Below are 55,030 nucleotides of genomic sequence, written 5' to 3'. Positions count from 1 at the left end.
TGTGGCGCGGATGAAATTTCCTGCCGTTGCCGACGCCGCATCCTTGGCGCCGCGGCCCAGCAATGAATAGGCGCCCCAGGCAATGCCTGCCACGATCATCAGCAAGGCATGCAACAACGGCGGCGCGCTGACGCCGGGCAGCATCAGGATGACCAAGCCGGCCGCCGCCAGGCCTATGCCCAGGCTCTGCGTGATGCTCAGTCTTTCGCCGATGAAGAGCCCGTACAGAATCATGCTGATTTGGATCGACGCGAACAGCAGCAAGGCGCCCGTGCCGGCGGGGATTTGCGTGTAGGCATAGGAGAATGCCAGGGCATAGGCCAGCAACGCAAACGCCCCATGCCAATTGCCTTCCACACGCCCGGCGGGCTTGCGCAGCCGCAACACCAGCCACAGCACCAGCGCGCCGGACCCGATGCGGATGGCGACGAAGGTGGCGGGATCGATCGCGGTCTGCTTGAGCGCGAGGCGGCACAGCAGCGAGTTGCCGGCGAAGGCCAGCATCGAGAGCACGGTCAGCGCGAGGAGGCGGGGCGTCATGGCGTGGGAGCCGGGTGGCGGTGCGATGTCATTGCAGGCCTGTGGTTCAGCGTTCGTCCGGCAGCGCTACCCTGCCGGTCGCGACGGCCAGCACGGTCGCGGCCGAGCGGGCATTGCTCAGGCTGTCGGCATAGGCGTTCTGCGCCGCCAGCATTTGGCTCTGCGCCAGGGTGACGTCGATCAGGGAGCCTATGCCGTGGCGGTAGGAGGCCAGTGCGGCGTCGTAGGTGGTGCGGCCGGCCTTGAGCAATGAGGCGGCAGCCTCGTTCGCGGCGATACCGGAGCGCAGGGCGTTCTGGGCCGCGACGATCTGGCGCGTCGCCTCCTGCTTGGCGCGGCTGAGACGTTCGCCGGCGCTGGCGGCGTCGTTTTGTGCCTGCATCCGGATCGCGGACCGCATGCCGCCGTCATACAAGGGCAGCGTGACGCCCAGGAAGACGTTGGAGCCGGAGCGGTTGCCGTCCAGATTGACGGTCGCGGCCTGTTGGCCCAGGGCGGGCACGGCAGTGATGGAGGAACGGCCGGAGGCGTAGGACGTGGACGCCGACACGAAGACCTTGGGCAGGAAATCCGAGTCGGCGGCGCGGGCCTTGGCCTGTTCGGCCCGCTCCGCCGCGTAGGCGGCGAGCACGTCGGGGCGGCGCACCAGGGCGTCGGCGATGATCTGTTCCACGGGCTGGCTCAGCCCGGGGTTCAGGGGGCGGTCGGCTTGCGCGGCGATGCGGGGCTTGGACAGGGGCGAGATGCCCATGGCGGTGATCAGCCCCAGATACGAGTCCTGTTCGACGCCTTCCGCGACCACGAGCCCAAGCCGGGCCTGTTCGCGGTTCTGCGTGGCCTGGGCCACTTCGACCACGGTGCCTTGTCCTTGCCGGTAGCGCGCGTTCGCGGCATCCAGCAGGGTGTTGGCGTTGATCTGGCCCTGGTGCGCATTCACCGTGCGCGAGCGCGACGCAATGTAGCCGTGGTACGCGACGCTGACTTCCTGGATGACCTGCTGGTGTATGGCGGTGAGCGCGATGTTGCTGGCGATGGAGGCCTGTTCGGCCGCCTGCACGCGGGCCTGCTTGCCGCCGAAATCGAACAGCAGCCATTGCAGCGACAGCACGGAGAGGGTGCCGTGGTTGTTGTTGTCGGCGCTCGATTCACCCAATGGGGTGTCGTTGGCCCAGCGGCCATGATTCCAGCCGGTGATCGCGCTGGCCGCCAACTGCGGCAGGTAGATGCTCTTGGCGATGCCCGCGGCCAGCGCCGTGTTGCGGGCGGTGTTCCAAGCAATGCGAGTGCGCGGGTTGGCGGATTGGGCCAGGTCGATGAGCTCGGGCAGCGAGTACTCGTGGCTGGCGTCGATCTCGGGGCTGGCGGGCAACGCGGCGACGCCGGCGTTGGGCGGCAGCGTATAAGAGGCATCCGGGCGGTCGGCCTGGCCGGGGCCTGGGACGATGGCGCCATCGGCGTTGGTGGACGGATTCCAGGGACGGTCCGGGCGCGGCGGGGCCAAGTCCAGAGACGAGGTGGCACAGCCCGCCAGGTTCAGCAGCAGGGCCAGCCCGAGCAGGCGGGCGGACAGGCGCGGCGTCTCAGGCTGGGGCATGGGCCGTGGATTCCTTGGCAGGGCGGGCAGGTGGGACGGGGGCGGCGCGCGCGGCTCTTGCGTCGATCAACAGCAGTAGCGCCGAAAGCGTCGTGTCGGTCCGCCGGGCGGGGCTGGGTGCCGGCGCGTATACGCCGGGGGAGCCCGCGCGGTTCAGGCGCGCCATCAGCGCGGGGTCGCCCGGGGCGCGACCGGCTGCCAGCGTCAGGGGCGCAGCGATGGCCGACAGTCTGGCCAGGGCATCGCGGCGGGAGTCCCGCCACTGATCGTCTGGTCGCACCCAGGACGGTTCGTGGACGGCCAGGGCGAGGTTCTGTGCGGCTTCGCGCCCAGCAGCCAGGGCCTCGGCTGCCAGGGCGTGGCGCTGATCGCCCGACGTTGCCACCGCATGCCATTGTTCGCGCAGTGCAGCCAGGGCCTGGTCCACGCGGGTGCCGATACTGACCGGCCAGATACGCGTGAAAACCAGGTAGACGACGATATTGCCCAGCAGAATGCCGATAGTGCGGTCGCGTGCGATGGTCAGGTCGAAACCCGGGCCGGGGCCTTGTATGACGCACAGGAAGAACGCGAAGGCGATCTGGAAGCCCGCGTAGGCGATCCGGGGCGGGCCGACCGCGATCCAGGCCGAGACGGCGGAGGCGGCGCCGACCAGCGCCAGCAGCGAGCCGACCGAGTCCATGTGCGGTACGAGGAACACCAGGGCGGCCGTGCCGGTTGCGGCGCCGATGAGGCAACCGACCAGGCGCAGGCGCAGCTTCTGCACGGTTTCTCCGGAGGTACCCAGCGACACGATGTAGCAGGTGATGAAGCAGGTGTGGATGCCGGGCCAGTCCAACAGGGTGTAAAGCAGGTAGCAGAACATGGCGGCGCCGGTGGTCTTCAGGGCATAGGCGATGTGTTCGGGATTGCTGCCGGCGTCGGGCAGGAAGAAACCGCCGCGCTGGGTCGGAGCGGTGGGGATGGCGTCGGGAACGGGTACGGCGTAGCCGGCGATAGCCTGGCACAGTTCGTCGTAGGCGGCCCGGGCGGCGAGAGACAGCGCGGTGGCGGAAGGCAGGTCCAGCTCTACGTCCACGGGATAGCCGCCTTGCTCCAGCATGTCCGCCATCTCGTCCAATGTGCGCGCAAGCGGGTGGGCCAGGGCGGGGGGCAGGCCTGGCCCGGTCTCGTCGCACAGCACGTCGATGGCGCCAAGGATGGCGATGCTGGAGACGGCGGCTTGGCGCAGCGCGGCCGCGTCGGCGCGGCTGGAACTGCCTTCCACGACCGACAGCTTCAGCCAGGTCAGGATCTGCTTGTTGCCTTCGTGCAGGACCCCGTCGAATTCGGAGTCTCCGGGCCCGGATTCGGTCAGGCGTTGAGCGCCTTGCCGCAGCCGGCGCGCCAGGCGGCCGCAGGCGAGGCGGCGCGGAGAAGGGGCGAGCACCACGCTGACGACGATGGCGAGGCTCACGGGAATCGCGACCATGAGCCAGGCATACAGGAGGATGCGCGTGCTGACCTCGCCTATCGGGACGCTGCCCATCATGTCTAGCCCAAAACCCACGATCATTGCCAGGATGGCGCCCACCGGCCGCAGCTTGCTGGCGGACGTCAGGTAGAGCAGGCCGATGGACAGCAGCGTCATGGCCGAGACGCGCAAGACCGGATAGTCGATGCTGGCTTGCGTCACCAGCAGGATCAGGCCTATCACCAGCGTGACCAGCACCAGCAGCGCCGTGGACAGCACGGCGCTGGTCACACGGTCGGGACGCAACAGGAAGAAGACCACGTAAACGGACAGCGCCGCCTCGGGCGTGCCGTAGGCGCTGGCGACCAGCGCGGTCAGCACGCAGATCACCGTCATGCGCAGCGTCATCTCGCCACGTCCGGGAAAAGGCGTCAGCAGCCGGCGTAGCGCGGCGAGACTCAGGGCGTTGGAATCAGCGGCAGGCCGGGCCATGGCGGACCTCGACCACGGCGCTGGCGCCCATGCGCACCAGCGTGGCTGGCGGCTCCTCCAATTGAACCCGGACCGGGAACCGCTGCGCAACGCGGACCCAGTTGACCGAGCGCTGCACCAGCGGCAACGCGTGCGGAATATTGATGCGCTCGCCGTCGAGCACGCCCGCGCCTATGCCCACCACCTTGCCTTGCATCGCCTGCGTGCGGTCGATCATGGAGTACACGGTGGCGCAGTCGCCTTCCGCGATCCGGGCCAGGTCGGTCTCGCGGAAGTTGGCGACCGCGAACCATTCGTCCGCCGCGACCAGCGTGAATAGGGACTGGCTGGGCGCGACCGTCTCGCCGGTCAGCACCGACAGACCCGTCACGTAGCCTTCGTGGGGCGCGCGCACCACCGTATCGTTGAGCGCATGGCGGGCGCGGGCGAGCGCAGCTTCGCGGGCTTGCACCGCGGCCTGGGCCTCGGCTCCGTCGCCGATCGCTTCGGCCGCGGCGGCTTGTTGCTGCCGGGCCTGCTTCAGGGACACTTCGGCGTCGCGCAGCGCGACCTGGGCCTGGTCGTATTGCTGCGTCGGCACGTAGCCCTGCGCCGCCAGCGGCGCCAGCCGTTTCTCCGTGCGTGCGGCCAGGCCATGATTGGCTTGAGCGCGGCGCAGCTGTTCGTCGGCCACGCTGGAATTCGCGCGTTCGACGATCAGCGTCCGGCGCCGGGTCTCCAGCGCCGCGCGGGCCATCGCCAGGTCCGCCTCGGCCTGGTTCACGGTCAGGCGGTAGGGCTCGGGGTCGATCTCGAAGAGCAGCTCGCCCTTGGCGACGCGCTGGTTCTCGCGCACGGGCAGTTTGACGAGGCGTCCGCCGACCGGCGTCGCCACATGGACCACGTCGGCGTCTATCGTGGCATCGTCGGTCGAGGGATAGTTGGAACTGCGATGGTAGGCAAAGGCCAGGGCGAAGATACCCAGCGCGATGATGACCAGGGCAATCAGGCGGCCGATGGCGGGTTGCTTGCGCTTGCCGGCAAGTTTCATCGCGCTTACCTCGTTCCCAGGGCCCAGAACAGCACTGCGACGATCAGGCCGATGGCGCTACAGACGGACAGCTGCAGGGGGATCCGGGCGTTCCACCCGGTGGCGACGAAAATACGATGGGCCGCCAACGCCGCCGCCACGCCGATCAGCGAGGCCAGCAGCCATTTGGGAAAGTACGCCCCGAAGATCACGTAGGGCGCGCCGCTGAGGCTGCATCCCTGCAGGGCCAGCAAGGCCGCCGCAGCGCCCGTGGCTCGAAGTAACGGCGGCTGATTCGGCATGGTGTCTTGGCACGTCGCCTGTGTCGGGGTACTGACGGCGAGAATAGCACCGTCTTGCTGTGCCGTTTAGGGGGTTGTTCCGGCTTGCGGTTGGGCGCGGCGGGTGCCGGCGCATGCTGTGGCTGGTATGACACATTGCCGGACCTCTCGGAGAAAGTGCTCAGGACGGTTCGCCTGGTTTGCGCGGGGTTCTGGCAAACGGCTTCGAAATCGGAGAGTGACGCATTTGTCACTGCGTCAGGATGCGTCCCGCACTGCTTGCGATGGAGAATGGCTTCTCCTCTGCTGCAATGTAAAACCTATGTCCGTGAGTTGGTTCTCTACTGCGACGAGTCCGATATCTCGGGCAAGCACTTTTCGAACTTCTACGGCGGTGCGCTCGTCGAATCGCACCATCTGGACGAGGTCGTTGCGACCTTGGAGGCCAGGAAGGTTGAGCTCAACCTTGGGGCTGAGGTGAAGTGGCAGAAAATCAGCGAAGCTTACGCAGACAAATACATGGCGTTGTTGGATACGGTATTTCTACTGGTCCGCGAGGCAAAGCTGAAGCTGCGCGTCATGTTCACGCAAAATTACTTCGCGGCCAAAAACCTGACCCGCGAACAGCGTGAGAGGGCATTCTTCGTCTTGTATTACCAGTTTGTAAAGCACGCGTTCGGATTGCAGCACTCCGCCAATGGCCCTGGGATAACCCATTTGCGCATTTATTTCGACAAGCTGCCAGATAAGGCGGAAAAGTGTGCGGAGTTCAAGGACTATGTTGCGCGGCTCAACAAAAGCGCCGCTTTCAGAGAGGCAGGGATTCGTATCAGGCGTGACCAGCTTGCCGAAATCGACTCAAAGGAGCATGTGATTCTGCAAGCGCTGGATGTAGTGATGGGCGCTATGCAGTTCCGCCTCAACGACAAGCACTTGGAGAAGCCCGCGGGAGAGCGAGTGCGCGGCAAGAGAACCAGGGCGAAAGAGGCGGTATACAAGTTCGCCAACGCCCAAATACGGGGCATTTATCCGGGATTCAATATTGGGGTTAGCACAGGAGTGCAAGGGAACGCGGTAAACCGTTGGCGCCATGGCTATCGCCATTGGCTATTCATGCCTGCCGAAGTCGAAATCCGGCCGGAATATGCGAAAGGGAAATAGAAAAGCCCCGCGCCAGCTACATAAGTGTCCCAAGTGGAACTTGGGCGTTCGCTGAACGAAGGGCTGAGTGAAATTTACTTCAGCCGCCCGGAATCCGCAATGTGAGGCGTGGGAGGCCGCACCCTGCCTTCCGGGGCGGCGAATCGTACCAGGGCTTGATTTTGTTTGTGCTGCGACCTGCATCGGAACAAAGGCCTCAGCCGGCACGTGCTTTGGCGGCAGCTTTCGCGTTCACACCCAGGGCCGCATGCTGCCACAGCGCCCCGACTGCTGCGGATTGCCGCCCGGCGGTGGAGCGCACCAGTCCGAACTCCCGGCGCGCCGCCGGCGCTAGCGGCAAGGCCCGCAATTGGCGCATGTCCGAGGGCAGGGTGGACTCGGGAACCACCGCAACCCCCATGCCCTCTCGCACCAATGCGCAGGCGCTGGCCCAATCGCGGACCGTGACGCGGATGTCGTTGAGCTCCAGCTCGGCCTTGCGGGCCAGGCTCAGACCATTCACGGCGCAGCCGCCGGTCGCCAGAATGAACGGTTCATCGGCCAGCTCGGCCAGTGTGACACCCCGCGACGATGCGCGGCGGCTGAGCGCATGCGTGCCGGGCAGCAGCGCCATCCAGCGGTCGCGGCCCAGGATCAGGACTTGCCTGTTCGTTGCGGGATTCATCACCACGCCCAGATCGATGGCGCCGCGCGACAGCCATTCCTCGACTTCTTCATCCGTGCCCTCCAAGGCCACCACTTCGATGCCGGGGTGACGCTGCCGGAAGCCGTGCAGGAGGGGCGGCAGCAGCGTCGAGATGACCGAGGGAAAGCTGCCCAGCCGGATGCGGCCCTGGCTCAGTCCCTGGCTGTCGTCGGCCAGTGCGCGGATGGACTCCAGGTGAGACAGCATCGCGCGGGCGTGATCGATGACCTGTTCGCCCAGCGCCGTTACCGCCACTTCCTTGCGGGAACGGGTGAAAACCTGGAGCCCCAGCGACGCTTCCAGCTGCGCAATGGCCTGGCTGGCGCCGGACTGGGTAATGCCCACGCGCTCGGCGGCGCGAGAGATGTTGCCTGTGTCGGCCGTCGCGACCAGCAGGCGCCAATGTCCCAGATTCAACATATTAAGTAGCTGAGCTAATGATGAGGAATTTGAGCATTAATTTTACCTGTGAACCGTGGCGCGAGAGACTGCCCTCTGTTGTTTCCCGGAGATGTCATGAAGCTCTACTACGCCCCGCATACCTGCTCGCTGTCGCCGCACATCGTCTTGCGCGAACTGGAATTGCCCTTCGAACTGGTCAAGGTGAACAACCAGACCAAGCAGACCGCGGACGGCCGCGATTTCCGCACGATCAACCCCAAGGGCTATGTCGCCGCGCTGGAGCTGGACGATGGCGATGTGCTCACTGAAGGACCGGCCATCGTTCAGTACCTGGCCGACCTGCGTCCTGGCATGCAGCTGGCGCCACCCAATGGCACGCGTGAACGCACGCGGCTGCAGGAGTGGCTGAACTTCCTAACCAGCGAGATCCACGCAGGATCGGCGCCCTTGTTTCAATCGGTCTTGCCCGAAGCCGCCAAGGCGCACTTCCGCGAACGGCTCTTCAAGCGCTTCGATTACCTGGACGGCATTCTGGCCGAGAGCGGCTATTTGCTGGGCCAGCAGTTCAGCGTGGCGGATGCCTATCTGTTTACGGTGATGGGGTGGTGCCGGTTCTTCGCGATTGAGTTGGACCGTTGGCCGTTCCTGGCGGCGTATGTCGCGCGTATTGGGGAACGTCCGGCTGTGCTGACAGCGTTGCGGGCAGAAGCGCAGGCCGCCGCGTTTTGAATGAAGCGGCATGAAAGAAAGGCGCAAGACTGCAACTTCACTCGTTAAGTTGTAGTCTTGCGCCTTTCATCACATAACGTGGCCGCGCAGCGGCCGATCAAGGAGGAGAGAAATATGACGATGCTATCCGGCGCCAAACTGGGCAGGGCGGTATTGGGGATGACGCTGGCTGCCGTGGCGTTTGCCGCATCGGTTTCCAATGCGCACGCGGATGACTATCCTACGCAGCCGATCAAGCTGATCGTGCCCTTTGCCGCCGGAGGCGGCAATGACGGGATCGCGCGCCTGCTGGGTCAGTTGCTGTCCGATGGCCTGAAGCAGCCGGTGGTGGTGGAGAACCGCCCCGGCGCGGGCGGCAAGCTGGGCGTGGAGCAGGGCCTGAGGGCTGCGCCCGATGGCTATACCCTGACCTTGATTTCCAATAGCTATTCCGTCAATCCCAGCCTGTACAAGCTGCCGTTCGATCCGGTGGAGGACATGACGCCGATCGGCATGATCGCGCGCGCGCCTTTCTTCGTGTCGGTCAATCCTGGCGTGCCGGCGGACAACCTGGGCGATCTGGTGGCCCTGGCCAAGAAGAAACCGGGCGGGTTGACCTATGCCTCGTCCGGCACCGGCGGGATATCGCATCTGGCGATGGAGGCCTTCCTGAAGACGGCCGGTATCACCATGGTCCACATTCCCTACAAGGGGTCGGCGCCGGCGTTGACTGACACCGTCTCGGGCCAGGTCAACGTGATGCTGACCACGGCGGGCTCGACGCTGCCTTACCGCGAGGACAAGCGCCTGAAGGTGCTGGCAGTGACCTTGCCGCAGCGCGTGTCCTCGGCGCCGGATATCCCCACCGTGCGCGAGGCCGGTGTGCCGTACGACGTGACGGTGTGGTACGGCATCATCGCACCCAAGGGCGTGCCGGCACAAGTGCAGGCCAAGCTCAACGCGGCGATCAATGCGGCGGTTGTCATGCCCGAGATGGCTGATCGCCTCAAGGCCACCGGGGAAGCAGCAGCGCCGGGTAGCCCGCAGGATTTTCGCGATCAGATCGTGAAGGAGATTGCTTTGTGGGGTGAGGTGGTGCGCGAGGCGGGCGTGACTGTTAATTGATTGCCTCTGCCGCTTGGGCCCCGGCCCAGGCGGCAGGGGGGGGCCACACGACAATTTCACCCCGTTGACTCATAGGCTATTCATCAATAGCGAGCAGCCAGGATAGTCAGCACGTCATTCAGCGAATCCACCGATTCACTTGAACGCGTCGCCGTCGCGTGCCTGTCCAAGTGGTACCCATGCATGCCAAATTTCCGAGGCCCGACCATATCGGCTTCAATGGTGTCGCCGATCATAAGTATCTCTTCGGGCTGGCACGCAATACCATCGCAGAGGTATCGGTAGATTTCGGGCTGTGGCTTCACGGCGCCGGCTTCGTATGACCAGGCGCAAAAATCCGGTTGGACGGGCAGCAAATCCAGTACCGGAGGCCCATATGGCGCTGCGAGGTTGGAGCAAAGCGCTATTTTGATTCCTCGATCTTTCAAAGCGGAAAGAGTCGGGGCAGCATCAGCGAATAGCGTGATTGATTGGATTTCTTCAAGCAATTCGGCTTCCAGGGCGCGCATGTTCTCTTCGCTGACCATGCCGCCGAACAAGCTGGCTGTCTGTCTCAGGTCTATCGCATTGCTCATCGCCCGGACGCCGTCGTCGCTCTGGCGCCGGCGGCCCGCCTCATGCAGCAGGCGGACCAGCTTCCGGAACGGGCGGGTGGGCCGTTCTATGCGGACCAATGTTCCAAATACGTCGAATGCTACGGCCTTGATTGCCATCGAACCTCCAGCTTGTCAGAGTAGGCTTGCACTGCGCGGTCGGTGGTCGGAACCAACCGTGTTGCGGGGAAATTCTAGCGGCTGAATTTGGTCCAAGTCCCGCTATCGTCCGCCAGTGTGGGGCGTATACGTTGCACGTATTGGAGAGCGTCCGTTGCGCGTGGAGCGTTGAAATGAACACGTGCGTAGGCCGAGTGCGGCATTTCGCCATGAAAAAAGCCGTTGACGGCGAACGTCAACGGCTTTTTGAATTCTGGTGCCCGGGGCCGGAATCGAACCGGCACGCCTTGCGGCGGGGGATTTTGAGTCCCCTGCGTCTACCAATTTCACCACCCGGGCTAGGAGGTCGCGGACACGTCCAGATGACGGTCGCGGGAGAAGCGAAGACGGCGATTATATGCGGTCTTTCATAAATTGTCAGGCGGCCTTGGGACCGGACCTCTGTCAGGGAGCCGGTCCCACCCGCAGGCGGGGGCCAGAACCAGTTCCCTGAGGAGCCCGGCAGCCTTACCTTTTCTCAGGCAGGAACCAGTTCATCACCAGCGCGCAGATACCGCCGGTGGCCACGCCCGACTCCAGCACGCTCTTCACGGCATGGGGCAGGTGCGACAGGATTTCCGGCACTTGCGACACGCCCAGGCCCAGGGCCAGAGACACGGCGATGATGAGCAGCGCGCGGCGGTCCAGGTGGATGCCGGCCAGGATGTTGATGCCGGACGCGGCGACCGCGCCGAACATGACCATGGCGGCGCCGCCCAGCACGGGTTCGGGCACGGCCTGCAGGATGCCGGCCACGGCCGGGAACAGGCCCAGCAGGATCAGCATGCCGGCGATCCACACGCCGACGTGGCGGCTGGCGATGCCGGTCAGCTGGATCACGCCATTATTCTGCGCGAAGACCGAGCTGGGGAAGGTGTTGAACACGCCGGCCAAGAGCGAGTTCGCGCCGTTGACCAGGACGCCGCCCTTGATGCGCTGCATCCACAGCGGGCCTTCGACGGGCTGCTTGGAGACCTTGCTGGTGGCGGTGACGTCGCCGATGGCTTCCAGCGACGTGACCAGGTAGATGATCAGCATGGGCACGAACAGCGCCCAGGAGAAGCCCAGGCCGAAGTGCAGCGGCGTGGGGATCTGGAACAGGGCGGCTTCGCGGGCGCCGGTGAAGTCCAGGCGGCCCATGTAGGCGGCGGCGATGTAGCCGACGGCCAAGGCCAGCACCAGGGCAGTGCTGCGCACCCACACGACCGGTACGCGGTTCAGCAGGATGATGGTGCCCAGGACCAGGCCGGACAGGGTCAGGTTCTCGGCGCTGGCGAAGGTGCCGTTGCCCATGGCGCTGTAGCCGCCACCCATGCTGATGAGGCCGACCTTGATCAGCGTCAGGCCGATGAGCAGCACCACGATGCCGGTGACCAGCGGGGTGATCAGGCGTTTGACGAAGGGCAGGATGCGGCTGATGCCCATTTCGACGAAGGAGCCGGCGATGACCACGCCGAAGATCGCGGCCATGACGGCTTCGACCGGGGTGCCTTGCTTGACCATGACCGAGCCGCCGGCGATCAGCGGGCCGACGAAGTTGAAGCTGGTGCCCTGCACGATGAGCAGGCCGGCGCCCAGGGGGCCGAAGCGCTTGCACTGGACGTAGGTGGCGATGCCGGAAATGACCAGCGACATGGACACGATCAGGGTGGTGTCGCGGCTGCTGACGCCCAGGGCCTGGCAGATCAGCAGGCCGGGGGTGACGATGGGAACCAGGATGGCCAGCAAGTGCTGCAGGGCGGCGACGAAGGCCACGGGAGGCGCGGGGCGATCGTCGGGACCGTAGACCAGGTCAGGGCTGGGGTCGGCGTCGGATGAGCCGTGGGGGGCGGGTTGGGTCAGGGAGGCGGGTTGCATGGCGGATGGGCCGGCCAGGGTCGGGGTAGGGGAGGAAAGTGCGGGATTTTAGCGGGGAAGGCTCCACGGCGTCCGGGGACGGACCGGGAGTGGGCCGGAGACGGGACCGGGCTCGCTGCCGCTGGTTAGAATCCCTGGTCGCCAATCAAAGGCAGGTCAGCCCCGCCATTCCATGCAAAAACGCGCCAAATGGGCCGTGATCACGCTGGTCCTGATCATCGCCGCGCTGCCGATGTTCCTGCTGTTCTGGCTGATGGACGGCGACGATTTCGCGTCGGTGGACCGCGGGCAGTCCTACGGCAGCAGCATCTATAAGAATTATCAGGGCGGCGTCTACGCCGCCGTTCCCAGCAACGGCTATTACCGCATGGACGAGGCCGATCCGGCCAGTTTCGCGGCCTTCGATACCGGGGCTTTCGATGGCAGGCAGGCGGCCAGGGACCAGCGCCACGTGTATTGCGGCAACCAGGTCCTGCCGGGCATGAAGCCGGCGCCGGCGCGTTACCTGGGCAACAGTTATTTCAGCGATGGCGCGGTCACGTATTTCTGTTCGATGCACAGTGTGCGCAACGAGGAACTGGGCATGCTGGACGAGTTCTGGCAGAAGGTCCTGTACCAGGCGGATGCCGGCCCCAAGCCACAGACCTATCTGTATCCGTTCGTCGCCCTGCCGGCCAGCGCCCGGTCCTACCGGCCGCTGCTGGACCGCGAGCTGGCCACCGACGACGAACGTGTGTACTACCGCGGCCGCGAAATGCCGCAGGCAGGGCCGGCCTCGCTGCGCCGCCTGCCAGCGGGCAGGGATGGCGACGTGCGGCCCAGCGACGATTTCTTCGCCGATGGCCGCCGCGTCTATTTCCACGAGCAGTTGCTGCCGCTGTCGGACGATCCCGCGCTGTACACCTTCATGGTGGGCGACCTGTACCGCCAGCCCTATCTCCGCGATCCGCGCGACGGCATGGTGTACGTGGGCGCGCAGCCCTTCGACGCGGCGCATGCGCCGTACCGGCTGCTGAGCGAGCACGGCCGGCATGTGTACCAGGCGCTGTTCCGCAGCAAGGACGGCATCTATTTCTACAACGCGCAGACGCGGCAGGTGGAGCGGGCCGGCGACGATCCGTTGGCTTCGGACACATACACCGCCCTGTCGCCCTACGTGTACACGGACGGCAGGCAGACGTTGTTCCTGCAGGCGCAGGAAGCCTGGGCCCGCAACTCGCGGGGCAGCGGCGGAGGGCTGGTGTCCCGTTCCACGCTGATCAACCAGCTGACGGATGCGCCGGCTGGGGAATGGAACAAGCGCGGCGTGGTTTATCACAACTTCGGCACGGTCTGGCAGAAGGGAGAGAAACTCTATTACCTCGACGAGTTGGGCCCTTCGCAGCTGATTTTCCATTCGATCTATCAGATCCTGGACCGCGGTACGGCGGATTTCCTGCTGCGCTCGCAAGAGACGCGGCAGATCACGGCCGCCGACATCCGCAAGCTGATCCGGGCCGGCAAGCTGGCGGTGCCGCAGCATGAAACCGTGCTGGAGGCGAAAACACGCTACCGCAAGGTGTTCTCGATTTTCTGAGGCGCCGCCCCTGCCCGAAATGGGGGGCTGCGATCGGCAGGGGGAATTCCCGCCCGCCCTTGAAAGCGCGCCATTGGCCCCCACATCAATAGGGTTTCCCGGCGGCCGCGCGGGCCAGATGTCCCGGCAGCCAATCACCGTCCCCAATTTACTTACCTAGCCACGTAGAACTATGAGCCAAACCGCCACGCCTTCCACGTCCGAAACCCTGGGGTTCCAGGCAGAGGTGAAGCAGCTGCTGCACCTGATGATCCATTCGCTGTACAGCAACAAGGAAATCTTCCTGCGCGAGCTGGTATCGAACGCATCGGACGCCTGCGACAAGCTGCGCTTCGAGGCCATCGATCAGCCCGAGCTGCTGGAAGGCAATGGCGAGCTGGCCATCACGGTCAGCTACGACAAGGCCGCGCGCACCATCACCATCTCCGACAACGGCATCGGCCTGTCGCGCGATGAGGCCGTGGCCAACCTGGGCACGATTGCGCGTTCCGGCACGCGGGAATTCTTCTCGCAGCTGACGGGCGACAAGCAGAAGGACGCGCAGCTGATCGGCCAGTTCGGCGTGGGCTTCTATTCCTCCTTCATCGTGGCCGACAAGGTCACGGTGGTCAGCCGCCGCGCCGGCGCCACGGATGCGATCCAGTGGGAATCGGACGGCCAGGGCGAATTCACCATCGCCGCCGCTGAAAAAGCCTCGCGCGGCACGGACGTCACGCTGCATCTGCGCGCCGACGAAGACGAATTGCTCAACGGCTGGAAGCTGCGCGAGATCCTGCGCCGCTATTCGGACCACATCTCCCTGCCCATCCGCATGGCCAAGGAAGAGTGGGACCAGGAAAAGGGCGAACAGGTCAAGACCGAAGAACTGGAAACGGTGAACCAGGCCAACGCGCTGTGGGCCCGCAGCAAGTCCGACGTCACGGAAGAGCAGTACCGCGAGTTCTACAAGACGGTGTCGCACGACTACGACGACCCGCTGGCCTGGACCCACAACCGCGTGGAAGGCCGCAGCGAATACACGCAGCTGCTGTATGTGCCCAAGCATGCGCCCATGGACATGTGGGACCGCGACGGCCGCCACGGCGTGAAGCTGTACGTCAAGCGCGTCTTCATCATGGACGACGCCGACCAGCTGTTGCCCTCGTACCTGCGCTTCGTGCGCGGCGTGATCGACTCGGCCGACCTGCCGCTGAACGTGTCGCGTGAAATCCTGCAGGAAAGCCGCGACGTGCGCGCCATCCGCGAGGGTTCGGCCAAGCGCATCCTGTCGCTGCTGGAAGACATGGCGGAGAACAAGCCGGAAGACTACGCCACGTTCTGGTCGGAGTTCGGCCAGGTGCTGAAGGAAGGCGCGGGCGAGGACTCGGCCAACCTGGAACGCATCGCCAAGCTCATGCGCTTCGCGTCGACGCAGACGGGCGACCAGGCCCAGACCGTGTCCTTTGCCGACTACGTGTCGCGCATGAAGGAAGGCCAGGACAAGATCTACTACGTCACGGCTGATACCTTCGCCGCCGCCAGCAACAGTCCGCATCTGGAAATCTTCCGCAAGAAGGGCATCGAAGTCCTGCTGCTGTCGGACCGCGTGGACGAATGGATGCTGTCCTACCTGCGCGAATTCGACGGCAAGTCGCTGGTCTCGGTGGCCAAGGGCGGCCTGGACCTGGCCGAGCTGGCCGACGAGGAAGAAAAGAAGCACCAGGCCGAAGTGGCCGAGGACTTCAAACCGCTGGTCGAGCGTCTGCAGAAGACGCTGGAAGATCAGGTCAAGGAAGTGCGCGTGACCCTGCGCCTGGTGGATTCGCCGGCTTGCGTGGTGGTGGGCCAGAACGAACTCAGCCCGCACCTGCTGCGCATGCTGAAGGCCGCCGGCCAGGAAGCCCCCAACGTCAAGCCGGTGCTGGAAATCAATCCCGAGCACCCGTTGCTGGCCCGCATCCGCGCCGCCGAAGACGGCGAGTTCGACCAGTGGGCGCGTCTGCTGCTGGATCAGGCTCTGCTGGCCGAAGGCGCGCAGATTGCCGACCCGGCAGCGTTTGTGAAGCGGCTGAATGCGTTGCTGCTGAAGTAAGCGGGACGCGTGCTTGAAGACGAAAAGGCGCCTTGGGCGCCTTTTTTCGCTTGAGGCACCGCTCCATGGACGACGGCCACAAAATTACCGATCGGTAATTTTGTGTGAAAATCAGGCCTGGATCGGAAAAATTATTCCCGTTCGGTAATTTTTCGGGCTAAGAAAACCGTGCTGCGGTAAATTTTTCCCGCTCGGTAATTTTTTTGCGACGCCGATCATATTATTGCCCTAAAATTACCGAACGGTAATTTTGGAGGCGATCATGCCCGCGAACGATATTCCGGCCGCGCTTGCAGGCGGGGCCGGCGTAACGATCCGCACCTCGACCGAACTGGGCGAGCTGGTGAAGGCCGTCCGGCGCTCGCAGGGTTTGCTGCAAACTGACCTGGCCGGCCTGTCCGGCACCGGCAACCGCTATGTGGTGGATCTGGAGCGCGGCAAGCCCACGCTGCAATTGCAGAAGGTGCTGGACATGCTGGATCTGCTGGGCCTGGAAGTGCAGGTGGGGCCCAAGCGCCCGAGGCTGCCATGAGCGCCGCCGATGCGCTGGACATCTATCACGCGGACCGCAAGGTCGGCCGCTTGTTCGACGAGCGGCCGTTGCGCTTCGTGTATGACGACGCCTGGCTGAATTGGGCTGGCGCGCACGCCATTTCGCCATCGGTGCCTTTGCGCAGCGGCGATCATGCGGACGATGCGGTGCATGCATTCTTTGAAAACCTGTTGCCCGAAGGGCATGTGCGCAAGTTCCTGCAGGTCAGCCGCCATGCCACCACGGTCTTCGGCCTGTTGCGCAGCGTGGGCGGGGACACCGCCAGTGGGTTGACCATATTGCCGCAAGGCGAACGCCCCGCGCCGGCGCGCCACCGGCCTGCGACGTGGCAGGACGTGGCAGTGCGCTTGCAGGACGTGGTTGTACCCGCGTTGGCGGCAGAGAACGCCGAGGGCGCCCGCATTTCTCTGGCCGGGGCGCAAGACAAGCTCCTATTGACGGTCATGCCCGATGGTTCGCCGACGATTCCCGAGGGTGCGGCGCCGTCCACGCATATTCTGAAGCCGGATATTCGCGGCCTGGACGGCGTGTGGTCGTCGGCCTTGAACGAGACGCTGGTCATGCAGCTGGCCGCCAGAATGGGCCTGGGCGTGGCGGAAGTCCGCTATCAGCCCGATACGCACGCATGCCTGATTACCCGGTATGACCGCAAGCCTGACGACAAGGGCGGCTTGCTGCGGCTTCATCAGTTGGATCTCTGCCAGCTGGCCGGTAAGCCGTCCGACGTGAAGTATGAGTCCGACGGCGGTCCTTCGCTGCAGCAATGTCGGGAGTTGTTGGGAGGCATGGGCATCGGCGCCGCGGATTTGAAGCGTTTCCTGCAATGGATATTCTTCAACTTATGCGTCGGCAACAACGATAGCCATGCCAAGAACCTGTCCGTGCTGCAGACGCCGGACGGCCTGTACCGGCTGGCTCCCTTTTATGACCTGATGTGCACGGGCATGTACTCCGGGCTGGCTCGCAATTTCGCGTTTGCGATTGGCGGCGAAATGAAGCCGGGCAGCATCGGCGCGGAACATATCGCGGCCATGGCCAAGGAGTTGGGCTTTGCCCTGCGCTACGTCAGGGCGGTAGGGGAGTCCTTGGTGGTTGCGCTTCCCGCGGCATTGGACGAGGTGCAGGCAGGGCTGATGACGCAGGTGTCGGAGGGCGCGGAGCGCACGCTGATCGAGCGCTTGGGGCGCTGGATCAAGGCCAACACCCGCAAGCATGCCAAGCGGTGGGCAATGGGCGCGTAGCCGCCCGTGGCCGCATGGGTTAGACCGTCTGGGCAGCTCCCCCGCCCCGTATCACCACTGCATCCAGCGCCATGGCGCCTTGCCCCTCAGGCAGCGCCAGCAAGGGATTGATCTCCACCGAACTGAAGTCCGCGCTACGCGCGTGGGCGAAACGGGACAGAGCCGCCAGCGCGTCGGCCAGCGCATCGATGTCGCAAGGGGGCGCGCCGCGCGCGCCTTGCAGCAGCGCGTAGCCCTTGATCTCGCGGATCATCGCGATGGCCTCGTCGCGGCCGAAGGGCGCGAGGCGGAAGCTCACGTCCTTGAGCACTTCGACGAAGACGCCGCCCAACCCGAACATGACGACCGGGCCGAAGACCGGATCGCAATGCACGCCGGCGATGCATTCCACGCCCTTGGGCGCCATGGGGGCGACGAGCACGCCATCGATGCGGGCGTCGGGCCGGTGCTGGCGCACCGAGGCCATGATGTCGGCGTAGGCGCGCTGCACGGCGTCTTCGCCGCGGATATTGAGCTTCACGCCGCCCACGTCGCTCTTGTGCGTGATGTCGGGCGAGACCACCTTGAGGACCACGGGGACGCTATCGCCCGAGGCGTCGCGGCCGGTTGCGCTCATGGCGGCGACGGCGCGCACCGCGGCGTCGGCGTCGGTGGCCAGCGTGCAGGGAGATGCGGGCAAGCCGGCTTGGCGCAGCAGCTCCATTGCCTGAACTTCGTTATAGGCGTCCAGCAGTGGCGGCGTGTCGGCTGACTGGGTTGCGCGATCTTCCTCAGCCTTGTCGTGATCCGCATTGGCCGCCAGCCCGGCCACCGCGCCTATCGTGCGGATGGCGGCGCTGGGATCGGGGAACACCAAGCAGCCTAGCTGTTCCAGTTCGCGGCGGCGGGCGGGCGGGAATAACGCACTGATCGCCAGCGGCACGTCCGGATGGCGGGCCTGCATCTGCCGCGCGAAGGCTTCGAAGGTGGGCCACAGGATCTCGGAGGATCCTGCGGCGGCCAGGAAGACGGCCAGGGCGTCATAGCGGCCATCGGCCAGCATGTCGTCGGCGGTGGCCAGCAGCAGCCCAGGTTCGGACACGGCCTGGCCGGTGACGTCCACCGGGTTGCGACCGCTGGCGAAGGGCACGCGCTCCAGCAGCCGGGCTTGCGCGTCGGCGGCGGGCTCGGGCAGCGCCAGGCCGGTGTCGGCGGCTTCGTCGGCCATCAACGCACCGACTCCGCCGGAGATGGTGAAAATCCCCAGACGCCGGCCTTGCGGCGGCCGTTTCCAGGTGTCCAGCGCATAGCCCAGGTTGAAGAATTCCTCGATGGTGCGTGCGCGCAGAGCGCCGTACTGGCGGAATAGCGCGTCGTACACGGCGTCGTCGCCGGCCAGGGCAGCGGTGTGCGAAGCCGCGGCTTGCGCGCCGGCCTGGGTGCGGCCGATCTTGGTGACCACCACGGGCTTGCCCGCCGCGCGCGCCGCGGCCAGCGCGCGGCGCAGCTTGGCGCCGTCGCGGCAACCTTCCATATAGGCCATGATGACGCGGGTATCGGCGTCGTGCGCCAGCCATTCGATGCAGTCGGCGACGTCGATGTCGGCCTCGTTGCCGGTGCTGATCCAGTGCGACAGGCCCAGGCCGCGTTCGCGCGCCATGCTGTAGGCGTAGGCGCCGAACGCGCCGCTCTGCGACACCATGCCGATGCCGCCGGGGGCGACCACGCCGTTGGCCGGCGCGGGCGAGAAGGTGGCATAGACATTGCGCCGCACGTTCATGAAGCCCAGGCAATTGGGACCCAGCAGCCGGATGCCGCGCTCGCGCGCGACGGCGCAGAGCCGTTCCTGTTGCCCGGCGCCGTGTGCGCCGGTCTCGGAGAAGCCGGAAGTGAACACCACCGCCGCGCCGATCTGGCCGGGCCGGGCGCGCTCCAGCGCCTGCGCGGCGTGGGCGGCCGGCACGGCCAGGATGGCCAGGTCCACGTCCGCGTCCAGCGCGTCCAGACCGGGTATGACGGGGAGCCCGGCGATGACGTCCGCACGCGGGTTGACGGGAATGATGCGGCCGCCGTAGCCGTGCTGCAGCAGCAGGCTGATCGGCATCGCGCCGATCTTGCCCGGCGTGGCCGAGGCGCCGACGATGGCGATCGCTTGCGGATCGAAGAGGCGGGACAGGGAAGTGTCGGTCATGATGTGGCGATGAAGGATCAGGAGAAACGCACGACGCTGCGGCCGGTGCTGCCGCGTTCGAGCATGGCGGCCAGTGCCTGGGGCAGTTCGCGGGGTTCGATGACGCGCGCGATCAGGTCGAGATGCGCGGGGCGGTATTCGGCGGCAAGCTTGTTCCATACCTGGCGCCGCAGCGGCATGGGGCTGTTGGCGTTGATGCCCAGCAGCTTGACGCCGCGCAGGATGAAGGGGATGACCGAGGTGGGCAGTTCCGCCCCGCCCGCATTGCCGAAGGCGGCGGCCACGCCGTCCGGCTTCAGGCTGGCCAGGGCGTGCGCCAGCAGCGGGCCGCCCACGGAGTCGACCACGCCCGCCCAGCGCGCGCTCATGAGCGGCTTGATGCCGGCGGACAGGTCGGGCGGGGCCATCACCTCCTGCGCGCCCAATGAGCGCAGATAGTTCTCCGCATCCGGCTTGCCTGACATGGCGCAGACGCGGTAGCCGCGCTGGCTCAGAATGTCGATGGCGACGCCGGCGACGCCGCCGGTGGCGCCGGTGACCAGCACCTCGCCGTGCTCCGGCGTCAGTCCGCAGTGCTCCATCCAGTGCAGCGACAGCGCGGCGGTATAGCCCGCGGCGCCCAGCACGGCGGCGTCGCGCAGCCCGATGCCGGCGGGCAGCGGCAGCACCCAGTCATGGCGCACCCGCGCGTACTCGGCATAGCCGCCGTCGCAATCCACGCCGATGCCGAAGCCGTGCACCACCACTTCCTGGCCGGGCGCCAGCGACGGGTCGGCGGAGTGCACCACGGTACCCGAGAGGTCGATGCCGCCGATGCGCGGATATTCGCGGACGATGCCGCCGCGCCCGGCCTGGGCCAGCGCGTCCTTGTAGTTGAGGCCGGCGTAGGCCACCTTGATGAGCGTGTCGCCCGCGGACAGCTGGTCCGTGGTCAGCGTGTCGTAGCGGCCTTGCGGGGGCTGGCCCGTTGCGCCCGCGTGCAGGCGGTAGGCCTGGAATTCGGGGTTTTCCATATTCGTCTCCTTGGGGGCTCAGGCTTGCGCCAGCAGCCGGCGCGCCAGCGTGGCGCGGTGCAGTTCATTGGCGCCGTCGTAGATGCGGAAGGGGCGCATTTCCTGCCAGACCATGGACACGGGCGTGTCGTCGGACAGGCCCGACGCGCCCATCATCTGCACGGCGCGGTCGGCCACGCGGTTCACGGCTTCGGACACGAAGACCTTGGCCATGGCGCTGTGCTGCTTCACCGACAGGCCTTCGTCCATGCGGCCGGCGCAGTCCAGCGTCATGAGGCGGGCGGCGTGCAGGTCGATGTGCGAATCCGCGACCATGGCCTGGATCTGCTGCAGGTCCGCCAGGCGCGAGCCGAAGGAGTCGCGTTGCACCACATAGGCTTGCGCCGTCTCCAGCGCGCGCCGCGCGCGGCCGATGTAGCGCATGCAATGGGACAGGCGGGCGGGTTCCAGCCGCAGCTGTGCATATTCCAGGCCACGGCCGGGCTCGCCCAGCACGGCCTCGTCGCCGACCTCGCAGTCCTGCAGCAAGATCTCAGCGTGGCCGCCGATCTGGTAGCCCGTGACCATGCCGATATCGCGCACTACGCGATAGCCGGGCGTATCGGCAGGCACCAGGAACAGCGTGACGCCGGCTTCCGCGCGCGCCAGCACCAGCGCGAAATCCGCGCCCACGCCGCCGCTGATGAATTGCTTGTGGCCGTTCAGCACCCAGCGCGCGCCGCGCCGTTCGGCGCGGGTGCGCAGCATGGACGGATCGGAGCCGGCGCCAGGCGCGGGCTCGGTCATGGCGAAGCAGGCGCGTTGTTCGCCGCGCACCAGCGGCGCGAGGAAGCGTTCCTGCTGGGCAGGGTTGCCCAGGCGCAGCAGCGTCAGCATGTTGGGCTGGTCGGGCGCGGCGCAGTTAAGCGCGGCGGGCCCCAGGAATCCGCGTCCCGCTTCCTCCAGCACCTGCGCCAGCGCGCGCCAGCCCAGCCCCAGCCCGCCCCACTCCTCGGGCAGCTGCGGCGCATACAAGCCGGCCTCGCGGGCCTGGGTGCGCAAGCGGGCGACGCAGCTGTCCAGCGCCGCTACGTCGCGGGCGATGGCGGGGGACTCGGCGGGTATTGCGACCTCGTCCACGAAGCGGCGCACGCGCGCGCACAGGTCTTGCAGGGCGTCGCCGCCGGCATGCTCTTGCTTGGACTGCATGGTTTATTCCTCGATCTTCACGCCGGCCTGCTTGACCACGGCGCGCCATCTGTCGGTTTCGTCGGCGATGTGCTGGCCGAAGGCTTCGGGCGTGCCGCCGGTGGCTTGCATGCCCAGCCCGGCGAAGTAGCTGCGCACTTCTGGATCGGCCAGCACGCTGTTGAGCTGCCGGTTCAGCAGGGCGATCACGTCCTTCGGCGTACGCGCCGGCGCCATCACGCCCCACCAGGACGAGGCCGCCAGCGGCACGCCCAGCTCGGCCAGCGTGGGTACGTCGGGCATCTCGGGATTGCGCGCCTGCGCGGCAATGGCGACGGCCCGCAGGCGGCCGGCCTTGACCTGCGCAAGAACCGGCGCCAGATTGTCGAAGCTCAGCTGGACCTGTCCGCCGACCAGCGCGGTGGCGGCTTCGCTGCTGCCCTTGTAGGGAATGTGCCGCAGCGCGATGCCGGTCTGGTGCGCGAACTGTTCGCCCGCCAGATGCGGAATGCTGCCGGTGCCGGCCGTGGCGTAGGTCAGGCCCTGCTGCTGCGCGGCGGCGCGCTTGAGGTCTTCCAGCGTGCGCCAGGGGCTGGCGGCCGGCAACAGCAGGTAGACCGGCACGTCCGTGGCCCACGCGACCGGCGCAAGATCCTTCTTCACGTCGTAGGGCAGCTTGGCGTACAGCACGCTATTGGTCGCCAGGTTGGCCGTGCCCATCAGCAAGGTATAGCCGTCGGGCGCGGCGCTGGCGACATAGGCGGTGCCGATCTGCGTGGCGCCGCCGGGCTTGTTTTCGACCACCACGGGTTGGCCCAGCAAGGGCGCCAGCTTGCGGGCGATCATGCGCGCTGCGGTGTCGGTGCCGCCACCGGCCGCATAGGGCACGATCAGGCGCACCGGCTTGTCGGGATAGGCGGCGGCCTGCGCGTTCCCGGCCGCGGCCAGTACGGCGGCCGCGCACAAGGCGTGCAGCGTTCGGATGAAGGATGGCATGGCAATTTCTCCGCGATGGACCGATGGACTATTGGATGCGGGTGCCGGTGGACTGCACCAGCTTGGCCCACCAGGCGGTTTCGTCCGCGATCTGCTTGGCGAATTCGGCCGGCGTGCTGGCCAGCGGTTCGGCGCCCAGCTCCTGGAAGCGCGCGCGCAACTGCGGGTCCTGCAGCGCCTTGACCACAGCCGCGTGCAGGCGTTCGATCACTGCCGGGTCGGTGCCGGCGGGCGCCATCAGGCCCTTCCAGGCCATCACCACAAAGCCCTTCTGGCCGGCCTCGTCGAAAGTGGGGATGTCGGGGGCGGCGGTGGCGCGCTGGTCGCTGGGCACGGCCAGCGCGCGCAGCCCGCCGGCCTTGACCTGCGGCAGCAGGGCCGGCATGTTGTCGATCATGAAATCGATGTGGCCGGCCACCAGGTCGGTGATGGCGGGGCCGGAGCCTTTGTATGGCACGTGCTCGGCCTGGATGCCGGTCTGCTGCTTGAGCAGTTCCCCGGCCAGCTGGGCGGGCGAGCCGTTGCCCGGCGAGCCGAAGGACAGCTTGCCGGGGTTGTTGCGCGCGTATTGCAGGAATTCCTGCAGCGTCTTCACCGGCATCGATTTCGTCACTACCATCAGGTTGTGCTCGCGCTCCAGGCAGGTGATGGGCGCCAGGTCCTTGGCCGGGTTGAACGGCATGTTGGCGTACAGGCTGGGATTGACGACCGTGGGTCCCGCCGCCGCCAGCAGCAGCGTGTAGCCGTCGGGTGCGGCGCGCGCCACGAAGTCGCCGCCGATGTTGCCGCCGGCGCCGGGCTTGTTCTCGACGATGACGGGCTGGCCCAGGATGGGGTGCAAGGCCTCGGCCAGCAGGCGTCCCAGGATGTCGGTCGAGCCGCCCGGGGCGAACGGCACGATCAGTCTCACGGGCTTGTCGGGGTAGGCGGCCGCGGCTTGCGGCGGCAGCGCGGCGCAGGTGAGGGCGGCGGCCATTGCGCCGATCCACTTCGGCAGGTGCTTGTGCAGCATGATGGAAGTCTCCTTTGGTTTGATGGGCCGCCGGCTTCTTGCGGCTGCGGTCCCGGTAGTGCCCTAGCGGCCGGGCGTGTAGCCCGCCTGGGTCAGCGTGTGGCGGGCGATATTCAATTGATGGATCTGGCTGGTGCCTTCGTACAGGCGGAACAGGCGCACGTCGCGGTAGAAGCGTTCGATGCCATGGTCGGCGATGTAGCCATAGCCGCCATGCATCTGCACGCAGCGGTCAGCCACGCGGCCGCACATTTCCGACGCGAAGTACTTGCAGATCGATGCATTCAGCGTCACGTCCGCGCCCGCGTCGCGTTCGCGGGCGGTTTGCAGCACCAGCGCGCGGGCGGCCTGGATCTCGGTCTGGCAATCGGCCAGCATGGCCTGGATCAGCTGGAAGTCCATCAGCGGCTTGCCGAATTGCTGGCGCTCGGCCACGAAGCGCAGCGTGTCGTCCAGCATGCGCATGGCCGGGCCTATGCACAGCGCCGCCAGATGGATGCGCTGCTTGTTCAGCACCTTCATGGCGGTCTTGAAGCCCAGGCCTTCCTGGCCGCCGATGATATTGGCAGCGGGCACGCGGCAGTCCTGGAAATGCACGGAGGACACGGGCGATCCGGCCTGGCCCATCTTGTCGTAGGGCTGGCCGGTGGACAGGCCCGGCGTGCCGCGCTCCACGATGAAGGCGGTGATGCCCTTGGCGCCGGGCGCTTGCGGATCGGTGCGCGCCATGACGGTGAACAGGCCCGCCAGCGGCGCATTGGTGATGAAGCACTTCTCGCCGTTCAGCACATAGTGGTCGCCGTCGCGCACGGCGGTGGTGCGCAGGGCGGTGGCGTCGGATCCCGCCTGCGGCTCGGTCAGGGCGAAGCAGCCGGTCAGTTCGCCGGACGCCAGCAACGGCAGGTAGCGGGTTTTCTGTGCATCGGTGCCGTCGGCCACCAGCGCTTCGGAACCGATGCCGGTATTGGTGCCGACCCGGGCGCGGAATGCCACCGAGCATTGCGACAGCTCCATGGCCGCCAGGATCAGCTCTTCGGTCGTCATGCCCGCGCCGCCGTATTGCTCCGGGATGGAGTAGCCGAACAGCCCTTGCGCGGCCATGCTGGCGACCAGGTCCTGCGGCACCTCGTCCAGGCGGGCGACCTCGGCTTCGCGCGGCGCCAGTTGCTCGCGCACGTAACGGCGCAGCGATTCGAGGAATTGCGGGAAACCGTCGGGGTCCCTGATCATGGCTAGTCTCCGTTTCATCATGGGCGCTGATGGGTGCCGCGCCGTGTTGAATCCAGGCTAGCAAAAGGCTGCGGGATTTGAGACAAATGTTTCGATATCTTGAACGTGACGCGTGCTGGTGGGGCGACCGCTGCTCTATGATTCTCAGGAACGGGCCGCGCATTCCGCGCGTCCCGGGATCAGGATCGCGACCATGACCACCAGCCCGGGCGAGCGCCATGCCGACCCCGCCTTCGCCACCACGCTGGCGCACGGCTTGTCGGTGCTGCAGGCCTTCCGGCACGGCGAACCCGCGCTCAGCAACCGCGAACTGGCGGACCGAACCGGCCTGTCCAAGGCCACGATTTCACGGCTGACCACCACCCTGATGCAGCGCGGCCTGCTGCGCTACGACGCGGGCCTGCGCCGCTACCGGCTGGGTACCGCGGTGCTGTCGCTGAGCTATCCGCTTCTGGCCAGTATCAAGGTCCGGCAACTGGCGCGTCCGCTGATGAAGCGGCTGGCCGATGCGGCTGGCGGCTCGGCCTCGTTGGGCATGCATCACGGTTTGAACATGGTGTATGTGGAAACCTGCCGCGGCCATGACGCCGTGTCCTTCCGCCCGGATATCGGCGCCTTGCTGCCGCTGCTGCCCTCGGCCATGGGGCGCGCCTGGCTGGCGCAGGCGCCGGACGACGAGGCCGAACCCGTGCTGGCGGCGCTGCGGCGCCAGGACCCGGCCGTGTGGCGCCGCCACGCGCCGGACTGGGAGCAGGCGCGGCGCGACTACGCCGAATACGGCTATTGCGTGGGGCAGGGCGATTGGCACTCGGACGTGCATGCGGTGGCGGTGCCCATGCGCACGCGCGTCGATGGCCAGGCGCTGGTGTTCAACTGCGGCGTGCCCGTCACGCGGCTGCGCCCGGGCGACCTGCGCGGGCGTATCGCGCCGCGCCTGCTGACGCTGGTGGCGCGCGTCGAAAAAATGCTGGAGCGTCAGCATGACGAGTGACCAGGACCGCGAATTCACCACCACGCTGGCGCGCGGCATCGATATCCTGGCCTGCTTCCGGGCTGACCGGCCGGTGCTGGCCAACAAGGACTTCGCGCAGCAGACCGGCCTGTCGCGTAGCGCCGTGGCGCGGCTGACCCACACGCTGGTCGAACTGGGCTTTTTGCAACGCGAGGGCGACCCGGCGCGCTACCGGCTGGGCGCCTCGGTGCTGGCGCTGAGCTATCCGCTGCTGGCCAGCATGCAGATCCGGCAGTTGGCGCGGCCGTTGATGAAGCAGTTGGCCGATCATGCGCGTGGCGCCGTGTCCCTGGTGGTGCGCGACCGCCTGCAGATGGTGTACGTGGAAACAGCAAGGTCCAACGAGGCCTTGCAAACCCGACCGGACATAGGTGCCTCGCTGCCCTTGCTGTCCAGCGCTGCCGGCAAGGCGTGGCTGGCGCGAGTCTCGGATGAAGAGCGGGCCGTCGTGCTGAACCAGCTGCGCGTGGCGGATGCACGCCACTACGAGACCCACGTTCCCAATCTGGCGGCCGCGCGCCGCGACCTGGAACGCAAGGGCTATTGCGGCAACAACCTGGAGTGGCGTCCGGACGCCTACGGCTTTGCCGCGCCGCTGGGGCGGCCTTACCAGTCGCTGCTGTATGTCTTCAATTGCGGCGTGCCGGCGGGCGACGGTCCTTACCGCGAGCGCGCGGCCGACATCGGCCCGCGGCTGGTCGCCTTGGCGCGCGAGACGGAAAGGCTGTTGGGGCTGGCCTAGCGTTCCTGGGGGCGCCCAGCCTGCTGGCGTCCGGGATTCATGACTCCAAGTCAAAAGTGTTTCGCTGTTTCCTACCTTTTTCCGCAAGGATCGCAGCGGCATACTGGGCGCCTGCCTTCCGATCGGACCTTTCCCGCGCCCCGGCCATCCGCGCCGGCCCGCTCCCGAAACACCCCGGTCGGCGCAATCGAACCCAAGGAAACCACATGCATCCCCAGGACTCCCAGCCGGTGAAGGCCGGCCTGCCATTGTTGGCGCTCGCCGTCGGTGCCTTCGGCATCGGCGTGACCGAGTTTTCTCCCATGGGCCTGTTGCCCGTCATCGCCGAAGGGGTGGACGTGTCCATCCCCAGCGCCGGCATGTTGATCAGCGCCTACGCCATCGGCGTGATGCTGGGCGCGCCGCTGATGACGCTGGCCCTGTCGCGCTGGTCGCGCCGCAACGCGCTGCTGGTGTTGATGGCGATCTTCACGGTGGGTAACGTGCTTTCCGCGCTGGCGCCCAACTACACGACCCTGCTGCTGGCACGTCTGGTCACCAGCCTGAACCATGGCGCCTTCTTCGGCCTGGGTTCGCTGGTGGCCGCCAGCGTGGTGCCGCGCCACAAGCAGGCCAGCGCCGTCGCCACCATGTTCCTGGGGTTGACCATCGCCAACGTGGGCGGGGTGCCGGCGGCTACCTGGCTCGGGCAGGTCATCGGCTGGCGCATGTCATTCGCCGCGACCTCGGTACTGGGCCTGATCGCGATGTTGTCGCTGTGGTTCGCGTTGCCGGCGGGCGAGGCCGGACGCCGTCCCGACATCCGCCGCGAGCTGGCCGTGCTGAAGAGCCCGGTGGTGCTGGTGGCCTTGCTGACCACGGTGCTGGGCGCGGGCGCGATGTTCACGCTCTACACCTATGTGGCGCCGACCCTGGCCGAACTGACGGGCGCCTCGCCCAACTTCGTCACGGCGATGCTGGTGCTGATCGGCGTCGGTTTCACCATCGGCAATACGGTGGGCGGGCGCTTCGCCGACCGTTCGCTGGACGGCAGCCTGATCGCTTTCCTGGTGCTGATCATCGCGGATCTGCTGGCGTTCCCGTGGCTGGCGGCCACGCCGGTCGGCGCCGCCATTGCACTGCTGATCTTCGGCTTCGGCACGTTCGCCGTGGTGCCGCCGCTGCAGATGCGTGTCATGCGCGCCGCCACCGACGCGCCGGGCCTGGCCTCGTCGGTGAACGTGGGCGCCTTCAACCTGGGCAACGCGGTGGGCGCGGCGGCTGGCGGGGGCGTGATCTCGGCGGGCATGGGCTATGCCGCGGTGCCCGTGGTCGGCGCCCTGATCGCCGCGGCCGGCCTGGGCCTGGTGCTGTGGCAGCGCGCCAGCAACCAGCGCCAGCGGAAGCTGGCGATGCATGGCTGCTGAATCCGCGATACACGCCAAGTAAAAAGGGCGCCTGTGCATGCAGGCGCCCTTTTTCCATGCCGGGAAACCGGAGCGATCAAGCCTCGATCCGCTCCACCTTGCCCACCAGCAGGATGTACGACAGCGCGCCCAGCAAAGCCAGCGATGACACATACACGATGGCCGGCGCGAAGCTGTCCTTGGTCACCAGGAAGCCGATCACGATGGGCGTGCAGATCGACGACAGATTGCCGACGAAGTTGAACACGCCGCCCGTCAGTCCCAACAGGCGCACGGGCGCCAGCGTCGACACCAGCGACCAAGTGATGGACGCCAGCCCGTTGCCGAAGAAAGCCACCGCCAGGAAGAAGATCACCCAGGGTGTGGAATCGGTGAAGTTCGCGCCGATCATCGAGGTGGAGATCAAGAGTCCCAGGATGATGGGCAGCTTGCGCGCCAGGCCGATGGTGGCGCCGCGGCGGATCAGAAAGTCGGACAGCACGCCCGAGCACAGCACGCCGACGAAGGCCGCCAGGAACGGCACCGACGCCAGGAAGCCGGACTTGATGAAGTCCATCCCGCGGTACTTCACCAGGTAGGTGGGGAACCAGGTCAGGAAGAACCACAGCGTGGAGGTCAGGCAGAACTGGCCCAGGTACACGCCCCACAGCTTGCGCTTGCTCATGACCTGGCCCAGGTCGTTCCAGTTGAAGGGGGCCTTCTTTTCCTTGACGCTGCGGTCCAGGTCGACCACTCCGCCGCCTTGCTGGATCAGCTCGATTTCCGCCGCATTGGCGCCCTTGAACTGGCGCGGCTCGCGGTAGATCATGAACCACAGCACGCCCCACACGATGCCCAGCAGCCCGGTGCTGACGAACACCATGTGCCAGCCGTAGTGATGCTGCAGCCACGCCAGCACCGGCGTCAGGAACGCCAGGCCCACGAACTGGCCCGAGGTATAGAAGCCGATGGCGGTGGCGCGTTCGCGTTCCGGGAACCAGGTGGTGACGACGCGGTTGTTGATCGGATAGGCCGGCGCTTCCAGCGCGCCCACGGCCAGGCGCAGCACGAACAGGATCACGAAGCTGCCGGCAAAGCCCATGAAGAACGTGGCCGCTGACCACAGGATCAGCGCGGCGGCGTACAGCACGCGCGGCGATACGCGGTCCACCAGCCAGCCGCCGGGGATCTGCATGGCGGCGTAGGTCCAGCCGAAGGCCGACAGGATCAGACCTTCATGCACCGTGTCCAGGCCGAACTCGTCCTTGAGCGCCGGCGCGGCGATGGACAGGTTGCTGCGGTCCAGGTAGTTGATGACGACGGTGATGAACAGCATCACCATGATGAGGTACCGGCTGCGCGTGGGGCGCTGGGCGCTTTGCAGGCCGGCGTGCGTGGCTGTGGACAAGGGCTGTCTCCTCTTTCTCTTTATCTGTCGGCGGATGGCGGGCGGCTTACCATTCGGCGAAGCTGCCGTCGGCGTGGCGCCAGACCGGGTTGCGCCAGCGGTGGCCCACGGCGGCGCGTTCCTTCACGTATTCCTCGTTGACTTCGATGCCCAGGCCGGGGCCTCGCGGAATCGCGACCATGCCGTCTTCGTAGGCAAAGACTTCGCGATTGCTGACGTAGTCCAGCAGGTCGTTGGCGGCGTTGTAGTGGATGCCCAGGCTCTGTTCCTGGATGAAGGCGTTGTAGCAACCCGCGTCGATCTGCAGGCAGGTGGCCAGCGCGATCGGGCCCAGCGGGCAGTGCAGGGCCAGCGCCACGTCGTAGGCTTCGGCCATGGCCGCGATCTTGCGGGTTTCGGTGATGCCGCCGGCGTGCGAGGGATCGGGTTGGATGATGTCCACATAGCCTTCGGACAGCACGCGCTTGAAGTCCCAGCGCGAGAACAGGCGTTCGCCCAGCGCGATCGGGGTGGAGGTCAGCGGCGCCAGTTCCTTCAGCGCTTCGTAGTGTTCGCTCAGCACCGGCTCTTCGATGAACATGAGCTTGAACGGATCCAGCTCCTTCATCAGCACCTTGGCCATGGGCTTGTGCACGCGGCCGTGGAAGTCCACGCCTATGCCGACGTTGGGGCCGACCGCGTCGCGCACGGCGGCGACGTTTTCCAGGCACTTCTCGACCTTGTCGAAGGAATCGATGTACTGCAGTTCTTCGGTGCCGTTCATCTTCACGGCGGTGAAACCACGTTCCACGGCGCTCTTGGCTGCCGCGGCGGTGTCGGCGGGGCGGTCGCCGCCGATCCACGAGTACACGCGGATGCGGTCGCGCACGTTGCCGCCCAGCAGTTGCGATACCGGCACGCCCAGGTGCTTGCCCTTGATGTCCCACAAGGCCTGGTCGATGCCGGCCAGCGCGCTCATGTGGATGGCGCCGCCGCGGTAGAAGCCGCCGCGGTACAGCACGGTCCAGTGGTCTTCGATGTTGCGGGGGTCTTTGCCGATCAGGTAATCGGACAGTTCCTCGACTGCGGCGGCGACCGAATGCGCGCGGCCTTCGACGACGGGCTCGCCCCAGCCGACGATGCCTTCGTCCGTTTCAATCTTCAGGAAGCACCACCGCGGCGGCACGATGTAGGTGGTGAGCTTGGTGATCTTCATGCTTGGGTCTCCTGGGCGGGATAGGCGCGTTGCCAGGCGGCGATGAATGCGCGCGCGTTCTGGCCGACGGCGGCGGCCGACAGGCCGGGTTTGTACAAGGCGGAGCCCAGGCCGAAGCCGCTGGCGCCCGCCTGGGCGTAAATGGCGATGTTGTCGGGCGTGATGCCGCCCACGGGAGCCAGCGCGATAGGCGGGCGCAGCACGGCGCGCCAGGCTTTCAGCACGGCAGGGCCGAGCTGCTCGGCCGGGAATATCTTCAGCACGTCGGCGCCGGCCGCCAGGGCGGCGTAGGCTTCGGTGGGCGTGGCCACGCCGGGGCAGGAGGCCATGCCCAGCGCTTTGGCCGCGCGGATCACGGCGGCGTCGCTGTGCGGCATGACGATCAGTTCGCCGCCTGCCTGCTGGACCCGGGCGCAGTCCTCGGGATCCAGCACGGTGCCGGCGCCGATCAGGCAGTCGGTGGGGAGCGCCGCGCGCATGGCGCGGATGCTGTCCAGCGGATCCGGTGAATTCAGCGGCACTTCGATCAGGCGGAAACCCGCGGCATAGAGTTCCAGTCCTATGGCTTCGGCTTCGGCCGGCGTGATGCCGCGCAGGATGGCGATCAGGCCGCAGTGGGCCATGGCGGTTTGCAGACCAGGATGGTTCATGTTCGGTTCCTATTCTTTGGAAGGCGAGGCGATCAGCCCGGCGCAGACGGCCAGGTGCCAGAGGCCGCGCTCGGTGGCGTTCTGCGCCTGCTCGGGCGTACCCAGGCCGTAGTGCTGCATGGCCTGGATGTAGCGGCGGCACAGCGCGGGATCGCCGCAGAGCACGATGCGGGGCAGTTCGCCCTGCTGTTGCAGCATTTCGGCCAGCGCGGCGATTTCATGGCCGATGAGCAGGCCCGACAGATAGTCGGCCTGCGATTCGGGCGCCAGCTCGCCGGTCAGGCCGAGCGCGCGCGTGCTGAAGATGGTGGAAAGCACGCCGGCGCGGCCGGCGGGCGCGCCGGCCACTTTCAGGCCGCGCTCGAAGGCGGCCATGTCGGCGCTGGCGGCGTCGGCCATGGTCCGGCCCAGGATGGTGTGGCCGCGCAGTGCGGCATAGACCTCGCCGGTCATGAAGGTGTCGAAGTGCGTGACGCGGCCGCGGCGGGCGCTGACCCACTTCGAATGAGTGCCGGGCAGGCCGATCAGGACGCTGTCGGCGCTGCGGGTCGCCGGGTCCGCCATCACGCCGACGACCTGGGTCTCTTCACCGCGTATCACGTTGGGCAGGCCATGGCGCTGGATCAGGCCGGGCACGATATGCAGGGAAGGGCCAGCCTCGCGTTCGACCTTGGTCAGCAGCGTGCCGATGCGCTGCAGGTCGACGGGCACGTCCAGGTAGGCGGCTTCCTTCCAGCCCTGGGCGCTGCCGACCATGCCGCAGGCGATCACCGGCAGGGTCGGCTCGGCCCGCAGCCAGTCGCCGCAAGCCTGTTCGAAGGCCAACTCGAAGCCCGACAGCGCCGTGGTGGCGGCGCCGTCCTGCAGCGGCTGCGGCAGGCGCATGATGCCCCAGGGCAGGTGGCGCGTGTCCAGCGTGCGACCCACGGCATCCAGCCGGTAGGCGCGCAGCGAGGAAGTGCCCCAATCCAGCGCGATAAGCGCCGCGCGGGCGGGAGATCCGGTAGTCATCAGAAGCTGTCTCGTTTCCGGCCGCAAATCCGGCTGCGGACGCGCGGTGGGGCTGGCGCGGGGCAGAGGTTTTGCGGACCTTGTTGTCTGATGCCCGCAGGACGTTGGGAGCGCGCGGCGGGCGATGGGAAAAATTCTAGATCAGTGCTTGAAAAATCTCAAAATATAGAATTAAATCCCACATACAGGGAATAATGACTGGTGGTAGTCGCTTCGCCATCCTGCGCCCTTTTTGGGGCACCGCCCGGAAAGCGCGCCTTTTCCCGGCATCCGGCCGCGATCTTGGCGGTTATGCTTGCACTCGTTCTCTTTGTCGCCGACCCCGTTTTCATGACCACCTTGCCGACTCCTGACCGCACGCCCACCTTGGATCCCGATGCCGCGGCGCCCGCAGGCACGCAGACGCTGATGCGTGGCCTGGCGGTGGTGCAGGCGGTGGCCACCGGCGCGCGCGACCTGAAGGAAATCTGCGCCCGCATCGGCGTGGCGCGCAGCACCACGCACCGCTTGGCCAGCTGCCTGGTGCAGGAGCGCTATCTGCGGTCCTTGCCTGGCGTGGGCTATGTGCTGGGGCCCAAGCTGATCGAACTGGGTTTCCAGGCGCGCGAGGCCTTCCCCATGGCGACGCTGGCGCGTCCCTACCTGGACGGCCTGGCGGAACAGACGGGCGACACCATCCATCTCGCTGTGCGCGACAACGACGAGGTCCTGTACCTGGAAAAGATCCCCGGCAAGAAGGGGCTGGAAATGCGTTCGCGCGTGGGGCACCGCATGCCGCTGGCCGCCACCGGCGTGGGCAAGGCGCTGCTGCTGGATACCGAAGAGCCGCAATGGAAGGCGCTATACCGCGTCGGCGCGCCGGTGTCGTCACGCGCGCCCGGCGGCAGCCAGACCTGGGAGATCTTCCGCGACCGCATGCGTGACTATGCCGCCAACGGCTATGCCTTCGACCTCGAAGACAACGAACCGTCGATCCGCTGCGTGGCGGCGCCGGTGCGCGACGCCTCCAGCGGCATCGTCGCCGCCATCAGCGTATCGAGCACGGTGCCCTACATGTCGCTGGAGCGCATGCGCGACATGGTCGCCGTCGTGCAGGGCGCGGCGGCGGGGATTTCAGCGGAACTGGGGTGGAAGGTGGACCGCGGCTGAGGCCGCGGCCCCGCGCCTTATTCCAGCGGCAGCGTCAGCACGCCCTGCGGGGCCGGACGCATCATGACGCGGCGATACCAGGCCGATAGCGCTGGCGTGTGGGGGCGCTCGATCGGCAATGCCAGCCAGCGGTGGGCGGAGCAGACCAGGGCGATGTCGCCCATGGTCAAGTGGCGCCCGGCGATGAACTCGCGGCCTTGCAGGGCCTGGTCCAGGATCAGGGCGCGCGCATTGGAACGCTTGACCGAGTTTTCAATCGCGGCCTGGTCGCGCTTGGCCTCGGGCGTGCGGATCAGGCCCAGGAAGGCCGGACCCATGACGCCCTGCCATTCGGTGGCTTGCCAGTCCATCCAGCGGTCGGCGTCCGCGCGCATGCACGCGTCTTCCGGCCACAGGCTGCCCGCGCCGTAGCGCGCAGCCAGGTAACGCACGATAGCGTTCGATTCCCACAGCACGAAGCCGCCGTCGTCGATGACGGGCACCGTCCGGTTGGGATTCAGCTTGGCGAACTCGGGCGTGTCGACCACGCCGAACGGGCCGCCGGCCTGCGTGAAGGAATGCGGCAGGGCCAGTTCGCGCACCGCCAGCATGACTTTCTGAACGTTGACGGAAGTCAGGCGTCCCCAGATCTTCAACATAACCATTCCTTGTAGTGTCAGACGGGCGGCAGCTGCCGCCGTGCAAAGCCGCTGTCGCGCGCAAAGCGCGTCCAGTTGAAAGCGGGCCCGGGGTCGGTCTTGCGCCCCGGCGCGATGTGCTCGTGGCCCCAGGCGGCGGCAAGAGGATAGCGCGCGCGCAGCGCCGGCGTCAGCTTGCGCAGCGCCAGGTACTGCGGTTCGGCATAGGGCAGGGTATCCGTGCCTTCAAGCTCTATGCCGATGGAGAAGTCGTTGCAGCGTTCGCGGCCCGCATGGCGCGACACGCCTGCGTGCCAGGCGCGCTCGTCGGTGGCGACGAACTGGATGATGCTGCCATCGCGGCGGATGAAAAAGTGCGCCGACACGCGCAGGCCGCGCAGCCGTTCCAGCCAGGGATGCGACCCGTAGTCCAGCGTATTCAGGAACAGCCCGGCAACTTCAGGACCGCCGAATTTCCCGGGCGGCAGGCTGATGTTGTGCAGCACCAGCAGCGACACCTGCGCGCCAGCGGGGCGCGCGTCGCGGTTGGGGGAGGGCATGAGCGAAACACCCGGGGCCGGCGCCAGCCAGCCATGACGATCCAGAAGCAAGGCCATGGGAAGAGAGCATGCGTGTGGTTTCCAACACGCATTATGCCGTGCGGGGCGGCAAGCCTCTAATCGGGGGGCTCAGTGCCTGGCGGGGCCCAGGCGCGCGTGTTCCGCGCTGCACCAGGTCTGGCCGTTCTGCTGCAAGGCCTCGGAGCGGGGCAGATGAATGCCACAGTGGGCGCAGCGCACCATGGATTCCAGCGGTTTGGGTCCGCCCGCGCCAGTCTTGGCCTTTTTGGCGTCCTGCGCGCCGGCCTGGCGCGCAGCCGCCATGCGTCCGGCCAGGCGGGCCACGAACAGCACCAGGATGATCAGAACAATCCAGAACAGCAACTTGCCCACTTCAACCTCGATGCAGAATCATTTCCAGCACGAACCGGCTGCCGGTATAGGCCAGAATCAGGAACCCGAAACCCGTGAGCGTCCAGCGCAGGGCGACACGGCCGCGCCAGCCCCAGATGTGGCGTCCGGCCAGCAGCACGCCGAAGGTCAGCCAGGACAGCAGGGTGAAGACGGTCTTGTGGTCGAACGGCAGGATCTTGCCCGTCAGCTTCATGGAAGCCACCGAACCCGTGCCCACGGCCAGCGTCAGTACGACGAAGCCGATCCAGATGATGCGGAACAGCAGCTGTTCCTGCACCAGCAGCGGCGGCTGGGAATCCAGCACTCGGCCGACGATGCTGCGTTCGGCGGGAGCTTCCAGCGGGCGATGCAGGTGGCGGTCCAGCAGCGCCATCATCATGGCGTGCAGCGCGGCGATGGTGATCAGGCCGTAGGCCGCCAGCGCGATCAGCAGATGGACGCGCAGCCAGGCGTCATTGGCATGGGGCACGAACTGCCCCTGCGGGAAGAGCGCGGCCAGGCCGCTGGCAAGGGTGGCGGCGGGCAGCAGCAGCAATTGCAGGCCGTCTATGCGCACCAGCAGGCTTTCCAGCCAGAACACGACCATGCCCAGCCAGATGGCCGCGGACAGGGCCAGCGCCCAGCCTATGAACAGATGTTGGGCTCCCAACATCGATTGTTGCAGCCCGATTCCATGCAGAACCAGGGCTCCCAGCAGGCACAGGCGGGCGATCTTGCCGGTCTGTTCCACGCCGCCGCCGCGGGCCAGGCGGATCCAAAGCGACCCTCCCAGCACTGCGTACGCCAAGGCAGCCGCCGTGTGAAATACAATGCCTAGTGACATAGAAACCGTTGTCTGGATGGGGCCTTGGGGCGCATGCCGCCCGAAAGCGCAGAATCCGCGCCTGCGGCCACCGTTCAATCAACTAGTTTAAGCGGAAACGCCTCTCATGCTCGATAACCTAACTCAACGCCTGTCGCGCGTCGTCAAGACGCTGCGAGGGGAAGCCCGCCTGACCGAGGCCAACACCCAGGAGATGCTGCGCGAAGTGCGCATGGCGCTGCTGGAAGCCGACGTGGCGTTGCCCGTCGTGCGCGAGTTCGTCGCGCGGGTGAAGGAAAAGGCGCTGGGCGAAGAAGTCGCCAGCAGCCTCAGCCCCGGCCAAGCCCTGGTGGGCGTGGTCCACAAGGAACTGACGTCCCTCATGGGCGGCGACCTGGGCGCCGACTCCGGCGAACTGTCGCTGGCCGTGCAGCCGCCTGCCGTCATCCTGATGGCCGGCCTGCAGGGCGCCGGCAAGACCACCACCACCGGCAAGCTGGCGCGCTGGCTCTCCGAAGGCCAGCACACCCAGCACGGCCGCAAGACCGGCAAGAAGAAAGTGCTGGTGGTGTCCGCCGACGTGTATCGCCCGGCCGCTATCGACCAGTTGAAGAGCGTGGCGGCGCAGGTGGGCGTGGACTTCCTGCCGTCCGACCCCAGCCAGAAGCCCGAGGACATCGCCCGCAACGCGGTGGACCACGCGCGCCGCCATCACTATGACGTGCTGATCCTGGACACGGCCGGCCGCCTGGGCATCGACGAGGCCATGATGCGCGAGATCCGCGCGTTGCATGACCTGGTCAAGCCGGTTGAAACGCTGTTCGTGGTCGACGCCATGCAGGGCCAGGACGCGGTCAACACCGCGCGCGCCTTCGCCGAAGCGCTGCCGCTGACCGGCGTGGTGCTGACCAAGCTGGACGGCGACGCCCGCGGCGGCGCGGCCCTGTCGGTGCGCCACGTTACCGGCAAGCCCCTGAAGTTCGTCGGCGTCTCGGAAAAGCTGGACGGCCTGGAGCCGTTCTACCCCGAGCGCATGGCGCAGCGCGTGCTGGGCATGGGCGACATCGTCTCGCTGGTCGAGCAAGCGCAGAAGAACATCGACATCGCCGAAGCCCAGAAGCTGGCCGCGAAGATCAAGTCGGGCAACAAGTTCGATCTGAACGACTTCCGCGACCAGCTCGGCCAGGTGAAGAAGCTGGGCGACATGGGCTCGCTGCTGGAAAAGCTGCCGGCCCAGTTCCAGCAGGCCGCCGGCCAGCTGCAGGGCGGGCAGGCTGAAAAACAGCTGCGCCGCACCGAAGGCATCCTGAATTCCATGACGGCGGCCGAACGCGCCAAGCCCGAACTTATCAAGGCCTCGCGCAAGCGCCGCATCGCGGCCGGTTCCGGCGTGCCGGTGCAAGAGGTCAACCGCCTGCTGGCGCAGTTCGAGCAGATGCAGGGCATGATGAAGCAGATGAAGAAGGGCGGCATGGCCAAGATGATGCGCGCCATGGGCGGGATGAAGGGAATGGGCCGCTTGATGAAGTGATGCCCCACGGCGCGCGCACTGCGCGCGCTCACGGCCCTCGAGCCAGCGCTTGGTCCCTGGGCGGCTCCGTGGAAAACGATCTTTTGCATCGGACTGGAATGCCCCTGTTGGGGGCATTATTCATTCGGACGCGGATGCAAAAAAATGGCCAGACATTGCGTCTGGCCAAGTAATCGCGGCTAGCAGGGGGCGCCTGCCGCGATGCAAGCCGGAAAGCGCATGGGTGCTTTCCAGCTTGTCCGATTTCCGTCAGTGATCAGGACAGGGGCGGGATGCGCAGCACCTGGCCCGGGTAGATCTTGTCGGGGCTGGTCAGCATGGGCTTGTTGGCTTCGAAGATCAGGTTGTTCTTGGCGCCCTGGCCCTTGCCATACTGCGCTTCGGCAATCTTCCACAGGTTGTCGCCCTTCTGCACCGTGTACATCTTGGCTTCCGGCGCGGCCTGTTTCACCTTCAGTTGGTTGTCCACCTGGGCCACGCCCACGGTGTTGCCCAGCGCCAGAGTGATCTTCTCTGCCGCTTCCGTGCTGAGGGCCTCGCCCGCCACCGTGACCTTGTCGCCATCGACCGAGATCTGCAAGCCGTCGGCATTCAGGCCGTGCTTATCCAGCTCTTTCTTCAATTCGTCCGCCGTCGCGGCCTTGGCCTCGCTGGCGCCGAAGAGCTTTTCTCCAACGTCCTTGATGAAATTGAGCAGACCCATAGTGTTTCCTTTATCTATGTTGCGGTGAGAAAACCAGTGCCTTCAGGGCTTTTGGCCCATGAACATTTTGCGCACGATGCCGGCGATCAAGGTCAGTACGGCGCCACCCACGCCGCCGCCGACCACGCTGCTGGCGATCGCGGAAAGATCCAGTCCCGTATTGCTCGCTGCAACCGCGTCGGCTCCCGCGGTGATCATCGGGGCTAGCCAGGAACCGCCCGCCAGGCCGCCGATGGCGCCCGCGATGGTGTTGCCCAATGGACCCAGATTGAACTGCTGGAGCATCTTTCCCAAGCCATTGCCCCCGGCAGCGCCGGCGACAAGCTGGATGATCAGGTTGATGATGACTGCGGTGTTCATGATGCCTCCTCTGCCCATGAGGGCGATGTGCAACGCTAGAACAACTGCAAGACAAGAGTACGAAACCAGCAGGAACGATTATGACTCGCACATTCCCCGCGCGACGAGGGGTTAACGTGTAACAGGTTGCTAGCCTGTTGGCAGACTACGCAAGAATGCTGGTCAGTTTGCAGGGAACGCACCGCGGCGGGTCTAAACCGCATCCGGCGCGCGGCTTCATGCGACAAGGGCCGCTATCGCAGCGGCCCTTGTCTGTACAGCTTTTCAGTGCGGCGCTGGCGTCAGCCGCCGCCCACGGCCACGACGATCTCGATCTGGTCGCCGTCCGTCAACGCGGTCTGCTCATGTTGGCTCTTGGGCACGATTTCGCCGTTGCGTTCCACCGCCACGCGCTTGCCGGCATAGCCCAGGGCCTCCAGCAGTTCGTTCACGGTCGTGTCCAGCGGGAACTCCCGTGCGTCTCCGTTCAGGGTGATGTGCATGCAGGTCTCCTCAGTTATCGCGCATAGCCGTCGGTGGCCGCGATCAGCCGCGCCAACGTGCCGGGTTCGTCAAACGCATGGCCCGCGTCCGGGACCAGGTGGAATTCGGCCTCGGGCCAGGCGCGGTGCAGGTCCCAGGCGGTGCGCGCCGGCGTGCAGACGTCGTAGCGGCCCTGCACGATGGTGCCGGGTATGCCGCGCAGCTTGTGCGCGTCGCGGAGCAATTGGCCTTCTTCCATGAAGCCGCGGTTCACGAAGTAGTGGTTCTCGATGCGGGCGAAAGCCAGCGCGGCGCGGTCGGCGGCATGGCTTTGCTGATGGCGAGGGCTGGGCAGCAGCGTGATGGTGCTGTCTTCCCATTTGCTCCAGGCCTTGGCCGCGCGCAATTGCTCCGCCGGATCATCACCCGTCAGACGCTTGTGATATGCCGCCACCAGATCGCCGCGTTCATCTTCCGGAATCGGCGCCAGGTACTCTTCCCAGCGGTCGGGGAACAGCCACGACGCGCCCTCCTGATAGAACCAGTGGATCTCCGAGCGGCGCAGGCTGAAGATGCCGCGCAGCACCAGCTCGCTGACGTGGGACACGTGCGTTTCCGCATAGGCCAGCGCCAGCGTCGACCCCCAGGACCCGCCGAACACCAGCCATTTTTCCGCGCCCATGACCTCGGAGCGCAGGCGCTCGATGTCGGACACCAGATCCCAGGTCGTGTTGTTCTCCAGGCTGGCGTGGGGCTGCGAACGGCCGCAGCCGCGTTGATCGAACAGCAGCACGTTATAGCGCTGCGGATCGAACAGCTGGCGATGCACGGGCGAGCAGCCGCTGCCGGGTCCGCCATGCAGGAACACGGCGGGCTTGCCCTGAGGATTGCCGCAGAGTTCCCAATAGATCTGGTGGCCGTCGCCAGTGTCCAGGGTGCCTTGGCGGTAGGGTTCGATGGGCGGGTATAGCATCAGGCGACTCGCTTGAAGATAAGGTCCCAGACGCCGTGGCCCAGGCGCAGGCCGCGGTTCTCGAATTTGGTGAGAGGGCGGTAATCAGGGCGCGGCGCGTAGCCGTCCGCGGTATTGGCAAGCTGCGGCTCGTTGCCCAGCACTTCCAGCATCTGCACCGCGTAGTCTTCCCAGTCGGTGGCGCAATGGATGTAGCCGCCCGGCGCGATGCGGCTGGCAAGCAGCGAAATGAACGCGGGCTGGATCAGGCGGCGCTTGTGATGGCGCTTCTTGGGCCACGGATCCGGAAAATAGATGTGCACGCCGGCCAGCGAATCGGGGGCGATCATGTCGCGCACCACTTCCACTGCGTCGTGCTGGATGATGCGCAGGTTCGGGATGCTGGAGTCTTCAATGCGGCGCAGCAGCGAGCCGACGCCGGCGTTGAACACCTCCACGCCCAGGAAGTTGTCGTCCGGACGCGCCAGCGCGATTTTCTCGGTGGTTTCGCCCATGCCGAAGCCGATCTCCAGCACCGTCGGCGCCTGCCGGCCGAAAGCGGCGGCGGGATCCAGGCGGCGCGGCGCATAGGGGATGGACCATTGGCCCATCAGGCGCTCGAGCGCGGCCAACTGGCCCTGGGTGATGTGGCCGCGGCGATGCACGAAGCTGCGGATATGGGTCGCGCCGGGGCTGTTGGGGGCGTGCGCGGTACTGGCCAGCGCCGCCTGGGTTTCCGGGGAAACGGCGGCCTGCGCAGCCTCGCCGCCAGGCGTCGCGGGGGTGCTTGCGGCAGCCGGGGCCGGGGCGGTCGCAGGGTTGTTTTCGGGGGTGTTCGTATTCATAGCCCGGATTGTAGTGGCAGGTCCGGCGCGCCGCTGTCGCCCAGATGCACTAAATTGGGGACATATTTAATCCGCGTAGGCCGAGGCCCGTCGGAGTACGGCGGCGGCAGGCATCCGGCCACGAGAAAAGGCGCGCTATAATCGCCGCCTCTGCTTCGGCTTTGCGCCGAGGGCACGACACCCGAGCGGGTGTAGTTCAATGGTAGAACGGCGGCTTCCCAAGCCTCAAGCGTGGGTTCGATTCCCATCACCCGCTCCAATTACGCCCCACATCCAACCCGTCGCTTTGGGATGCCAATCCCTAGGGCAGGGGCTTGCCGCGCTTGCGAATCAAAGATGGTCTAGCGGCAACGCCGTGGTGTACTTGAGTTCCTCCATGGCAAAACTCGAACTGACGTCAAACAGTTCAGCGACCTGGATGAGCTTCTTGTAGACGAAGTCGAACCCCGCGATATCGGGCACCACCACCTTGAGAAGGTAGTCGGTGTCGCCGGTCATCCGATAGAACTCCATGACCTCGGGCATATCCTTGACGCCGAGCGAGAATTTTTCAAGCCAATTGAGGTCATGGCGATTCGTCTTTATCGAGACGAACACCGTCACGCCCAGCCCCGCCTTGTTGTTGTCCAGCAGGCAAACCTGGCGGCGAATCAGGCCGGACGCCTGCAAGTGCTGAATCCGCTTCCAGCACGCGGTCGGTGACAGGTGGACCTGTTCCGCGATTTCATTGTTCGAGAGGCGCGCATCTGTCTGAAGCAACGCGAGGATGCACCGATCTTTCTTGTCCATGGCTCACTCAACTTACCCTCCCTTTTGCGCGGCGAACATATCCAGGATGCCGGTGCTGCTGCGCGGTTCGGAGGCCAAACCTGAGGTCGATGTTATAGGCGGTCTCACCTCGGGGCGATACAATTCATCGAGCCAAACCTACAAGAAATTTTATATTTGAGCCGGCAAGCCGGAGGCGCGATGCAAGAGGTGGACCTTACTCTCACGCAGACTTTTTTCCTCGTCGCACAGGAGGGGACCTATTCCGCCGCGGCGCGCCGGCTGAACATCACCTACCAGTCGGTGGCCAATCACATCCGGCGCCTCGAGCAGCGCGTCGGCGAGAAGCTGGTGATCGCTGGGCGCGGCGCCAAGTCGATCAAGCTCACGCCGCGCGGCACCAGCCTTTACCGGCTGCTGGCGCCGGAATTCGATGTCATGCTGACGCGCCTGGGCAGCCTGATCGATAAGGAGCGGCCAGTCATCCGTATCGGGATGCCGCACGCGATCTTCTACTACCTGCTGCCGCCGGTGCTGACGAAGTTTCGGCGGATGTATCCCAACGTCGAGATTGTTGGCTACGAAAAGGACGTCTCGCTGCCGGAACTGATACGCAACGGCTCGCTGGATGTCTGTTTGAGCGAGCGCTATTTTGGCGATACCGTGATTCCGCAACGCGTTATCTGCCACTATCAACCGGCGCTGGCGTTCCCGTCGAACTGGCCCGCGCCAGCCGATGAAAAGGCGGTTCCGGAATGGGCGCTTGGGCGGCCGCTGGTGACATATGAACCCGGCCAGATGCTCCGCAATATTGCACTGGACTATTTGTCGGTCGGCAACGAGCAGCCCAAGGTCGCGGTGTCTACCTCGACCAGCATGAGCGTCAAGCGTTGCGTCGATGAAGGGCTGGGCTTCGCATTGCTGCCCACCTGGTGCATCGACGAGTCGGATCGGCGCCTGAACTGCATCGCGCTTCCAAACGCGCCGAGGATTCCCATCTATTTCGGCGAAGCCATGTTCCTGAAATCGAATCCGTTTGTCCGTACGCTGCACAAGCTTTGCCTGGAGATTTTTCCCACCACCATCGAAGAGCGCGCGGGCCGGTGGAGCTCCCTCAACGCAAGCAGGCCGAAACGCACGCGCTCCGCTGTCCGAAGCTGAGGCCTTTCATCCGTGCCGGGCCTGACCCGGCATAGCCGGCCCGCCCGCGTCAGATTGTCAGGATTCGGCGGTGATTATTTTTCTCTTTTTGCCTCCGAAAGGGGTAAAAAATCGAAGAGTTTTCACCCACTATCCTCATAGACTTGATCACGTCATCAGTGGTCACCGACTTCCCGTGGAAGCGCTGGCCGTGCATCCACGGAGATTGAAGTTCATGAGGGAAAGCACTCAACTCGTCAGCGCAGGCCGGCATCCGGAACGTTTTGGTGGCCTGGTGAATACCCCCATCTGCAGGGCATCGACGATACTCGCGGGGAGCATGGCGGAATGGGAAGGCATGAAGCGCGCTCGCGCCGCGCAAGAGCCGGGCGCCACCACCTATGGCCGCTATGGAACCGCCACTACCCACGCGTTCGAGGAGGCCATGGCCGCCCTGGAAGGCGGCCACCGCTCCTTGGTCTTTCCCTCGGGCCTGGCGGCCATTGCCACGGCGCTCACCGCATTGCTCAAGGCCGGTGACCATATCCTGGTGTCGTATAGCGCCTATTCCCCGACCCGCTCTTTCCTCGATCGCGTGCTTAGCCGTTTCGGGGTCGACGTACAGGTCTACGACCCTGCTTGCGGCAAGAGCATTGAATCGCTCATGCGGCCCAATACGCGTGTCGTATTTGTCGAATCACCGGGTTCCGAAACACTCGAAATCCAGGACATTCCTGCCATCGCGGCAGTCGCGCATGCGCACGGCGCCTTCGTCGTCATGGACAATACCTGGGCCACGCCCTTGTTCTTCAAGGCCTTCGAGCATGGCGTCGATGTGTCCATCCACGCCGCGACCAAGTACATCGTGGGTCATTCGGATGCCATGCTAGGCGTGGTGACCTGCAACCAGGCCACCTGGCCCAAGGTCAAGGAGACGACGCAGGAAATGGGCCAGACGGCCAGTCCCGACGATATCTTTCTGGCGCTGCGCGGGCTGCGCACCTTGGGCGTGCGGCTGCAAAAGCATATGGCGTCGGGAATCCGCGTGGCCCAATGGCTGGAGCAGCAGGCCGAGGTCGAGGCCGTGGTGCATCCAGCGCTGCCGTCGCATCCGGGTCACGCCATCTGGAAGCGTGATTTCAAAGGGGCGAGCGGCCTATTCACAGTGGTCCTGCGCGCAAGCGATGACGAATCAGTGACCGCCTTTGTCGATACGCTGCATCATTTCGGAATCGGCGTGTCCTGGGGTGGATATGAGAGCCTGGCCATACCGTTCAGTCCGGGTAAGCACCACGGCGATCGCTGGCCTCACAAGGGCAAGGCTGTACGCATGCATGTGGGGCTGGAAGACCCGGAAGACCTGATCGCCGACCTGAAACAGGGTTTGGCTGCGATGGTTTCCTGCCAGGAGGCGCAGCAGCAAGATAATCGGAAAGAAGTCGCCCGCTCGGCTTGAGCCTCACCCATTTTTGACTCGGCCATTATTGGAGATATACATGAGCAAGATGAAGATCACCGGGTCCTTCGTGGCCCTGATTACCCCGTTCAACAAGGACGGCAGCCCCGACTACGAAGCTTTCCGCGAGCTGCTGAAATTCCAGGAAGACAACGGCACCAGCGCCGTGCTCATCATGGGATCCACGGGCGAGGTTTCCATGCTGTCGCAAAAAGAGCGTCAGGACATCATCGTGGAAACCGCGAAGATGAAGACCGGCAAGATGAAGCTCTTCTATGGCTGCACCGGCAACAACACCGAGGCGACCATGGATTACCTGCGTTTTGCGAAGGCCAACGGCGCCGATGGCGCCATCCTGGCCGCGCCCGCCTACATCTGCGCCTCCGAAGCGGACATCGAAAGCTATTTCCTCGAAATCGCCGACGCCACCGACCTGCCGCTGGGCATCTACAACAATCCGCCGCGCGTCAAGAGCGACCTGCACTGGGACCAGCTGCTGCGCATCTTCAAGCACCCGAACTACGTGGTCCACAAGGAATCCACCACGCGCGTGGGCCAGGTGGCGCAGGTGCTGTATGGCGCGCCCGACGTGTCCGTGATGTGCTGCGATTCGCCCAACCTGGGCCTGGTCGTGCCGACCATGAGCCTGGGCGGCCATGGCACGGCCAACATGACCGGCAATATTGCGCCGGCAGAGTTGACCGAGATTTCCCAGCCCTGGACGTCGCCCGAGGTCAGCTTCAGCTTCCGCGAGTCCTATTTGCGCAATCTGCAATTGCTGCACTACTCGTACTCGGCCATCAATCCCGTGGCCATCAAATCGCTGATGAAGGCCGTGGGCCTGCCGGCAGGCGAACTGCGCAAGCCGCTGCGCGCGCTGGAAGGAGAGCCCTTGCTCAAGGGGCTGCGCGCGGTCAAGGCGCTGGGCCTCGACAAGAAGTACGGCTGGAATTCGCTGCAGCTGAAGGCCGCGTGATCCGTTGCTGGACGAGTCCGGAAAGGACGTGCGTCGGAAGATTGTCCGCCCTGCGGCTTCCTGCTGACGGAACGCCTTTCCGGCCATTTCATGGCATGGCTCGGGCTGCGCCTTTGCAATAGGAAACGCTATGGATTTGGGAATTCGAGGCCGCCATGCGCTGGTTTTCGGCGGCAGCAAGGGAATGGGCCGCGCCTGCGCCCATCAGTTGGCGAGCGAAGGCGTCAACGTGACCATCGCGGCGCGCACGGAAAGCACGCTGGCCCAGGCCGCTGATGAAATCACGGTGGCTACGGGGACCCGGGTCCGCTATGCGGTTGCCAATATCACCACGGATGAAGGGCGGATGGCAGCGCTTTCGGTGTGCCCCGCGCCCGATATCCTGGTTAACAATGCGGACGGGGCGCCGCCCGGTGACTTTCGCCAGTGGACCCAGTCTGATTGGCATGCAGCCCTTGATGCCATGGCCCTCGGGCCGATCGACATGATCCGGCGGGTCGTTGACGGCATGATGGAACGCCGCTTCGGCCGCATTGTGAATATCGTTTCTCGCAGCGTCAAAACGCCGCAGCTTGAACTCGGGCTTTCCAACGGTGCGCGCTCCTGCCTGGTGGGTTTTGTTGCGGGCCTGGCCCGCCAGACGGTGCGGCACAACGTCACCATCAACAATTTGCTTCCAGGCGTCTTCGCCACTGATGCGCAGCGGCATCACATAGAAGGAATGCTGGAGCCAGGCGGCAAGAGTTTTGAACAGTTGTGGACGGAGCGCGGATCCAACAATCCTGCTGGACGCTACGGTGAGCCCGAGGAATTGGGCGCGCTTTGCGCATACATCTGTGCGGCCCAATCCGGCTATATATGCGGACAGAATATCTTAATAGACGGCGCCGCCTATCCAGGCACCTACTGATTCGCCTACGATCATCCCCGCTTTCCACACCCCCCTCCTTCATGGATTGCGGGTCCGGGGAGGGGAGCGGTACTCGTTGCCCAACCATTTTCAATGAGATCGTTCGTCATGCGTAATACCCCATTTCGTTCTCGCCGCTTTTGCATGAAAGGCATTGCGGCAATTGTCGGTGGATTGGCCGTGCTAGGTTCAGTACAGGCGCAATCGAAGTCGGACGCCTCCTATCCCAGCCGCCCGATTACCATCGTGGTGCCTCATCCTCCTGGCGGTTCCGTCGACGGCCTCGCTCGCATATTTGCCGTGAAGCTAGGCGAGGAGCTGAAGCAATCGGTCATCATCGACAACAGGGCGGGGGCGTCCGGGATGGTGGGTGCAGGCGTGGTCGCGCGTTCAGCGGCAGATGGCTATACCTTGTACCTGAATGCCTCGATCCACAACATCAACCCGTTGCTTTATGGGAAGAAGATGACCTTCGACGCAGTGAAGGACTTCACTCCCATCAGCGGTCTCGCCCAGGGCGCATTGATATTCAGCGTGAACAACGATGTCCCTGCGAAGACCGTGCAGGAATTCGTCGGCGTGGTGAAGGCAGCTCCCAACAAATACAATTTTGCGACCACGGGCTTTGGCTCGGCGGGGCACCTCGCCATTGCGCAGTTCGCATATGAAGGCGGGCTTTCCGATCTGAAGATTCCGATCGTCCTCTATAAAGGCGGCGGTCCCGCCTTGACCGATTTGATCGGCGGGCAGGTTCACGCGCTGGCCGATCCGATGCTCTCCTCGCTGCCCATGGTCAAGTCAGGCAAGATACGTGCGTTGGCGGTAACCGGCGACAAGCGCAGCCCCTTGCTTCCGGACGTTCCGACGATGCGCGAAGCCGGGCTGAAGAATTTCGAGTTTTATTCCTGGTACGGCTTGTGGGCGCCAGCCAAGTTGCCGGAGCCGATACTCAAGAAGCTGGAAGTCGCCACGCAGAAAGTCATGACGTCCGCCAGCATGAAGGAGCAACTCGATAACCTCGGCTTTGAAAGCTCCTACAGGAACAGCGCGGACTTCACGCAGTACATCCAGGCCGAGACGGAAAAATACAGCGCCATCATCAAGCAGGCCAATATCACCGCGGACTGAGGCTATTTCCCATGAACCAGAGCGCCCCATCGAGGGGCGCTCTGAGCGCCGCGGCAACGGCGCGTCCGGCCTTGGACCCGATGGCTATGCGGCGCGATCCGATTTGACGATTGCCGGTATTTCCAGAGCCCGGACCAAGGGCGCAGCTTCTTCCCAACGCATCACCTCGACCAGCGCGGACTGGGCGCTGCTTCCCTGAGTCAAGCGGGAAGTGCCCACGTCGATGGTCAGCACGTTGGGGTTGCCGTGTATCTCCAGATTCGCGTCGGCAGCGTCAAACCATGCTCCCGTAGGCAGGGCCACCACGCCAGGCTTGAGGTCGGCGTCGATAACCGCGGTTGCAAGGCACGCGCCGCGGTCGTTGTAGACCTTGACGAGATCATGTTGGCCGATGCGCCGCGCTTGCGCATCCGACGGCGAGATGCGCAGCGCTTCCCGGCCATTGATCTTGAGATCCACCGATGTCTTGCCGCCATCCATTTGGGAATGGAGCTTGCCAGCGGGCTGCGGGGTGAGCAGGTGCAGCGGCCACCGGGCTGCCTTGGGTGATCCAAGCCACTCGTCCGGCGTCAGCCAGCAGGGGTGGGGCGGACAGTCGGCATAAGCGAATCCGGCGATTTTCTCGGAATACAGCTCGATGCGACCCGACGGCGTACGCAGCGGGTTTCCCTGGGGATCGCGACGGAACTCTTCGAACAGCACAAATGGTCTTTCAGGCTCGGGTATGTCCACGAATCCCCGGCTCCAAAAAGCGTCGAACTCGGGGGCCATATAGCCACTGCCGCGCCATTCCTTAGCCATGGCTTCGTAGATATGCCGCACCCACTCCATCTCGCCACGGCCTTCGGTAAAACCATTTTCATAGCCGCCCAGCGCGGCCAGTTCCCGGAATATGTCGAAGTCATTGCGGCTGGAGCCTATCGGCGCCAGGGCCTGGTGCATGGCGAATACGTGGCGATCCCGGGTCGATCCGCCGATGTCATTTCTTTCCAGCGTGGTGGTCGCCGGCAGCACGATGTCCGAGCGGCGCGCCATGGGCGTCCACCAAATCTCGTGAGCAACTATCGTTTGCGGCCGGCTCCATGCGCGGCTGAATCGATTCAGGTCTTGCTGATGATGGAAGGGATTGCCGCCGGCCCAGTACACCATCTTGATGTCCGGATAAGTGCCTTCGCGCCCATTGAATTCGTAGCGCTGGCCAGGATGCAGCAGCATGTCGGTGACTCGGGCAACAGGAATCACCGAGCCGGTCCGATTGCGCCCCGATTCCATGGCGGGCCCCGCAATCTCCATGCGCGGGTTTCCGGCGCCATTCATGGAGGCATGTCCAAATGCAAAGCCCCCGCCGGGCAGCCCGATATGCCCCAACGCAGCGGCAAGCGCAATGCTTGCCCAGTACGGCTGTTCGCCGCGATGAGCGCGTTGCAACGACCATGCGCAAGTCAGCATGGTGCGAACGTTGCGTGCCTGGCGCGCGAGCGCGCGGATCGTCTCGGCCGGGACATCGCAGATCGCCTGGGCCCATTCGGGCGTCTTGGGGGTTCCGTCTGTCTTGCCTTCGAGATAGTCGCGCAAGGCCGGAAATCCAACGCAATGGAGCTGGAGGAACTCCTCGTCCTGGATGCCATCGGCGATCAGCGCCTGCATCATTGCCAGCATCAGGGCGGCGTCCGTGTTGGGACGAATGGGAATCCAGCGCGCGCGCACGCCGGCAGGAACATCCCCCCTGGTTGGGCTGATGACCACAAGCTCCATGCCCGCCGCCACCGCCCGTTCGAGCTGCCCGGGCACGGGATGGTCGCCGGCGCCGCCTGACGTGATCTGAGTGTTGCGTAACGGCATGCCGCCGAATGCGATCAATAGCCGCGTATGGCTCGTGACACTGTTCCAGTCTGTCACACGGCCGGTCACCGGCGTATAGGTGCCGATCACATGGGGCAGCAGGAACTGCGCAGTGCCCCAGCTGTAGTTCCCCGCCTGATTCGTAAAGCCGCCGCCGGCATTCAGGAACCGGTGCGTCTGGGTGCGCGCATGGTGCAAGCGGCCCGCCGATGACCAGCCATATGAGCCGCCAAAGAGGGCCTCGCTGCCATGCTCCGTCCTCACGCGCTGGAGTTCCGAATGGACCGCTGCAAGGGCTTCGTCCCAACTGACCTCGACGTAGTCGTCACGTCCGCGCTCGCTCCCGTCGCACAAGTGCCGATCGCGCAGCCATCCCTTTCGAATGGCCGGCCGATTCACCCGTAGCGGCGAGTGGACCATGGCAGGCATCGATTGCAGGATGCCCGAGGGCGCGCTGTCATGGGCGAACGGCTCGCAATCGATCAGCCGGCCGCCTTGTGTGACCGCGGTGAAGGCGCCCCAGTGTGAGAGCGAGGGGAAGCGGCGAATCTGTTCAGTCATGATTTGACGAGGTTCTGGCCCAGGGCTCGCGCATTTCGAGGATCCGGACCGATTGCGGATATTCAACGCGCCATTAATGCTAACAACACCGCCGGTGAATTTTCTTTCCATTCGCGCGGATTGGCGTCAGAACAATGAAATAAATTTCACTTCGGCACCCTTTATTCTTGAATCCGGTCAGGCGCGACGCCGCCGGTTTTCGCCTTCCGACTACGCCCCAGATATCACGATAGACCCAGACAACCACGCCCATGAAAGTTCTCATCCTCGGATCCGGCGTAGTCGGTGCCGCAACGGCCTACTATCTCTGCCGCGAAGGCCACGAAGTCGAAGTCGTAGAGCGCCACTCGGCGGCAGGAATGGAAACAAGTTTCGGCAATGCGGGTGGTTTGTGTCCGAGTTTTGCAGCGCCATGGGCCGCGCCGGGGATGCCGATCAAGGTATTGAAGATGGCATTGAAGGCCGATGCTCCGGTGCGCTTTTCGCTTTGGCCGGAATTTGAAAGGCTACGTTGGACCAGGCGATGGCTGATGGAATGCAATGCGCCGCGATTTCGCGTCAACAAACTGCGCATGCAGCGCGTGGCCCACTATAGCCTCGCTTGTCTGAAACAGCTTATGGCCGAAACGCAGATAGCGTTCGATTTTCATGCGGGCGGCGTGTTGCAGCTATTCCAGACCGAAGCGGAGTGCCAGTACGGCAATATTGCCGCCAGCGCATTGAAGGAATTCGGCATTCCCCACGGCGTGTTGAACGGACGCGATGCGCTGGCGATCGAGCCAGCCTTGCGAGACGCCACCGCCAAGATCGCGGGCGGCCTTCATTTGCCGTCCGATGCCTCCGGCGATAGCCACATTTTCTGCCAGGCATTGACCGCCTGGCTTCAGCGTGCAGGCGTGAAGTTCCGCTTCGACACCGATGTGCGGCGATTGCTGCATGAGGGCGGTCGGGTGGTGGGCGCCGAGTCCTCAGGCGGCGTACTGAAGGCCGATGCCACGGTTGTCGCCTTGGGCAACCAGGCTCCGGCATTGCTTGCGCCGCTGGGGATCAAGCTTCCCATCTATCCGCTCAAGGGCTATTCCATTACCGCGCGGGTGACCCATGCTGATCAAGCGCCCAATATGTCGGTCATGGATGAACACAATAAGGTAATGATTTCCCGACTGGGCAACAGAATCCGCGCGGCGGGCATGGCCGAACTGGTTGGCCACGACTTGTCATTGAAGGCAGGCCGCAAGGATGTGCTGGTCCGAGCGGTGCGTAGCCTGTTCCCAAATGGAATCGACTACGCGAACGCCACGTTTTGGGCGGGCCTGCGCCCCATGACACCGGATGGTCCCCCCATACTCGGAATCTCTGGTTGGGACGGGCTGTTTCTCAATAGCGGCCATGGCTCGAACGGCTGGACCCAGGCTTGCGGAACCTCCCGAGTCGTCGCGGATCTGGTGTGCGGTCGCAAGCCTGAAATCGACCTCGAGGGACTCACGATTGAGCGCTTTCGTCGGTAGCATGCCGATTCAACGCTGGCACTTTCCGGTTCAATCGAGGACCTGCGCGGCTGAGCGGCGAATACCGGTCTACAGGTGGAAATCGCCCGCGGCTTCCGGCTGGTAAAGCACTTTCCTGATCCCGATCCGGCGAGTCCGGTCCGAAATCCTCCAGTCGATGGCATCCCCCTCCTGATAGCCCAGGATGGCGGCGCCGACGTCGGAACACACGGAAAACTTTCCGGCGCTGCTGTCTGCGTCTTCAGGGTAGACCAGGGCCACTTCCATTTCTTCACCGTCCAGCTGCAGCAAGGCCCTGGAGTTCATCGTGACCACGTTCCGCGCCACCTGCTGCGGCGTGACGACGATGGCTCGCTCAAGCTCGTGCTCGAGTTCGACAATAGTCGGCCCCTGTTCGAGTTCTATCAGACTCTTGAGCCGGGCCTTGTCGATTTCCGTGATGTAGATATCAGTGGAGTCGCCAACGGCGCCTTCGCGCAAGAGCCGGAGATAGCGCCCCGCAGTCATGGAAAATGACTTCAGCGTCGGCGTTTCGCTTTCAAGCAGAAAGCCGGTGCGCAGAAAGGTCTTCAGCGAGCGCGCGTTGTCCGGGTGGATCTTGGCGATGAGCTTCTGGGCCCGCATATCGAGGAAGGCCAGTTTCATGCCTTCGCGGATCGTGCTGGCGCCGAGGTTCCGACCCCAGTTGTCGCAGTCTCCGATGACTAGGACGATCTCGCAGTCCGTGCCGGTCTTGACGAGGCGGACAAAGCCCACCGGGACGTCGTGCCGGTCATAGGCCATGAAGAACCGGCCACCCTGGTTGAACAGATGGGTCAGGATCGGCAGCTGAGTCCGATCGATGGCTTGCTCGATGAAGCGGGAAACATGGCGCGAATCGCTCAGGTAGCAGGTCACGCGCTCATCTTCCAACCAATCCATCAGCGTCAGCGCGTGTGTCCGGGTAATTTCCGGGCACAACGAAATGAAAGGCTTGTTCATCTTCACCACACTAATTTGTAAAGGATGAAAGCCCTTCATGGCGATGGCCATGACGGTTCTTTCGGCAAACCGCGCATTTTAGGACGGAATGCGGATGGATGCAGGACAGGCCGGAATGGCTGTCGCTGGTAAAGCCGGGGGCTTCAGATGGAATAAACCCTGCGCCGGCGCATGATCCATTGCCAGGAATCCACGAACAGCTTTCCCGACGCGGAAAAAGCGATCAGCACGGCCACGCCGGCAAGCGTGGGCCATTCCTGCGCCCAGGAATGCTCGAACACCAGGACGACGAGCAGGTGCCCCAGCGCGGCCATCAATGGCGCGCCTACTATCCATCCCGCGAGAAACCAACGGTCGTAACGGGTAAAGACCTTCGCGAAACTGAGGTGATAGGCCACACGTGCGACGTAATAGGACAACACCAGAGTCAGGAAAATGAGCGCGATGCCGGCTAGCGTAAAGTCTTCGGATACGCTGACCTTGTGCCAGCCTTGAAGTATCGGGTCGCCGATCAGGATCCATTGGCTGACGGGCGGATCGAAGTGCGCGATCGGAACGATCCCGACACTGCGTGCAAGCCACGCCAATCCGTGGAAGCAATACCAGGAAAAGGTGATCGAAGCCGCCCCGCCGAGGAGCATACGCAGCCTATGGCTAGCCACCGCTGAAACTCCCATAGTGTTCAAGGTTCCCTGAGTATTCCACGTGCAGTCCCGGCCTTCTCAGTAGTCGGTTTTCGTCGTGGCACGCGCTACGTATTCTTGCATGCCACATTGCCGTCCAGGACTCGACATGCGACTTCCGGAACTTGCCGAGGCCAAAAGTTCCGCTCTCGCGGGACCCTTAATCCTCGCTCCCATACCGCTCCATCTTCCACCGCGCCCGCGGCCCCCGCTGCGTGTACTCGCGCCGGTAATCCGCCGGCGTCAGGCCGAACTTGCGCTTGAAGGCGCGGCGGAAGGCCGCGACATCCAGATAGCCGCAGTCATTGGCAATGTCCTCCACCGAGCGCAGCGTCACTTCCAGCCACATCTGGCTTTTCCGCATCCGTATGTCAGTGAGGAACTCATGAGGCGTGATCGTCAGATGCATCCGGAACAGGCGCGCCAGGGTTCTTTCGCTGACGGCCGCATGCTGCGCGGCGTCGCCGATCGTCACCGCTTCCTGTGCATGCGCCAGCAGCCATTGCGCCGCACGATATAGCGGGCTGTCGCGCGTGAGGCCGCTGACTTTCTCGATCGGCAGCGTCGAGGCGATGAACTGCCGCGCGGGATCGAAGACAAGCTTGTCGCGCGACGCGCCGGCCAGTCCGGCGATCCCAGTGCGTTCCATCAGCTCAAGCACGCAGTCATAGGCCAATGAAGGCGTCCCGGCCAGCAGGATGCGCTCGTTGGCCCAGACAATCGGATCGTTGGCGATGGCCAGGTCCGGATGGGCGCGCGCGAAGCCCGACTGGTACGCCCACTGCACCGGCGCCTGCATCTTGTCCAGGACGCCTGCCGCCGCAACCAGCCAGACGCCGGTGCCGATCGCGCAAACGTAGCGCCCGTCCGCCACCGCGCCGCGGATTTCGCGCAGCACCGCTTCGTTGCTTGCCACGCTGGCGCGCAACTGAGGCACTGAAACCGTTTCCAGCGGCGGCACCAAGATGGCGCGCTCCATTGCCCGATCCGGCGCGCCCGGCGGCATGAAGCACAGGTGTTCGGCCTCCGGTTCCTGCGCCGCCATCAAAGGGTCGTAAACGCAGGACCAGGTCACGACATGCCCGGAGGACTGCCCGCTACGGCTGCGGGCGATGCCGTTCGCGGTGCGGAAAGTATCTATCGCGGCATGGACGGGGCCGTTCAACCTGCCGGCAGGCTGCAGCAGGTCTACATGCAGAGGGTAGTTGTCTGGAGCGGCACCCATGATGTCTGTTTGGAGCGCGGTCTTTCCGCAGAGGATCGAACAAAATCAACACGCAAATATTAGATCAACCGACCCCTCCGAGGAGCCTTTCGTGCCTTACGCCATCGCACCCGACGACACCCGCATCTACTACGAAACCTATGGCGACGGCGCGCCCGTCCTATTCATCCATGGAGGCGGCGGCAACACCATATGCTGGTATCAGCAGGTGCCGTTCTTCGCCAGGAACTACAAGGTCATCGTGATGGACCTGAGGGGGTTCAAGAATTCTCCCTGCGCCCCGGAGCGCAACCATCCGCGCCATTACCCCGTCGACGTGCTGGCCATACTGGATCAGGAAGGCATAGGCAAGGTAAACCTCGTGTGCCAGTCGCTGGGTGCATGGGCCGGGCTGCCGCTGGCCGTGAAGCACCCCGGGCGCGTCCAGACGCTCTTCATCAGCGGTTCGCCGACGCCGGCCTATTCACCCGAGACCTGGGAAATCCTGCGCAAGGCCGGCAAGACCTTCGATGACGGCCGCCACGACCTGCGCAGCAAGAGCATCGGCTGGAACCGCAAGAACGTCGAAGCCCGGCCCGAGATGCTGCATCTGTACGGTTGCATCAAGGCACTCAATCCCAAGGGCTTCCTGGCGCTGACCATGCAGGCCGACGACGTCAAGATCCATCCTGTCGAGTTCGAGGGCTACCGCGTGCCGACCTTGATGACGGGGGGAAGCCACGACGATTTTCTCACGCCGGAAAGCCACCATCTGGTCGCGAGACTGCTGCCAAGCAGCCAGAAATACACCTTTGAAGACTCGGGCCACTCTCCGTACTTCGAAACGCCGGACGAATTCAATCGCGTGGTGCTTGAGTTCCTGGACGCGCACAACTAGCTCCCGATGCTGCAAGGAGGAGACAAAATGACTGCCATTAAAAGAACATTGGGATTCGGGCTGGCATGCGCCATGGCGCTGGCTAGCGT

Annotated in this window: 51 protein-coding genes and 2 tRNA genes (1 of these 53 cut by a window edge); 20 read left to right on the top strand and 33 right to left on the bottom strand. The window is 65.1% G+C overall.

The window, feature by feature from the left end; genetic code table 11:
- The 5 genes in view from AC6LKD_RS16960 to AC6LKD_RS16940 are tightly spaced (at most 46 nt apart) and all read right to left on the bottom strand, a layout consistent with a single transcriptional unit that may run on beyond the window.
- Nucleotides 1-540: the 5' portion of a DMT family transporter gene (locus AC6LKD_RS16960; protein WP_013396448.1), read on the bottom strand. It extends 309 nt beyond the left edge of the window; the window shows 540 of its 849 coding nt (coding positions 1-540); its start codon is at nucleotides 538-540; the stop codon falls past the left edge of the window.
- Between the two features lie 46 nt (nucleotides 541-586).
- Nucleotides 587-2,134 (bottom strand): TolC family protein, encoded by a 1,548-nt coding sequence (locus AC6LKD_RS16955; protein WP_013396447.1) that lies wholly within the window; start codon nucleotides 2,132-2,134, stop codon nucleotides 587-589.
- Nucleotides 2,121-4,079 carry an FUSC family protein gene (locus AC6LKD_RS16950; protein ID WP_498116894.1) on the bottom strand — a complete coding sequence of 653 codons (1,959 nt, stop codon included), beginning with the start codon at nucleotides 4,077-4,079 and terminating at the stop codon, nucleotides 2,121-2,123. Before AC6LKD_RS16950 ends, AC6LKD_RS16955 begins: the two co-directional genes overlap by 14 nt.
- Nucleotides 4,060-5,109, bottom strand: coding sequence for a multidrug transporter subunit MdtN (gene mdtN / locus AC6LKD_RS16945; RefSeq protein WP_498116893.1), 1,050 nt, complete (start codon nucleotides 5,107-5,109; stop codon nucleotides 4,060-4,062). The genes AC6LKD_RS16950 and mdtN overlap by 20 nt, the downstream gene beginning before the upstream one ends.
- 5 nt (nucleotides 5,110-5,114) lie before the next feature.
- Entirely contained in the window at nucleotides 5,115-5,390 is a 276-nt protein-coding gene (locus AC6LKD_RS16940; protein ID WP_013396444.1) for a hypothetical protein, read from the bottom strand.
- Nucleotides 5,391-5,660: 270 nt separating this feature from the next.
- On the opposite strand from AC6LKD_RS16940, the gene AC6LKD_RS16935 reads away from it, so the two are divergent.
- Nucleotides 5,661-6,530, top strand: a complete 870-nt coding sequence (locus AC6LKD_RS16935; RefSeq protein WP_498116892.1) for a DUF3800 domain-containing protein — start codon at nucleotides 5,661-5,663, stop codon at nucleotides 6,528-6,530.
- Between the two features lie 196 nt (nucleotides 6,531-6,726).
- Here the strand turns inward: AC6LKD_RS16935 and AC6LKD_RS16930 are convergent, their stop codons facing one another.
- Nucleotides 6,727-7,635, bottom strand: coding sequence for a LysR family transcriptional regulator (locus AC6LKD_RS16930; protein ID WP_498116891.1), 909 nt, complete (start codon nucleotides 7,633-7,635; stop codon nucleotides 6,727-6,729).
- A 96-nt stretch (nucleotides 7,636-7,731) separates the two neighbouring features.
- On the opposite strand from AC6LKD_RS16930, the gene gstA reads away from it, so the two are divergent.
- Both gstA and AC6LKD_RS16920 read left to right on the top strand, forming a co-directional pair.
- Nucleotides 7,732-8,346: a glutathione transferase GstA gene (gstA, locus tag AC6LKD_RS16925; protein ID WP_498116890.1), complete on the top strand. Its 615-nt coding sequence runs from the start codon at nucleotides 7,732-7,734 to the stop codon at nucleotides 8,344-8,346.
- 114 nt (nucleotides 8,347-8,460) lie between these two features.
- Nucleotides 8,461-9,450, top strand: coding sequence for a tripartite tricarboxylate transporter substrate binding protein (locus AC6LKD_RS16920; protein ID WP_013396440.1), 990 nt, complete (start codon nucleotides 8,461-8,463; stop codon nucleotides 9,448-9,450).
- 83 nt (nucleotides 9,451-9,533) lie between these two features.
- Here AC6LKD_RS16920 and AC6LKD_RS16915 read toward each other — a convergent pair whose 3' ends face one another.
- The 3 genes from AC6LKD_RS16915 to AC6LKD_RS16905 all read right to left on the bottom strand — a co-directional run bounded on the left by AC6LKD_RS16915 (nucleotide 9,534) and on the right by AC6LKD_RS16905 (nucleotide 12,059).
- Nucleotides 9,534-10,163, bottom strand: a complete 630-nt coding sequence (locus AC6LKD_RS16915; protein ID WP_013396439.1) for an HAD family hydrolase — start codon at nucleotides 10,161-10,163, stop codon at nucleotides 9,534-9,536.
- Nucleotides 10,164-10,417: 254 nt separating this feature from the next.
- Nucleotides 10,418-10,502, bottom strand: a tRNA-Leu gene (locus AC6LKD_RS16910).
- A 168-nt stretch (nucleotides 10,503-10,670) separates the two neighbouring features.
- On the bottom strand, nucleotides 10,671-12,059 hold the full coding sequence (locus AC6LKD_RS16905) for a uracil-xanthine permease family protein (RefSeq protein WP_013396438.1): 1,389 nt from the start codon (nucleotides 12,057-12,059) through the stop codon (nucleotides 10,671-10,673).
- A gap of 172 nt (nucleotides 12,060-12,231) precedes the next feature.
- Here AC6LKD_RS16905 and AC6LKD_RS16900 point away from each other — a divergent pair, with 172 nt between their 5' ends.
- The 4 genes from AC6LKD_RS16900 to AC6LKD_RS16885 all read left to right on the top strand — a co-directional run bounded on the left by AC6LKD_RS16900 (nucleotide 12,232) and on the right by AC6LKD_RS16885 (nucleotide 17,500).
- On the top strand, nucleotides 12,232-13,635 hold the full coding sequence (locus tag AC6LKD_RS16900) for a DKNYY domain-containing protein (protein WP_013396437.1): 1,404 nt from the start codon (nucleotides 12,232-12,234) through the stop codon (nucleotides 13,633-13,635).
- Between the two features lie 172 nt (nucleotides 13,636-13,807).
- Nucleotides 13,808-15,706, top strand: a complete 1,899-nt coding sequence (gene htpG / locus AC6LKD_RS16895) for a molecular chaperone HtpG (protein ID WP_207469481.1) — start codon at nucleotides 13,808-13,810, stop codon at nucleotides 15,704-15,706.
- Between the two features lie 262 nt (nucleotides 15,707-15,968).
- On the top strand, nucleotides 15,969-16,238 hold the full coding sequence (locus AC6LKD_RS16890; RefSeq protein ID WP_013396435.1) for a helix-turn-helix domain-containing protein: 270 nt from the start codon (nucleotides 15,969-15,971) through the stop codon (nucleotides 16,236-16,238).
- Nucleotides 16,235-17,500 carry a type II toxin-antitoxin system HipA family toxin gene (locus AC6LKD_RS16885; protein WP_498116889.1) on the top strand — a complete coding sequence of 422 codons (1,266 nt, stop codon included), beginning with the start codon at nucleotides 16,235-16,237 and terminating at the stop codon, nucleotides 17,498-17,500. The genes AC6LKD_RS16890 and AC6LKD_RS16885 overlap by 4 nt, the downstream gene beginning before the upstream one ends.
- 19 nt (nucleotides 17,501-17,519) lie before the next feature.
- On the opposite strand, the gene AC6LKD_RS16880 is transcribed toward AC6LKD_RS16885, so the two are convergent.
- The 6 genes from AC6LKD_RS16880 to AC6LKD_RS16855 all read right to left on the bottom strand — a co-directional run bounded on the left by AC6LKD_RS16880 (nucleotide 17,520) and on the right by AC6LKD_RS16855 (nucleotide 25,088).
- Nucleotides 17,520-19,670, bottom strand: coding sequence for an acetate--CoA ligase family protein (locus AC6LKD_RS16880; protein WP_498116888.1), 2,151 nt, complete (start codon nucleotides 19,668-19,670; stop codon nucleotides 17,520-17,522).
- A gap of 17 nt (nucleotides 19,671-19,687) precedes the next feature.
- On the bottom strand, nucleotides 19,688-20,683 hold the full coding sequence (locus AC6LKD_RS16875; protein WP_498116887.1) for an acrylyl-CoA reductase family protein: 996 nt from the start codon (nucleotides 20,681-20,683) through the stop codon (nucleotides 19,688-19,690).
- 18 nt (nucleotides 20,684-20,701) lie between these two features.
- Nucleotides 20,702-21,871, bottom strand: a complete 1,170-nt coding sequence (locus AC6LKD_RS16870) for an acyl-CoA dehydrogenase family protein (RefSeq protein WP_498116885.1) — start codon at nucleotides 21,869-21,871, stop codon at nucleotides 20,702-20,704.
- Between the two features lie 3 nt (nucleotides 21,872-21,874).
- Nucleotides 21,875-22,846 carry a tripartite tricarboxylate transporter substrate binding protein gene (locus AC6LKD_RS16865; protein WP_498116884.1) on the bottom strand — a complete coding sequence of 324 codons (972 nt, stop codon included), beginning with the start codon at nucleotides 22,844-22,846 and terminating at the stop codon, nucleotides 21,875-21,877.
- Between the two features lie 28 nt (nucleotides 22,847-22,874).
- The gene (locus AC6LKD_RS16860) at nucleotides 22,875-23,858 is read right to left on the bottom strand and encodes a Bug family tripartite tricarboxylate transporter substrate binding protein (protein ID WP_013396429.1); all 984 of its coding nucleotides are present in this window, start codon (nucleotides 23,856-23,858) and stop codon (nucleotides 22,875-22,877) included.
- A gap of 63 nt (nucleotides 23,859-23,921) precedes the next feature.
- On the bottom strand, nucleotides 23,922-25,088 hold the full coding sequence (locus tag AC6LKD_RS16855) for an acyl-CoA dehydrogenase family protein (RefSeq protein ID WP_013396428.1): 1,167 nt from the start codon (nucleotides 25,086-25,088) through the stop codon (nucleotides 23,922-23,924).
- A 193-nt stretch (nucleotides 25,089-25,281) separates the two neighbouring features.
- Between AC6LKD_RS16855 and AC6LKD_RS16850 the strand changes: the two genes are divergently transcribed.
- The 3 genes from AC6LKD_RS16850 (at nucleotide 25,282) to AC6LKD_RS16840 (ending at nucleotide 28,248) form a co-directional block, all read left to right on the top strand.
- Entirely contained in the window at nucleotides 25,282-26,079 is a 798-nt protein-coding gene (locus AC6LKD_RS16850; protein ID WP_498116882.1) for an IclR family transcriptional regulator, read from the top strand.
- Complete coding sequence (locus AC6LKD_RS16845; protein ID WP_492274142.1) at nucleotides 26,069-26,842, top strand: IclR family transcriptional regulator; 774 nt, start codon at nucleotides 26,069-26,071, stop codon at nucleotides 26,840-26,842. The genes AC6LKD_RS16850 and AC6LKD_RS16845 overlap by 11 nt, the downstream gene beginning before the upstream one ends.
- A 206-nt stretch (nucleotides 26,843-27,048) precedes the next feature.
- Nucleotides 27,049-28,248 carry an MFS transporter gene (locus AC6LKD_RS16840; protein WP_498116881.1) on the top strand — a complete coding sequence of 400 codons (1,200 nt, stop codon included), beginning with the start codon at nucleotides 27,049-27,051 and terminating at the stop codon, nucleotides 28,246-28,248.
- Between the two features lie 76 nt (nucleotides 28,249-28,324).
- On the opposite strand, the gene AC6LKD_RS16835 is transcribed toward AC6LKD_RS16840, so the two are convergent.
- From AC6LKD_RS16835 to AC6LKD_RS16820, 4 genes are read right to left on the bottom strand one after another with little or no spacing between them, the layout of a single operon-like run.
- On the bottom strand, nucleotides 28,325-29,635 hold the full coding sequence (locus AC6LKD_RS16835; RefSeq protein WP_498116880.1) for an MFS transporter: 1,311 nt from the start codon (nucleotides 29,633-29,635) through the stop codon (nucleotides 28,325-28,327).
- 46 nt (nucleotides 29,636-29,681) lie between these two features.
- Nucleotides 29,682-30,830: a galactonate dehydratase gene (dgoD, locus tag AC6LKD_RS16830; RefSeq protein ID WP_498116879.1), complete on the bottom strand. Its 1,149-nt coding sequence runs from the start codon at nucleotides 30,828-30,830 to the stop codon at nucleotides 29,682-29,684.
- A complete protein-coding gene (locus tag AC6LKD_RS16825; protein ID WP_498116878.1) occupies nucleotides 30,827-31,480 on the bottom strand; it encodes a 2-dehydro-3-deoxy-6-phosphogalactonate aldolase in 654 nt (217 codons plus the stop codon). Before AC6LKD_RS16825 ends, dgoD begins: the two co-directional genes overlap by 4 nt.
- A gap of 9 nt (nucleotides 31,481-31,489) precedes the next feature.
- Nucleotides 31,490-32,491, bottom strand: coding sequence for a 2-dehydro-3-deoxygalactonokinase (locus AC6LKD_RS16820; RefSeq protein WP_498116877.1), 1,002 nt, complete (start codon nucleotides 32,489-32,491; stop codon nucleotides 31,490-31,492).
- A gap of 330 nt (nucleotides 32,492-32,821) precedes the next feature.
- Here AC6LKD_RS16820 and AC6LKD_RS16815 point away from each other — a divergent pair, with 330 nt between their 5' ends.
- Nucleotides 32,822-33,640 (top strand): IclR family transcriptional regulator, encoded by an 819-nt coding sequence (locus tag AC6LKD_RS16815; protein ID WP_492274606.1) that lies wholly within the window; start codon nucleotides 32,822-32,824, stop codon nucleotides 33,638-33,640.
- A 17-nt stretch (nucleotides 33,641-33,657) separates the two neighbouring features.
- Here AC6LKD_RS16815 and AC6LKD_RS16810 read toward each other — a convergent pair whose 3' ends face one another.
- The 4 genes from AC6LKD_RS16810 to AC6LKD_RS16795 all read right to left on the bottom strand — a co-directional run bounded on the left by AC6LKD_RS16810 (nucleotide 33,658) and on the right by AC6LKD_RS16795 (nucleotide 36,054).
- Nucleotides 33,658-34,278, bottom strand: a complete 621-nt coding sequence (locus AC6LKD_RS16810) for a glutathione S-transferase family protein (RefSeq protein WP_498116876.1) — start codon at nucleotides 34,276-34,278, stop codon at nucleotides 33,658-33,660.
- A gap of 17 nt (nucleotides 34,279-34,295) precedes the next feature.
- Complete coding sequence (ampD, locus tag AC6LKD_RS16805) at nucleotides 34,296-34,874, bottom strand: 1,6-anhydro-N-acetylmuramyl-L-alanine amidase AmpD (RefSeq protein ID WP_498116875.1); 579 nt, start codon at nucleotides 34,872-34,874, stop codon at nucleotides 34,296-34,298.
- Nucleotides 34,875-34,946: 72 nt separating this feature from the next.
- Nucleotides 34,947-35,210, bottom strand: coding sequence for a PP0621 family protein (locus AC6LKD_RS16800; protein ID WP_013396417.1), 264 nt, complete (start codon nucleotides 35,208-35,210; stop codon nucleotides 34,947-34,949).
- 1 nt (nucleotide 35,211) lies between these two features.
- On the bottom strand, nucleotides 35,212-36,054 hold the full coding sequence (locus AC6LKD_RS16795) for a cytochrome C assembly family protein (RefSeq protein ID WP_013396416.1): 843 nt from the start codon (nucleotides 36,052-36,054) through the stop codon (nucleotides 35,212-35,214).
- A gap of 106 nt (nucleotides 36,055-36,160) precedes the next feature.
- On the opposite strand from AC6LKD_RS16795, the gene ffh reads away from it, so the two are divergent.
- Nucleotides 36,161-37,564: a signal recognition particle protein gene (gene ffh, locus AC6LKD_RS16790; RefSeq protein WP_013396415.1), complete on the top strand. Its 1,404-nt coding sequence runs from the start codon at nucleotides 36,161-36,163 to the stop codon at nucleotides 37,562-37,564.
- A gap of 256 nt (nucleotides 37,565-37,820) precedes the next feature.
- Here ffh and lysM read toward each other — a convergent pair whose 3' ends face one another.
- The 5 genes from lysM to trmB all read right to left on the bottom strand — a co-directional run bounded on the left by lysM (nucleotide 37,821) and on the right by trmB (nucleotide 40,886).
- Nucleotides 37,821-38,267, bottom strand: a complete 447-nt coding sequence (gene lysM, locus AC6LKD_RS16785; protein ID WP_013396414.1) for a peptidoglycan-binding protein LysM — start codon at nucleotides 38,265-38,267, stop codon at nucleotides 37,821-37,823.
- A 42-nt stretch (nucleotides 38,268-38,309) separates the two neighbouring features.
- Complete coding sequence (locus AC6LKD_RS16780; RefSeq protein ID WP_013396413.1) at nucleotides 38,310-38,627, bottom strand: hypothetical protein; 318 nt, start codon at nucleotides 38,625-38,627, stop codon at nucleotides 38,310-38,312.
- 281 nt (nucleotides 38,628-38,908) lie between these two features.
- Nucleotides 38,909-39,109: a sulfur carrier protein ThiS gene (gene thiS / locus AC6LKD_RS16775; protein WP_013396412.1), complete on the bottom strand. Its 201-nt coding sequence runs from the start codon at nucleotides 39,107-39,109 to the stop codon at nucleotides 38,909-38,911.
- Nucleotides 39,110-39,123: 14 nt separating this feature from the next.
- Complete coding sequence (pip, locus tag AC6LKD_RS16770) at nucleotides 39,124-40,062, bottom strand: prolyl aminopeptidase (protein WP_013396411.1); 939 nt, start codon at nucleotides 40,060-40,062, stop codon at nucleotides 39,124-39,126.
- Nucleotides 40,062-40,886 (bottom strand): tRNA (guanosine(46)-N7)-methyltransferase TrmB, encoded by an 825-nt coding sequence (gene trmB / locus AC6LKD_RS16765; protein ID WP_013396410.1) that lies wholly within the window; start codon nucleotides 40,884-40,886, stop codon nucleotides 40,062-40,064. The genes pip and trmB overlap by 1 nt, the downstream gene beginning before the upstream one ends.
- 185 nt (nucleotides 40,887-41,071) lie before the next feature.
- Here trmB and AC6LKD_RS16760 point away from each other — a divergent pair.
- Nucleotides 41,072-41,145 (top strand) — tRNA-Gly (locus AC6LKD_RS16760).
- Nucleotides 41,146-41,216: 71 nt separating this feature from the next.
- Here AC6LKD_RS16760 and AC6LKD_RS16755 read toward each other — a convergent pair.
- Nucleotides 41,217-41,675 (bottom strand): Lrp/AsnC family transcriptional regulator, encoded by a 459-nt coding sequence (locus tag AC6LKD_RS16755; RefSeq protein ID WP_013396409.1) that lies wholly within the window; start codon nucleotides 41,673-41,675, stop codon nucleotides 41,217-41,219.
- Nucleotides 41,676-41,855: 180 nt separating this feature from the next.
- On the opposite strand from AC6LKD_RS16755, the gene AC6LKD_RS16750 reads away from it, so the two are divergent.
- From AC6LKD_RS16750 to AC6LKD_RS16730, 5 genes are all read left to right on the top strand, one after another.
- A complete protein-coding gene (locus AC6LKD_RS16750) occupies nucleotides 41,856-42,815 on the top strand; it encodes a LysR family transcriptional regulator (RefSeq protein ID WP_013396408.1) in 960 nt (319 codons plus the stop codon).
- Between the two features lie 214 nt (nucleotides 42,816-43,029).
- Entirely contained in the window at nucleotides 43,030-44,250 is a 1,221-nt protein-coding gene (gene metC / locus AC6LKD_RS16745; RefSeq protein ID WP_498116873.1) for a cystathionine beta-lyase, read from the top strand.
- Nucleotides 44,251-44,290: 40 nt separating this feature from the next.
- A complete protein-coding gene (locus AC6LKD_RS16740; RefSeq protein WP_498116872.1) occupies nucleotides 44,291-45,226 on the top strand; it encodes a 4-hydroxy-tetrahydrodipicolinate synthase family protein in 936 nt (311 codons plus the stop codon).
- A 130-nt stretch (nucleotides 45,227-45,356) separates the two neighbouring features.
- On the top strand, nucleotides 45,357-46,136 hold the full coding sequence (locus AC6LKD_RS16735) for an SDR family NAD(P)-dependent oxidoreductase (protein ID WP_498116871.1): 780 nt from the start codon (nucleotides 45,357-45,359) through the stop codon (nucleotides 46,134-46,136).
- Nucleotides 46,137-46,244: 108 nt separating this feature from the next.
- Complete coding sequence (locus tag AC6LKD_RS16730; protein WP_498116870.1) at nucleotides 46,245-47,264, top strand: Bug family tripartite tricarboxylate transporter substrate binding protein; 1,020 nt, start codon at nucleotides 46,245-46,247, stop codon at nucleotides 47,262-47,264.
- A gap of 84 nt (nucleotides 47,265-47,348) precedes the next feature.
- Here the strand turns inward: AC6LKD_RS16730 and AC6LKD_RS16725 are convergent, their stop codons facing one another.
- Nucleotides 47,349-49,667, bottom strand: coding sequence for a molybdopterin-dependent oxidoreductase (locus AC6LKD_RS16725; protein ID WP_498116897.1), 2,319 nt, complete (start codon nucleotides 49,665-49,667; stop codon nucleotides 47,349-47,351).
- A gap of 251 nt (nucleotides 49,668-49,918) precedes the next feature.
- Here AC6LKD_RS16725 and AC6LKD_RS16720 point away from each other — a divergent pair, with 251 nt between their 5' ends.
- Nucleotides 49,919-51,175 carry a D-amino acid dehydrogenase gene (locus tag AC6LKD_RS16720; RefSeq protein WP_498116869.1) on the top strand — a complete coding sequence of 419 codons (1,257 nt, stop codon included), beginning with the start codon at nucleotides 49,919-49,921 and terminating at the stop codon, nucleotides 51,173-51,175.
- Nucleotides 51,176-51,244: 69 nt separating this feature from the next.
- Here the strand turns inward: AC6LKD_RS16720 and AC6LKD_RS16715 are convergent, their stop codons facing one another.
- From AC6LKD_RS16715 to AC6LKD_RS16705, 3 genes are all read right to left on the bottom strand, one after another.
- On the bottom strand, nucleotides 51,245-52,207 hold the full coding sequence (locus tag AC6LKD_RS16715) for a bifunctional GNAT family N-acetyltransferase/nucleoside diphosphate kinase regulator (RefSeq protein ID WP_492274153.1): 963 nt from the start codon (nucleotides 52,205-52,207) through the stop codon (nucleotides 51,245-51,247).
- A 92-nt stretch (nucleotides 52,208-52,299) separates the two neighbouring features.
- Nucleotides 52,300-52,797 carry a hypothetical protein gene (locus AC6LKD_RS16710; protein ID WP_492274154.1) on the bottom strand — a complete coding sequence of 166 codons (498 nt, stop codon included), beginning with the start codon at nucleotides 52,795-52,797 and terminating at the stop codon, nucleotides 52,300-52,302.
- Between the two features lie 202 nt (nucleotides 52,798-52,999).
- Nucleotides 53,000-54,064, bottom strand: coding sequence for a GlxA family transcriptional regulator (locus tag AC6LKD_RS16705; RefSeq protein WP_492274155.1), 1,065 nt, complete (start codon nucleotides 54,062-54,064; stop codon nucleotides 53,000-53,002).
- Between the two features lie 91 nt (nucleotides 54,065-54,155).
- Between AC6LKD_RS16705 and AC6LKD_RS16700 the strand changes: the two genes are divergently transcribed.
- Nucleotides 54,156-54,941: an alpha/beta fold hydrolase gene (locus AC6LKD_RS16700; RefSeq protein WP_492274156.1), complete on the top strand. Its 786-nt coding sequence runs from the start codon at nucleotides 54,156-54,158 to the stop codon at nucleotides 54,939-54,941.
- Nucleotides 54,942-55,030: the final 89 nt, after the last annotated feature.

It is taken from the genome of Achromobacter sp. D7-1, assembly GCF_059760445.1.
Note: the sequence above shows the minus strand (reverse complement) of the source record. Positions and strands in the feature narration are given on the sequence as shown.

Excerpts from the sequence above, each read along its gene's own strand:
- AC6LKD_RS16955 (WP_013396447.1), bottom strand. The coding sequence starts at position 2,134 with ATGCCCCAGCCTGAGACGCCGCGCCTGTCCGCCCGCCTGCTCGGGCTG.
- AC6LKD_RS16950 (WP_498116894.1), bottom strand. The coding sequence starts at position 4,079 with ATGGCCCGGCCTGCCGCTGATTCCAACGCCCTGAGTCTCGCCGCGCTA.
- mdtN (WP_498116893.1), bottom strand. The coding sequence starts at position 5,109 with ATGAAACTTGCCGGCAAGCGCAAGCAACCCGCCATCGGCCGCCTGATT.
- AC6LKD_RS16940 (WP_013396444.1), bottom strand. The coding sequence starts at position 5,390 with ATGCCGAATCAGCCGCCGTTACTTCGAGCCACGGGCGCTGCGGCGGCC.
- AC6LKD_RS16935 (WP_498116892.1), top strand. The coding sequence starts at position 5,661 with ATGGCTTCTCCTCTGCTGCAATGTAAAACCTATGTCCGTGAGTTGGTT.
- AC6LKD_RS16930 (WP_498116891.1), bottom strand. The coding sequence starts at position 7,635 with ATGTTGAATCTGGGACATTGGCGCCTGCTGGTCGCGACGGCCGACACA.
- gstA (WP_498116890.1), top strand. The coding sequence starts at position 7,732 with ATGAAGCTCTACTACGCCCCGCATACCTGCTCGCTGTCGCCGCACATC.
- AC6LKD_RS16920 (WP_013396440.1), top strand. The coding sequence starts at position 8,461 with ATGACGATGCTATCCGGCGCCAAACTGGGCAGGGCGGTATTGGGGATG.
- AC6LKD_RS16915 (WP_013396439.1), bottom strand. The coding sequence starts at position 10,163 with ATGGCAATCAAGGCCGTAGCATTCGACGTATTTGGAACATTGGTCCGC.
- AC6LKD_RS16905 (WP_013396438.1), bottom strand. The coding sequence starts at position 12,059 with ATGCAACCCGCCTCCCTGACCCAACCCGCCCCCCACGGCTCATCCGAC.
- AC6LKD_RS16900 (WP_013396437.1), top strand. The coding sequence starts at position 12,232 with ATGCAAAAACGCGCCAAATGGGCCGTGATCACGCTGGTCCTGATCATC.
- htpG (WP_207469481.1), top strand. The coding sequence starts at position 13,808 with ATGAGCCAAACCGCCACGCCTTCCACGTCCGAAACCCTGGGGTTCCAG.
- AC6LKD_RS16890 (WP_013396435.1), top strand. The coding sequence starts at position 15,969 with ATGCCCGCGAACGATATTCCGGCCGCGCTTGCAGGCGGGGCCGGCGTA.
- AC6LKD_RS16885 (WP_498116889.1), top strand. The coding sequence starts at position 16,235 with ATGAGCGCCGCCGATGCGCTGGACATCTATCACGCGGACCGCAAGGTC.
- AC6LKD_RS16880 (WP_498116888.1), bottom strand. The coding sequence starts at position 19,670 with ATGACCGACACTTCCCTGTCCCGCCTCTTCGATCCGCAAGCGATCGCC.
- AC6LKD_RS16875 (WP_498116887.1), bottom strand. The coding sequence starts at position 20,683 with ATGGAAAACCCCGAATTCCAGGCCTACCGCCTGCACGCGGGCGCAACG.
- AC6LKD_RS16870 (WP_498116885.1), bottom strand. The coding sequence starts at position 21,871 with ATGCAGTCCAAGCAAGAGCATGCCGGCGGCGACGCCCTGCAAGACCTG.
- AC6LKD_RS16865 (WP_498116884.1), bottom strand. The coding sequence starts at position 22,846 with ATGCCATCCTTCATCCGAACGCTGCACGCCTTGTGCGCGGCCGCCGTA.
- AC6LKD_RS16860 (WP_013396429.1), bottom strand. The coding sequence starts at position 23,858 with ATGCTGCACAAGCACCTGCCGAAGTGGATCGGCGCAATGGCCGCCGCC.
- AC6LKD_RS16855 (WP_013396428.1), bottom strand. The coding sequence starts at position 25,088 with ATGATCAGGGACCCCGACGGTTTCCCGCAATTCCTCGAATCGCTGCGC.
- AC6LKD_RS16850 (WP_498116882.1), top strand. The coding sequence starts at position 25,282 with ATGACCACCAGCCCGGGCGAGCGCCATGCCGACCCCGCCTTCGCCACC.
- AC6LKD_RS16845 (WP_492274142.1), top strand. The coding sequence starts at position 26,069 with ATGACGAGTGACCAGGACCGCGAATTCACCACCACGCTGGCGCGCGGC.
- AC6LKD_RS16840 (WP_498116881.1), top strand. The coding sequence starts at position 27,049 with ATGCATCCCCAGGACTCCCAGCCGGTGAAGGCCGGCCTGCCATTGTTG.
- dgoD (WP_498116879.1), bottom strand. The coding sequence starts at position 30,830 with ATGAAGATCACCAAGCTCACCACCTACATCGTGCCGCCGCGGTGGTGC.
- AC6LKD_RS16825 (WP_498116878.1), bottom strand. The coding sequence starts at position 31,480 with ATGAACCATCCTGGTCTGCAAACCGCCATGGCCCACTGCGGCCTGATC.
- AC6LKD_RS16820 (WP_498116877.1), bottom strand. The coding sequence starts at position 32,491 with ATGACTACCGGATCTCCCGCCCGCGCGGCGCTTATCGCGCTGGATTGG.
- AC6LKD_RS16815 (WP_492274606.1), top strand. The coding sequence starts at position 32,822 with ATGACCACCTTGCCGACTCCTGACCGCACGCCCACCTTGGATCCCGAT.
- AC6LKD_RS16810 (WP_498116876.1), bottom strand. The coding sequence starts at position 34,278 with ATGTTGAAGATCTGGGGACGCCTGACTTCCGTCAACGTTCAGAAAGTC.
- ampD (WP_498116875.1), bottom strand. The coding sequence starts at position 34,874 with ATGGCCTTGCTTCTGGATCGTCATGGCTGGCTGGCGCCGGCCCCGGGT.
- AC6LKD_RS16795 (WP_013396416.1), bottom strand. The coding sequence starts at position 36,054 with ATGTCACTAGGCATTGTATTTCACACGGCGGCTGCCTTGGCGTACGCA.
- ffh (WP_013396415.1), top strand. The coding sequence starts at position 36,161 with ATGCTCGATAACCTAACTCAACGCCTGTCGCGCGTCGTCAAGACGCTG.
- lysM (WP_013396414.1), bottom strand. The coding sequence starts at position 38,267 with ATGGGTCTGCTCAATTTCATCAAGGACGTTGGAGAAAAGCTCTTCGGC.
- AC6LKD_RS16780 (WP_013396413.1), bottom strand. The coding sequence starts at position 38,627 with ATGAACACCGCAGTCATCATCAACCTGATCATCCAGCTTGTCGCCGGC.
- thiS (WP_013396412.1), bottom strand. The coding sequence starts at position 39,109 with ATGCACATCACCCTGAACGGAGACGCACGGGAGTTCCCGCTGGACACG.
- pip (WP_013396411.1), bottom strand. The coding sequence starts at position 40,062 with ATGCTATACCCGCCCATCGAACCCTACCGCCAAGGCACCCTGGACACT.
- trmB (WP_013396410.1), bottom strand. The coding sequence starts at position 40,886 with ATGAATACGAACACCCCCGAAAACAACCCTGCGACCGCCCCGGCCCCG.
- AC6LKD_RS16755 (WP_013396409.1), bottom strand. The coding sequence starts at position 41,675 with ATGGACAAGAAAGATCGGTGCATCCTCGCGTTGCTTCAGACAGATGCG.
- AC6LKD_RS16750 (WP_013396408.1), top strand. The coding sequence starts at position 41,856 with ATGCAAGAGGTGGACCTTACTCTCACGCAGACTTTTTTCCTCGTCGCA.
- metC (WP_498116873.1), top strand. The coding sequence starts at position 43,030 with ATGAGGGAAAGCACTCAACTCGTCAGCGCAGGCCGGCATCCGGAACGT.
- AC6LKD_RS16740 (WP_498116872.1), top strand. The coding sequence starts at position 44,291 with ATGAGCAAGATGAAGATCACCGGGTCCTTCGTGGCCCTGATTACCCCG.
- AC6LKD_RS16735 (WP_498116871.1), top strand. The coding sequence starts at position 45,357 with ATGGATTTGGGAATTCGAGGCCGCCATGCGCTGGTTTTCGGCGGCAGC.
- AC6LKD_RS16730 (WP_498116870.1), top strand. The coding sequence starts at position 46,245 with ATGCGTAATACCCCATTTCGTTCTCGCCGCTTTTGCATGAAAGGCATT.
- AC6LKD_RS16725 (WP_498116897.1), bottom strand. The coding sequence starts at position 49,667 with ATGACTGAACAGATTCGCCGCTTCCCCTCGCTCTCACACTGGGGCGCC.
- AC6LKD_RS16720 (WP_498116869.1), top strand. The coding sequence starts at position 49,919 with ATGAAAGTTCTCATCCTCGGATCCGGCGTAGTCGGTGCCGCAACGGCC.
- AC6LKD_RS16715 (WP_492274153.1), bottom strand. The coding sequence starts at position 52,207 with ATGGCCATCGCCATGAAGGGCTTTCATCCTTTACAAATTAGTGTGGTG.
- AC6LKD_RS16710 (WP_492274154.1), bottom strand. The coding sequence starts at position 52,797 with ATGCTCCTCGGCGGGGCGGCTTCGATCACCTTTTCCTGGTATTGCTTC.
- AC6LKD_RS16705 (WP_492274155.1), bottom strand. The coding sequence starts at position 54,064 with ATGGGTGCCGCTCCAGACAACTACCCTCTGCATGTAGACCTGCTGCAG.